General features: G+C 61.0%; 55 protein-coding genes and 2 pseudogenes. 23 read left to right on the forward strand and 34 right to left on the reverse strand.

Annotated elements, in window-relative coordinates; genetic code table 11:
• Window positions 1-284: 284 nt before the first annotated feature.
• From apnL to oiaX, 9 genes are all read right to left on the reverse strand, one after another.
• On the reverse strand, window positions 285-2,132 hold the full coding sequence (gene apnL, locus AC1DUP_RS21195) for a D-apionate lactonase (protein ID WP_477834227.1): 1,848 nt from the start codon (window positions 2,130-2,132) through the stop codon (window positions 285-287).
• Entirely contained in the window at window positions 2,129-3,163 is a 1,035-nt protein-coding gene (locus AC1DUP_RS21200) for a Gfo/Idh/MocA family protein (protein WP_113310504.1), read from the reverse strand. Before AC1DUP_RS21200 ends, apnL begins: the two co-directional genes overlap by 4 nt.
• A 1-nt stretch (window position 3,164) precedes the next feature.
• Entirely contained in the window at window positions 3,165-4,229 is a 1,065-nt protein-coding gene (locus AC1DUP_RS21205; RefSeq protein WP_113297334.1) for an ABC transporter permease, read from the reverse strand.
• Window positions 4,226-5,776, reverse strand: a complete 1,551-nt coding sequence (locus AC1DUP_RS21210; protein ID WP_113297335.1) for a sugar ABC transporter ATP-binding protein — start codon at window positions 5,774-5,776, stop codon at window positions 4,226-4,228. Before AC1DUP_RS21210 ends, AC1DUP_RS21205 begins: the two co-directional genes overlap by 4 nt.
• Complete coding sequence (locus AC1DUP_RS21215) at window positions 5,773-6,417, reverse strand: DUF2291 domain-containing protein (protein WP_113297336.1); 645 nt, start codon at window positions 6,415-6,417, stop codon at window positions 5,773-5,775. Before AC1DUP_RS21215 ends, AC1DUP_RS21210 begins: the two co-directional genes overlap by 4 nt.
• A gap of 77 nt (window positions 6,418-6,494) precedes the next feature.
• A complete protein-coding gene (locus tag AC1DUP_RS21220) occupies window positions 6,495-7,436 on the reverse strand; it encodes a D-ribose ABC transporter substrate-binding protein (RefSeq protein ID WP_113310503.1) in 942 nt (313 codons plus the stop codon).
• 138 nt (window positions 7,437-7,574) lie between these two features.
• On the reverse strand, window positions 7,575-8,402 hold the full coding sequence (locus AC1DUP_RS21225) for a phosphogluconate dehydrogenase C-terminal domain-containing protein (protein WP_477834231.1): 828 nt from the start codon (window positions 8,400-8,402) through the stop codon (window positions 7,575-7,577).
• 101 nt (window positions 8,403-8,503) lie between these two features.
• Window positions 8,504-9,838 (reverse strand): four-carbon acid sugar kinase family protein, encoded by a 1,335-nt coding sequence (locus tag AC1DUP_RS21230; protein WP_113310514.1) that lies wholly within the window; start codon window positions 9,836-9,838, stop codon window positions 8,504-8,506.
• Between the two features lie 5 nt (window positions 9,839-9,843).
• Window positions 9,844-11,100, reverse strand: a complete 1,257-nt coding sequence (gene oiaX / locus AC1DUP_RS21235) for a 3-oxo-isoapionate-4-phosphate decarboxylase OiaX (protein WP_113297339.1) — start codon at window positions 11,098-11,100, stop codon at window positions 9,844-9,846.
• Window positions 11,101-11,282: 182 nt separating this feature from the next.
• On the opposite strand from oiaX, the gene AC1DUP_RS21240 reads away from it, so the two are divergent.
• Window positions 11,283-11,987 (forward strand): transcriptional regulator NanR, encoded by a 705-nt coding sequence (locus tag AC1DUP_RS21240; RefSeq protein WP_113297340.1) that lies wholly within the window; start codon window positions 11,283-11,285, stop codon window positions 11,985-11,987.
• 54 nt (window positions 11,988-12,041) lie between these two features.
• On the opposite strand, the pseudogene AC1DUP_RS21245 reads toward AC1DUP_RS21240, so the two are convergent.
• From AC1DUP_RS21245 to AC1DUP_RS21255, 3 genes and pseudogenes are all read right to left on the reverse strand, one after another.
• Window positions 12,042-12,763 (reverse strand): annotated as a pseudogene (locus tag AC1DUP_RS21245) (SDR family NAD(P)-dependent oxidoreductase).
• A gap of 327 nt (window positions 12,764-13,090) precedes the next feature.
• On the reverse strand, window positions 13,091-13,723 hold the full coding sequence (locus tag AC1DUP_RS21250; protein ID WP_113310501.1) for a pyridoxamine 5'-phosphate oxidase family protein: 633 nt from the start codon (window positions 13,721-13,723) through the stop codon (window positions 13,091-13,093).
• A gap of 53 nt (window positions 13,724-13,776) precedes the next feature.
• Entirely contained in the window at window positions 13,777-14,322 is a 546-nt protein-coding gene (locus tag AC1DUP_RS21255; RefSeq protein WP_113310500.1) for a peroxidase-related enzyme, read from the reverse strand.
• A gap of 148 nt (window positions 14,323-14,470) precedes the next feature.
• On the opposite strand from AC1DUP_RS21255, the gene AC1DUP_RS21260 reads away from it, so the two are divergent.
• The 7 genes from AC1DUP_RS21260 to AC1DUP_RS21290 all read left to right on the forward strand — a co-directional run bounded on the left by AC1DUP_RS21260 (window position 14,471) and on the right by AC1DUP_RS21290 (window position 20,260).
• Window positions 14,471-15,391: a LysR substrate-binding domain-containing protein gene (locus AC1DUP_RS21260; protein ID WP_477834235.1), complete on the forward strand. Its 921-nt coding sequence runs from the start codon at window positions 14,471-14,473 to the stop codon at window positions 15,389-15,391.
• A 118-nt stretch (window positions 15,392-15,509) separates the two neighbouring features.
• The gene (locus AC1DUP_RS21265) at window positions 15,510-15,986 is read left to right on the forward strand and encodes a MarR family transcriptional regulator (protein ID WP_113310499.1); all 477 of its coding nucleotides are present in this window, start codon (window positions 15,510-15,512) and stop codon (window positions 15,984-15,986) included.
• Window positions 15,983-18,052: an FUSC family protein gene (locus AC1DUP_RS21270; protein ID WP_113310498.1), complete on the forward strand. Its 2,070-nt coding sequence runs from the start codon at window positions 15,983-15,985 to the stop codon at window positions 18,050-18,052. The genes AC1DUP_RS21265 and AC1DUP_RS21270 overlap by 4 nt, the downstream gene beginning before the upstream one ends.
• A 5-nt stretch (window positions 18,053-18,057) precedes the next feature.
• Window positions 18,058-18,267, forward strand: coding sequence for a DUF1656 domain-containing protein (locus AC1DUP_RS21275; RefSeq protein WP_113297344.1), 210 nt, complete (start codon window positions 18,058-18,060; stop codon window positions 18,265-18,267).
• A complete protein-coding gene (locus AC1DUP_RS21280; RefSeq protein WP_113310497.1) occupies window positions 18,264-19,127 on the forward strand; it encodes an HlyD family secretion protein in 864 nt (287 codons plus the stop codon). The genes AC1DUP_RS21275 and AC1DUP_RS21280 overlap by 4 nt, the downstream gene beginning before the upstream one ends.
• 162 nt (window positions 19,128-19,289) lie before the next feature.
• Complete coding sequence (locus AC1DUP_RS21285) at window positions 19,290-19,505, forward strand: hypothetical protein (protein ID WP_162748561.1); 216 nt, start codon at window positions 19,290-19,292, stop codon at window positions 19,503-19,505.
• 167 nt (window positions 19,506-19,672) lie between these two features.
• Window positions 19,673-20,260, forward strand: a complete 588-nt coding sequence (locus tag AC1DUP_RS21290) for a DUF6088 family protein (RefSeq protein ID WP_113310512.1) — start codon at window positions 19,673-19,675, stop codon at window positions 20,258-20,260.
• A 240-nt stretch (window positions 20,261-20,500) separates the two neighbouring features.
• Here AC1DUP_RS21290 and AC1DUP_RS21295 read toward each other — a convergent pair whose 3' ends face one another.
• From AC1DUP_RS21295 to AC1DUP_RS21325, 7 genes are all read right to left on the reverse strand, one after another.
• Window positions 20,501-22,273: an SLC13 family permease gene (locus AC1DUP_RS21295; protein ID WP_113297348.1), complete on the reverse strand. Its 1,773-nt coding sequence runs from the start codon at window positions 22,271-22,273 to the stop codon at window positions 20,501-20,503.
• Between the two features lie 164 nt (window positions 22,274-22,437).
• Complete coding sequence (locus AC1DUP_RS21300) at window positions 22,438-22,767, reverse strand: L-rhamnose mutarotase (RefSeq protein ID WP_113310495.1); 330 nt, start codon at window positions 22,765-22,767, stop codon at window positions 22,438-22,440.
• Window positions 22,768-22,771: 4 nt separating this feature from the next.
• Window positions 22,772-23,890 carry a mandelate racemase/muconate lactonizing enzyme family protein gene (locus AC1DUP_RS21305; protein ID WP_113310494.1) on the reverse strand — a complete coding sequence of 373 codons (1,119 nt, stop codon included), beginning with the start codon at window positions 23,888-23,890 and terminating at the stop codon, window positions 22,772-22,774.
• An 8-nt stretch (window positions 23,891-23,898) separates the two neighbouring features.
• Window positions 23,899-25,422, reverse strand: a complete 1,524-nt coding sequence (locus AC1DUP_RS21310; RefSeq protein WP_113310493.1) for a sugar ABC transporter ATP-binding protein — start codon at window positions 25,420-25,422, stop codon at window positions 23,899-23,901.
• A 1-nt stretch (window position 25,423) separates the two neighbouring features.
• Window positions 25,424-26,380: an ABC transporter permease gene (locus AC1DUP_RS21315; protein WP_113297352.1), complete on the reverse strand. Its 957-nt coding sequence runs from the start codon at window positions 26,378-26,380 to the stop codon at window positions 25,424-25,426.
• The gene (locus AC1DUP_RS21320) at window positions 26,377-27,396 is read right to left on the reverse strand and encodes an ABC transporter permease (protein WP_113310492.1); all 1,020 of its coding nucleotides are present in this window, start codon (window positions 27,394-27,396) and stop codon (window positions 26,377-26,379) included. The genes AC1DUP_RS21315 and AC1DUP_RS21320 overlap by 4 nt, the downstream gene beginning before the upstream one ends.
• Window positions 27,397-27,467: 71 nt before the next feature.
• Window positions 27,468-28,493, reverse strand: a complete 1,026-nt coding sequence (locus AC1DUP_RS21325) for a sugar ABC transporter substrate-binding protein (protein ID WP_113310491.1) — start codon at window positions 28,491-28,493, stop codon at window positions 27,468-27,470.
• 151 nt (window positions 28,494-28,644) lie between these two features.
• Here AC1DUP_RS21325 and AC1DUP_RS21330 point away from each other — a divergent pair, with 151 nt between their 5' ends.
• Both AC1DUP_RS21330 and AC1DUP_RS21335 read left to right on the forward strand, forming a co-directional pair.
• Window positions 28,645-29,634, forward strand: coding sequence for an alpha/beta hydrolase (locus AC1DUP_RS21330; protein ID WP_477834243.1), 990 nt, complete (start codon window positions 28,645-28,647; stop codon window positions 29,632-29,634).
• Entirely contained in the window at window positions 29,606-30,622 is a 1,017-nt protein-coding gene (locus AC1DUP_RS21335; protein ID WP_113310489.1) for a GntR family transcriptional regulator, read from the forward strand. The genes AC1DUP_RS21330 and AC1DUP_RS21335 overlap by 29 nt, the downstream gene beginning before the upstream one ends.
• A gap of 22 nt (window positions 30,623-30,644) precedes the next feature.
• Here the strand turns inward: AC1DUP_RS21335 and AC1DUP_RS21340 are convergent, their stop codons facing one another.
• The 7 genes from AC1DUP_RS21340 to AC1DUP_RS21370 form a co-directional block, all read right to left on the reverse strand.
• Window positions 30,645-31,940: an amidohydrolase family protein gene (locus tag AC1DUP_RS21340; RefSeq protein WP_113310488.1), complete on the reverse strand. Its 1,296-nt coding sequence runs from the start codon at window positions 31,938-31,940 to the stop codon at window positions 30,645-30,647.
• Between the two features lie 37 nt (window positions 31,941-31,977).
• On the reverse strand, window positions 31,978-32,922 hold the full coding sequence (locus AC1DUP_RS21345) for an ABC transporter permease (RefSeq protein WP_477834246.1): 945 nt from the start codon (window positions 32,920-32,922) through the stop codon (window positions 31,978-31,980).
• A complete protein-coding gene (locus tag AC1DUP_RS21350; RefSeq protein WP_113310486.1) occupies window positions 32,919-33,968 on the reverse strand; it encodes an ABC transporter permease in 1,050 nt (349 codons plus the stop codon). Before AC1DUP_RS21350 ends, AC1DUP_RS21345 begins: the two co-directional genes overlap by 4 nt.
• Window positions 33,958-35,484, reverse strand: a complete 1,527-nt coding sequence (locus tag AC1DUP_RS21355; protein ID WP_477834495.1) for an ABC transporter ATP-binding protein — start codon at window positions 35,482-35,484, stop codon at window positions 33,958-33,960. Before AC1DUP_RS21355 ends, AC1DUP_RS21350 begins: the two co-directional genes overlap by 11 nt.
• Window positions 35,484-36,932 (reverse strand): amidase, encoded by a 1,449-nt coding sequence (locus tag AC1DUP_RS21360; protein ID WP_477834248.1) that lies wholly within the window; start codon window positions 36,930-36,932, stop codon window positions 35,484-35,486. Before AC1DUP_RS21360 ends, AC1DUP_RS21355 begins: the two co-directional genes overlap by 1 nt.
• 12 nt (window positions 36,933-36,944) lie before the next feature.
• Window positions 36,945-37,931 (reverse strand): BMP family protein, encoded by a 987-nt coding sequence (locus tag AC1DUP_RS21365; RefSeq protein WP_025668957.1) that lies wholly within the window; start codon window positions 37,929-37,931, stop codon window positions 36,945-36,947.
• Window positions 37,932-38,073: 142 nt separating this feature from the next.
• Window positions 38,074-38,850 carry an SDR family oxidoreductase gene (locus AC1DUP_RS21370; RefSeq protein ID WP_477834251.1) on the reverse strand — a complete coding sequence of 259 codons (777 nt, stop codon included), beginning with the start codon at window positions 38,848-38,850 and terminating at the stop codon, window positions 38,074-38,076.
• 385 nt (window positions 38,851-39,235) lie between these two features.
• Here AC1DUP_RS21370 and AC1DUP_RS21375 point away from each other — a divergent pair, with 385 nt between their 5' ends.
• The 6 genes from AC1DUP_RS21375 to AC1DUP_RS21400 all read left to right on the forward strand — a co-directional run bounded on the left by AC1DUP_RS21375 (window position 39,236) and on the right by AC1DUP_RS21400 (window position 45,585).
• On the forward strand, window positions 39,236-40,219 hold the full coding sequence (locus AC1DUP_RS21375; RefSeq protein WP_113310483.1) for an arabinose ABC transporter substrate-binding protein: 984 nt from the start codon (window positions 39,236-39,238) through the stop codon (window positions 40,217-40,219).
• A 69-nt stretch (window positions 40,220-40,288) separates the two neighbouring features.
• The gene (araG, locus tag AC1DUP_RS21380; protein WP_477834253.1) at window positions 40,289-41,794 is read left to right on the forward strand and encodes an L-arabinose ABC transporter ATP-binding protein AraG; all 1,506 of its coding nucleotides are present in this window, start codon (window positions 40,289-40,291) and stop codon (window positions 41,792-41,794) included.
• Window positions 41,795-41,810: 16 nt separating this feature from the next.
• The gene (gene araH, locus AC1DUP_RS21385; RefSeq protein ID WP_477834255.1) at window positions 41,811-42,767 is read left to right on the forward strand and encodes an L-arabinose ABC transporter permease AraH; all 957 of its coding nucleotides are present in this window, start codon (window positions 41,811-41,813) and stop codon (window positions 42,765-42,767) included.
• A gap of 105 nt (window positions 42,768-42,872) precedes the next feature.
• Window positions 42,873-43,646, forward strand: a complete 774-nt coding sequence (locus tag AC1DUP_RS21390; protein ID WP_113310480.1) for a FadR/GntR family transcriptional regulator — start codon at window positions 42,873-42,875, stop codon at window positions 43,644-43,646.
• 134 nt (window positions 43,647-43,780) lie between these two features.
• Window positions 43,781-44,485: a GntR family transcriptional regulator gene (locus AC1DUP_RS21395; RefSeq protein ID WP_113297433.1), complete on the forward strand. Its 705-nt coding sequence runs from the start codon at window positions 43,781-43,783 to the stop codon at window positions 44,483-44,485.
• 158 nt (window positions 44,486-44,643) lie between these two features.
• A complete protein-coding gene (locus tag AC1DUP_RS21400) occupies window positions 44,644-45,585 on the forward strand; it encodes a dihydrodipicolinate synthase family protein (protein ID WP_113297367.1) in 942 nt (313 codons plus the stop codon).
• 229 nt (window positions 45,586-45,814) lie between these two features.
• Here the strand turns inward: AC1DUP_RS21400 and AC1DUP_RS21405 are convergent, their stop codons facing one another.
• Together AC1DUP_RS21405 and AC1DUP_RS21410 are read right to left on the reverse strand one after the other, a co-directional pair.
• The gene (locus AC1DUP_RS21405) at window positions 45,815-46,120 is read right to left on the reverse strand and encodes a helix-turn-helix domain-containing protein (protein ID WP_477834258.1); all 306 of its coding nucleotides are present in this window, start codon (window positions 46,118-46,120) and stop codon (window positions 45,815-45,817) included.
• Between the two features lie 97 nt (window positions 46,121-46,217).
• Complete coding sequence (locus tag AC1DUP_RS21410) at window positions 46,218-46,418, reverse strand: hypothetical protein (RefSeq protein ID WP_113297369.1); 201 nt, start codon at window positions 46,416-46,418, stop codon at window positions 46,218-46,220.
• An 86-nt stretch (window positions 46,419-46,504) separates the two neighbouring features.
• On the opposite strand from AC1DUP_RS21410, the gene AC1DUP_RS21415 reads away from it, so the two are divergent.
• Window positions 46,505-47,056 (forward strand): hypothetical protein, encoded by a 552-nt coding sequence (locus AC1DUP_RS21415; protein WP_113310479.1) that lies wholly within the window; start codon window positions 46,505-46,507, stop codon window positions 47,054-47,056.
• Complete coding sequence (locus tag AC1DUP_RS21420) at window positions 47,053-47,280, forward strand: hypothetical protein (protein WP_477834261.1); 228 nt, start codon at window positions 47,053-47,055, stop codon at window positions 47,278-47,280. Before AC1DUP_RS21415 ends, AC1DUP_RS21420 begins: the two co-directional genes overlap by 4 nt.
• Here the strand turns inward: AC1DUP_RS21420 and AC1DUP_RS21425 are convergent.
• The gene (locus AC1DUP_RS21425) at window positions 47,246-48,304 is read right to left on the reverse strand and encodes a LysR family transcriptional regulator (RefSeq protein WP_113334926.1); all 1,059 of its coding nucleotides are present in this window, start codon (window positions 48,302-48,304) and stop codon (window positions 47,246-47,248) included. The genes AC1DUP_RS21420 and AC1DUP_RS21425 overlap by 35 nt on opposite strands.
• A 369-nt stretch (window positions 48,305-48,673) precedes the next feature.
• Between AC1DUP_RS21425 and AC1DUP_RS21430 the strand changes: the two genes are divergently transcribed.
• The 3 genes from AC1DUP_RS21430 to AC1DUP_RS21440 all read left to right on the forward strand — a co-directional run bounded on the left by AC1DUP_RS21430 (window position 48,674) and on the right by AC1DUP_RS21440 (window position 51,310).
• Window positions 48,674-48,940: a hypothetical protein gene (locus tag AC1DUP_RS21430; protein ID WP_113297372.1), complete on the forward strand. Its 267-nt coding sequence runs from the start codon at window positions 48,674-48,676 to the stop codon at window positions 48,938-48,940.
• A gap of 734 nt (window positions 48,941-49,674) precedes the next feature.
• The gene (locus AC1DUP_RS21435) at window positions 49,675-50,259 is read left to right on the forward strand and encodes a TetR/AcrR family transcriptional regulator (RefSeq protein ID WP_113310477.1); all 585 of its coding nucleotides are present in this window, start codon (window positions 49,675-49,677) and stop codon (window positions 50,257-50,259) included.
• Between the two features lie 25 nt (window positions 50,260-50,284).
• Window positions 50,285-51,310: an NAD-dependent epimerase/dehydratase family protein gene (locus AC1DUP_RS21440; RefSeq protein WP_113310476.1), complete on the forward strand. Its 1,026-nt coding sequence runs from the start codon at window positions 50,285-50,287 to the stop codon at window positions 51,308-51,310.
• On the opposite strand, the gene AC1DUP_RS21445 is transcribed toward AC1DUP_RS21440, so the two are convergent.
• On the reverse strand, window positions 51,301-51,696 hold the full coding sequence (locus AC1DUP_RS21445; RefSeq protein WP_113508877.1) for a MerR family transcriptional regulator: 396 nt from the start codon (window positions 51,694-51,696) through the stop codon (window positions 51,301-51,303). The two genes, AC1DUP_RS21440 and AC1DUP_RS21445, sit on opposite strands and share 10 nt — an antisense overlap.
• A 70-nt stretch (window positions 51,697-51,766) precedes the next feature.
• On the opposite strand from AC1DUP_RS21445, the gene AC1DUP_RS21450 reads away from it, so the two are divergent.
• A complete protein-coding gene (locus AC1DUP_RS21450; protein ID WP_477834265.1) occupies window positions 51,767-52,750 on the forward strand; it encodes an aldo/keto reductase in 984 nt (327 codons plus the stop codon).
• Between the two features lie 117 nt (window positions 52,751-52,867).
• On the opposite strand, the gene AC1DUP_RS21455 is transcribed toward AC1DUP_RS21450, so the two are convergent.
• The 4 genes from AC1DUP_RS21455 to AC1DUP_RS21470 form a co-directional block, all read right to left on the reverse strand.
• Window positions 52,868-53,287: a type II toxin-antitoxin system VapC family toxin gene (locus AC1DUP_RS21455; RefSeq protein WP_113310474.1), complete on the reverse strand. Its 420-nt coding sequence runs from the start codon at window positions 53,285-53,287 to the stop codon at window positions 52,868-52,870.
• Window positions 53,287-53,529 carry a type II toxin-antitoxin system prevent-host-death family antitoxin gene (locus tag AC1DUP_RS21460; protein WP_113310473.1) on the reverse strand — a complete coding sequence of 81 codons (243 nt, stop codon included), beginning with the start codon at window positions 53,527-53,529 and terminating at the stop codon, window positions 53,287-53,289. The genes AC1DUP_RS21455 and AC1DUP_RS21460 overlap by 1 nt, the downstream gene beginning before the upstream one ends.
• Before the next feature lie 348 nt (window positions 53,530-53,877).
• Window positions 53,878-54,285, reverse strand: a complete 408-nt coding sequence (locus tag AC1DUP_RS21465) for a PIN domain-containing protein (protein ID WP_477834268.1) — start codon at window positions 54,283-54,285, stop codon at window positions 53,878-53,880.
• On the reverse strand, window positions 54,285-54,539 hold the full coding sequence (locus AC1DUP_RS21470; protein WP_113310471.1) for a type II toxin-antitoxin system Phd/YefM family antitoxin: 255 nt from the start codon (window positions 54,537-54,539) through the stop codon (window positions 54,285-54,287). The genes AC1DUP_RS21465 and AC1DUP_RS21470 overlap by 1 nt, the downstream gene beginning before the upstream one ends.
• Before the next feature lie 65 nt (window positions 54,540-54,604).
• Here AC1DUP_RS21470 and AC1DUP_RS21475 point away from each other — a divergent pair.
• Window positions 54,605-54,919, forward strand: a pseudogene (locus tag AC1DUP_RS21475) (LysR substrate-binding domain-containing protein); the annotation flags it as partial.
• Between the last annotated feature and the right edge of the window lie 23 nt (window positions 54,920-54,942).

Genomic DNA, 54,942 nt, shown 5'->3' on the forward strand with positions numbered 1-54,942 from the left:
ACTGCTCGACCTCGGCAAAGATGATTTCCAGCACGAGGGCAAGTTCGCGCCGCTTGCTGGCCGGCAGATGATCAAGGGTGTCGGTCAGTGTCAAAGCCACATCAAAGCCTTCGGTGGGAATCGTATCCATCGTAACGGCTCGCCCGATATTTCGCATATAAACGTTTTACGAGATAGCAAACATAAGAGCAACCTGGGATGTGCGTGGCTTGGATTTTTAAACGGCGCGTCTTCCACGGCACAGATGCTGATGCCCAACGGTCTGCCCGATATGCCCGAACGCCCTAAACCGCGAGTTTGATCGACGCCGTACCAAAAGGCGCAAGTGCCATGCTCTTTCCTTGTGAGTCCGAGCGGAACGCACTGATATCGATGCTTTGCTCTTGGGCCGTCAGATTGACGATATGCATCGTCGAGCCCGCCAGGAAGGCCAGAACCTTCGATGGATGCGAAGACGTGCAGCCGGTCCAGGCTGACCCTGCAAGGCCGGAGAGAAGCTTCACCACGTTGAAAAGCGGGCGATTGCCGCCTTCTTCCGTTGGCTCCGACTTACCGGYGACAAGCCCGAAGGGACCGGTGAGCGCCGAAAGCGTCATGCATTCGATGTCGGCATCAAGTGCCCGTATGGCATAACCGAGCGCGAAGGCCTCCGCGAAGCGGCCATTATGGCGCGGATCGCGGTTGGCCATCGGAATGCGTCCGTTGGAGGGATTGTCCATCGTGCGGCTGCCATAGGGGTTTTGCCGCATGGGAATGGTCGAGGGACCGATCCGGTAGGACTTGTCGCCATAGATGGCGCGCACCGAGCCCGTGATGAAGGGCAGCGCTTCCAGGGTCTGCATGACGCTCAGATCATCGGCGGCATGGACGATCGGATTGGTGCAATGGCTTATGAACGCGAGGCGATCGGCCGGCACGCGCTTGCGGTTGAGTTCGGTGAAGTAACTCAACATGCCGCCGCCGATGCGGATACCGGCAAAGGCCGCGTGGGCTGCGGCATACACCTCTTCGAGCGGTGGGCATTCCGGCCATTTGCTACCGGGAGGCGTCGACTGCCGATCGACGGAGGGCGAAATCAGGATGGCGTCCGGACGAAAGCCTGCATCCTGCATCTGCCCGGCAATTTCTGCCGTTTCAGTTACCGGCGTCTGCCTGCAGGGAAGGGCGATTTCCAGCGTCGAGCGGCCGCGATGAACGGCGGCGACGGCGGCGAAATCCCTGAATGCTTGCGCGCCGTGACCCGCATTCGGGTCGAAGTGGAAGAGCAGTTCCTGTGGCGCGATCTCGTTAAGCAGATCACGGGCCGCAAGTGTTGCCTTGGCTTCCTCAGGGGTGACGATCAGGCCAATGGCCGGCATGGTGCCGCTCCGCCCAGCCGGTTCGAGCCGAATGGCGCCGGCAGTTGAGCCGGGGGCCGTCGTCTGATCACTCCTGGTATCGCGGATCGAAAGGATGATCCTCTGCTTCACCGGTTCGTTGGCGGCGATCTGATAGGGCCAGGGCAGGGCGAGGGGGCGCACATAGGTCTTGTAGGATGCGTCCGACCAGTTGCGCTGGTCTTCCATCTCGAACGTATCGCCTTCCATGCGGCATTCGGCCGAAACCCCGGGCAGCACCTGATGGGTGATTGCCCGCATATCCTTGAAGGGTTGCCAGGGATCGATCTGATCGGGAAAACGCGTCTCGTCGATGCTGCCATCGACATGCTCGACCTTTGCCGGACTTCCGGCAATGCCGACGATCGGATGCAGGATACAGAAGCCGCAGCGATTGGTTTCGAAACCATCAGGCGAGAGCGCTTCGGCCGCGAAAACCAGTTCACTTTCAGTCGCCGCGATCCGTACCGAAATTGCGAGCGTGCTGTCATCGGGTCCGTGGCAGCGCGCGACATAGCGGACGGAAAAGCTTCCTTTGTCCTGCTCGACCGACAGGCCCTCGATATGAGGGCTGTAGGTACCCCAGTCGCGGTCGCGCACCAGATAGGAGACGGCGCGCAGCACCTCGATGCCGTCATAGCGGATTGTCCGCAGATTGCCGTTGGCAAGATCGGCTGAGAGGCGCCCGGCGGTCAGGCGGACCGGATGTTCTTCGGCCTCATGCGTGCCGTAGAGGGCGAAGGCGTCCGTGGTCATTTCAGCATCGCCTCTACATCGATCGTTTTGCCGGACGCGGCACTGTCATAGGCCGCTTCGACAAGGGCAAAGGTCTTGAGATTGTCGGCACCCGAGGTTGCGGGCTCGCCGCCATTTTTCAACCGGTCGACCCAGTGCTTCTGGATCGCATAGACGCTTTCCTGAATATTGTGCCAGGGCCGCGATGCCCAGGCGAGCAACTCCGGCGAGGCATCGGAAACGACAGTACCTGCCGCATTGGTCACTTCGAGCCGGTAGCCGACAGAAAGACGGATCGTGCCATCGGTGCCGTCGAGCTCGATCAGCGTTTCCGGGAAAGGCTCTGTGCTAAGCTTGGTCGCGTAGCTGACGTCGACGACGGATGTCGCGCCGCTCTCGTGGTCGAGCAGGATCGTCGCGACATCCTCGCCCTTGATCTTTGGATTGACGCGTTTGGTGCGGGCTGTCAGCGTTTTCACGTCGCCGAGGATGAAGCGGGCGATATCGAGCGTATGGATGCCAAGGTCCTCGATGATGAAGCGTTCGCCTTCGGCGAGATAGGGCTGGCCCGAAAACACGTCGTAGCCGGAGCGGAAGGAGAAGCGGCCCCAGAACGGCACGCCGATCGCCTTGTTGTCCAAGAGCCGGCGAACGGCTTGGATCGGCGTCTGCCAGCGGAAATTCTCATGCACCATCAGCGGAATGCCGGCACTCCGACAGGCCTCGACCATCGCCTTGGCATCGGCAAGCGTCTTCGCAAAAGGCTTCTGGCAGATGGCCGGGATCTTGTGGCTGGCGGCGATCTCCACCAGCGCCCGGTGGCTCTGGACCGTGGTGGCGATATCGACGAAATCGAAGCCGCCATCGGCAAACATGGCTGCGGCATCCGTGTAGCGCCTGTTAATGCCGAACTGGTCGCCGACAATCTTCAGCCGCTCCGGGTCCCGGTCGCAGATGGCCACGATCGAAGCACCGTCAACGTCCTTCCACGCATGCATCTGATTGATCGCAAAGAAGCCGCAACCGATCAAAGCGCCTTTCAAGTCAGCCATTTCAACCTGCCTTTGCCATCTGCATAAGGGTGACGCGCTGCTGCAGCCGACGCTGCGCCTGGTCGACGACGACGGCGATGATAATCACCAGCCCCTTGATCACCATCTGCCAGAAGGAGGAAACCCCCATCATGACGAGACCATCGGAGAGAATGCCGATGACGAAGGCGCCGATGATCGTGCCGCCGATGGTGCCGCGACCGCCCGACATCGAGGTGCCGCCGAGAACGGCTGCGGCAATCGCGTTGAGTTCGAAGCTTTCGCCGGTTGCCGGATGTGCGGCCATCAGTTCCGAGGAGATGACAATGCCGACGATTGCCGCGCACAGGCCGGAGAACATGTAGACGAAGATCTTGACCAGATCCACGCGGATGCCCGACATGCGGGCGGCGCGTTCGTTGCCGCCCACGGCAAAGATATGGCGGCCGATCGGTGTCGAGCGCGCTACATAGGCAGCGACGAGCGCCAGAAAAATCAGGATCCAGATCGACACAGGGAGGCCGAGAATGCGGCCGGCGCCGAAGAAATCGAAACCGGTCGTCGCATATTCCGGCCGGCCGACGAGGTTCGGAAAGGTCTGGCCGTCCGACGACAGTAGCGCAAGGCCGCGCGCGACATAGAGCGTGCCGAGTGTGGCGATGAACGGCGCGACATTGAGCTTGGTGATCAGCAACCCGTTGATCAGCCCGATGATGAGGCCGATTGCGAGCGTGATCAACACGATCTCCGCGAGGTTGAAATAAACTGTATAGCCGATCGGCAGTTCGATGCCGTAGAGGATGAGGCCGCCGGCGACCATGCCGCAGAGGCCGACGATCGAGCCGACCGACAGGTCGATGCCGCCGGTGATGATGACGAAGGTCATGCCCATCGCCAGGAAGGCATTCAGCGCCACATGCTTCGACATCAGGATCATGTTCGCAGTCGAAGTGAAGTTCGGCGCGAATATCGAGAAGAAGATGATGACGGCAAAGAGCGCGATGAAGGTTCGAAGCTTCATCAACGTCAGCAGGAAGGAGCCGTTCGCGCTCTTCGGCGCGGAAGTAGATGTGGTAGCCGCCGTCATGACGCGAGTTTCCCTTGGTGTTCGTGGCCCTTGGCGGAGGCAGCGATGATCGCCTCTTCCGTCGCCTGATTGCGGTCGAAAACGGCGATGAGATGGCCGTTGCTGAGCACCGCGATGCGATCGGAAAGCGCCATGACCTCCTCGAGGTCGGAGGTTGAAAACAGGATGGCGAGGCCATTGGCGGCAAGCCGGCGCATTGTGCGGAAAACATCCGCCTTGGCGCCGACATCGATGCCGCGGCTCGGCTCGTCCATCAAAAGAACCTTCGGATTGGTCATCAATGCCTTGCCGATGACCACCTTCTGTTGGTTGCCGCCGGACATGGAGGTGACCTCGAAATCCGGGTTCGGCGCCTTGATGGAGAGATCGCGGATCGCCTCGACGATGGCGTTTTTTTCGGCCTTGGCGTCGATATGGAAGAGGCGTGTGAAGCGACCGAGGCTGGCAAGCGTCAGGTTGGAGGCGATGGAGAGAACCTGCACCAGCCCCTCGCGCTGCCGGTCTTCGGGAATGAGGGCGAGACCGCGGCGGATGCGCCGTGTCGTATCGCGCGCCCGCACTTCCTGCCCGTCGATGAAGATCTTGCCGGTTGAGTGCGCGTGGCGGCCGATGACGCATTCGAAGAATTCGCTGCGCCCCGCACCCATCAGGCCGTAGATGCCGAGGATCTCGCCTGCCTTGACGGACAGAGAGACATTATCGACGGCAAGCCCGCCGGTCGGGCGCGGCAGGCTGATGTTTTCGGCGCGGAACATTTCCTTACCAAGCGCATGATCCTCGGATTTGGCAAAATCCTTGGCGTCGGAGCCGATCATCGAACGCACGATCCAGCGCGTGTCGATATCCCTGACCATGGCATGCCCGGTGATCTGCCCATCGCGCAGCACGGTGATGTAGTCGCCGATCCGCATCAGCTCTTCCAGCCGGTGGGAGATATAGACGATCGCCACGCCCTGCGCCTTCAACTCGCCGATCACCTTGAAGAGGATCTCGACTTCGGCGGCCGACAGTGCCGACGTCGGCTCGTCCATGATCAGGATGCGGGCGTTCAGCGACATCGCCTTGGCGATTTCGACAAGCTGTTGCTGGCCGATCGGCAGATCCTCGACCATGGTCTGAGCATCGATGCCGGCATCGAGCCGGTCAAGGAATTCGTTGGCCTTGCGGACCTGTTCCTTATGGTCGATGCCGAGCACGCCGCGGGTCAATTCACGCGTCGCAAAGATGTTTTCGGCGACCGACATATTGGCGAAGAGATTGAGCTCCTGGAAGATCATGCCGATGCCGTGCGCCTGCGCATCGGCCGGGCTGTCGAAGGAAACGGTTTCGCCGTCCAGAATGATGCGCCCGAGCGTCGGCCGCTCGACACCGGCGATGATCTTCATCAGCGTCGATTTCCCCGCACCGTTTTCACCGACCAGCACGTTGACGGCGCCGCGACGCAGCTCGAGATTGGCGCGCTTGACGGCGACGATGCCGGAATAGACCTTCGACACGTCGTCGAGGCGCAGGATGATATCGTCAGTTGGAGCCTCGGCCATCGTCATGGTGCTACCGTCAGCGCTGAAGGGGTGACGAGCGGCAGATCGTTGCCCGACGGCAGCGGGAAGGCGCCCGTGACAGTAACCGTCTTGCCGACCAGTCCGTCGCGCGGTACCGCCGAGAGAAATGCGGCGTTCGCCTTCTCATTGAAGGACTTGCCGAACTGTGCCCATTCGATCTGGTTCTTGAACTCGTTGAAATTGACGAAATCCAGCGTGTCGCGCAGCGCCGTCCCGCGGATGGCCGGTCCGATCTGCACCTTGGCATCCGCCTTGCCGTCGCCATCGGCATCGACATCGAGCGCTGCTGCCCGTGATGCCGTATCGGCGGCAACGACCTTGCCTGTGAATTTCACCGCATAGGTCCAAGGGGAGCTCGCCTGCTTGCGCGGATTGCCGTATTTCTCACCGGCTTGATCTGGGTTCGAAGCGGCCAGCGCCGCCACATCTTTCAGCTCGCCGGCGCGCTTTTCATAATAGGGAACGACCTGTGGCTGCCAAATCGCCTCGACCTTGGCATTCGGATCGAAAGCGCTCTTTGCCGCCGCTGCGGCTTTTTCTTCCGCAGTTGGTGTCTTGATGATCTTGCAGCCGGGCAAAGCCGCCGCCACGAAAGCGGCGATCAGGGCGCCCCTGATCCTCAACATGCGATAAACCTCGAAATCAATGGAAATAGGCTGCAGGGAGCGCAGTCTCCCGCGCTCCCTGCAGTAATCGGTCCGCCTTACTTTACGATGGCGAAGGTCTCGAGCTTGCCGGCATTGTCGGCATTGATGAGGACGCAGTCCATCAGCTGCTTTTCTTCCTTCGGCGCCGTCTTGTTCTTGATGAAGGCGTCGGCCTGTTCGACAGCCAGCTGCGCCTGCGCATAGGCCGGCTGCAGCACGGTCGCCTTGATGCCGCCCGACTTGATGGAGTCGCGAACGTCGTTGGAGCCGTCGAAGCCGACGACGATGACATCCTTGCGGCCGGCAGCCTGGAGGGCGGCAATCGCACCCATGGCCATCGTGTCGTTGCCGGAGATCACGCCCTTGATATCAGGGTTGGCCTGCAGGATGGTTTCCATCTTCGAATAGGCTTCCGTCTGGCTCCAGTTGGCCGACTGCTTGGCGACCGACTTCAGGTCCGGATAGTCGTCGATGACGTCATGATAGCCCTGTGAGCGGATGCCGGCATTGGTGTCCGATTCCTTGCCGACGAGCTCGACATAATTGCCCTTCTCGCCCATGAGTTTGACGAATTCCTGCGCGCCGAGCTGGGCGCCCTGATAGTTGTTGGAAACGATCTGGGCGACGGCAACGCCGGTCGCATTGATTTCGCGGTCGATCAGGAAGGAGGGGATGCCGGCATCCTTGGCCTTCTTGACGGCGGCAACCGAAGCGTCAGCGCCGGCATTGTCGAGGATGATTGCCTTGGCACCGCGGCCGATGGCGGTGTCGATCATTTCCGACTGCTTGTTGGCATCGTCGTCATGGGTCATGACGAGCGCTTCATAGCCGAGTTCCTTGGCCTTGGCCTCGGCACCGACAGCTTCGGCCTTGAAGAAGGGGTTGTCGTGGGCCGGCGTGATGATGGCAATCAGGTCAGCCGAAAAGGCCGGCATCGCAACGCCGAGCGATAGGGCGCCGGCGAAGGCGGCAAGGGTCAGTCTACGTGTAAGCTTCATGGTTTCTCCTCCCAGGTTTGACGCATGGCCGAACCAACCCCGGCTCGGCTGAAATTCATGCGAAATCGAAAACCGGCCCGTCTTCAAAGTCCCCCCGGGCCGGCAAGGCGGCAAGGCCCGAGCCCTGCCGCGGTAGTGTCAGGTGATGCGCCGGATGCTGTCGGCGATCTCCTGAGGTTCAAAGACCTTCTTCCAGTCGTCGCGCATGAGCGCCGGAATGCCGAACTCGATCGCCTTATTGCAGGCATCCGAGAACACGCCGTCAACTTCCTTGAAGATGACGGCACCGAGCACATTCATGTGGCCGAGCAGGAAGTCGCGGGCAGCTTCCGCCGGAACGCCGCGCGAGACGCATTCGTCCATGGCCTGACGCATGATGACGAGCAGCGAGGCGCAAACGGTTTCCGAAAGGCCGGGCTCCAACATCGCCATCTGCTCGACGGTGACGCGGTGCGAGCGCATGACCGGCGCCCAGATCACTTTGGCGATCTCCTCGCCGAGGCCGTAAGCGCTGTCTGGACCCTGCATCAGTGCCGAGACGATGTGCTGCTTGGCAAAAAGGCCGCCGAAATGGTCCTTCTTGGCCTGCATGTCCGTCTCGTCGTTGAAGATCGGCGGATGGCAGGGATGGGTGACGAAATAGGTAAGATCGTCGCGCTGCGGCAGGTGGCCGGCAAAGGGGGCGGCCGCATCGAGCGCGACGACCATTGTGCCTGGCTTCAGCTTGTCGACGATGCCGGCGGCTACCTTGCCGATCGCGCTATCCGGCACAGCCAGGATCACGACGTCGGCACCGTCGAGCGCGGCATCGGCCGGCGTGCAATCGATGCCGAGATCGCTCTTCAGACGTGCCTTGCCGACATCGCTGACCTCGACATGGCGAACGTCAAAACGGGAACCTTTGAGATTCTTGGCCAGCCGGTATCCCATTTTTCCACCGGCGCCGAAGAGGGCAATTGCAGTCATGTTTCCTCACCTTTGTATGCGAGAATTGGTATCGTAACTGGTATGATGAGTCAATCACCATTCCATCGTTGTCCAGCAGGCGGACACCGCCTGATTGGCCGTCAGAACGGTCTTCCGTCCCGGATCTGAGCGAAATAACCGTCCGCGCCGACCTGCCCGCCCTTCAGCGCAATCTGCAGCCCATCCGTCGGCGCATGGCCGCCATGGGCGGTGCAGAGCGGCGAACCGGGGGTCTGCGGCAACGGCAGCAGGGTCGTCAGTGCATCGACACGCAATTCTTTCAGGGCATGGCTCGAGGTGTCGCCACCGGCAATGACGGCGCGCGAAAGCCTTTCGGTTTCGACGAGGCGGCGCAGGATCGTGCCGAGCGCGCGGCCGACGCGATGACGGGCGCCGGGCAGCTGATCGATATCGGCGCCACGATCGGCCGAAGGCCCAAGCGCGGTATGCAGGATGACGCTGCGGCCTGTTTTCAGGGCGACAAGCCCCGCGGCCACTGCCGCATCCAGCGCGGCCCCGGCATCGGCGCCGACGAGTGCCAGCGGATCAAGCGGGATATCCTCGAAGCCATCGGCGACGGCCGTGCGGATCTGCCGCTCGGTCGTCGGCGATACGCTGCCGGAGACCACGGCAAGCCGGTCGACCTTGCCGGGAGACTGGAACGCGACGCCGGGGCCGATAATTCCGGCCGTGCGCCAGGCATTGATGAGCGCATATTCGACACCGGAGGAGCCGGCGACGAAGCCGCCCTTGGCATTCGTGATCCGCTGCAACTGCCGGCCGGCGAAAACCTGGCTCTCGGCAGAATCGACATCGAGAAGCAGGATACCGGATAGGTTGGCAACCAGCTCGTCGATCCTGGTATTGGCATCCGGTGCTGAAAGCAGCGTCAGATCGGCCAAAGACACGGGAAGATCGGTCTGCCTGCCGAGATGCAGGGCAAGATCCGCCTCATGCATCGGGGTGACGGGATGGCGGCTCATGACCGGATGGCGGTCGATTCGGAAAACACGCCCTTGATAGGCAGCAAAGAGATTGCCGAAAGCCGTGTAGCGCTTCAGCTGTGGCGCGCCGACGATGACGGGAACGAGCGACTGGCCGAAGGCTGCCTTGCCGATCTCGATCGCCGTGCCGATGTTGCCGACATCAGGCGCGGAATCGAATGTCGAGCAGACCTTGTAATGGCAGATCTTTGCCTGCAAGCCCTTCAGCCATTGGAAGGTCGGGGCAAGATGCTCCTTCATCCAGGCCGGGCTTTCGCTGCGGCTCGTTCCGGCAATGCCGACCGCACGGCAATCCCGGAAGCGATCGAGCATCGCCTGATCGGGGATGCCGAGGAACAGCACGGTCGGAATACCGTTGCTGGCGAGCGCCTCCATTACATCTGTGGAGCCGGTGAAATCGTCGCCGTAATAGCTGACGAGCAGGTCACGCATCTTATTCACCCCGCCTTGCCGTCGCCGAATTTGACAATCGAGGCGGCAAGCTCCGGATGATCTTTGGCATAATCATTAAGCGGAATGTCGGCGACGGCCGCCTGCCATGCCTGTTGAACGGCACGCACACCGGCTGCGGGTCCCTGCGGATGGCTGACGATGCCTCCGCCGCAAAGGTAGAGCAGATCGGTGGTGCGGCCGGTGCGCTGATAGGTTTCGGGCGCCTGGCCGCCCCACTGGCCGGAACCGGCCACCGGCAGCGGGCAGTCGGAAGGATCAAAGAGCGGCGTGCTGATCGCCTTGAAAGAGGCAACGAAGCTTTCGTCCGGCTCCCAGTATTTGACGCGGATGCCGTTGATCTGGAACTGGTCGACGCCGAGCAACCGCCAGAGCTGCTGATACACCTTGAAATCGATGCCGATGCCGGGATGGCGCGTCAGCACGTCCCAGCCGTTGCGATGCGCATGCAACACGAGACCGGAGCGCTTGCGCAGGAAGCTCATGCCGCCGAAGCCGATCGAATTGATGTTGACGACGGCACAATTGCCGCCCGCTTCGAGAACAAGGTCGTGGTTGCGCATGATCTCGTCGGGATCGGCATGCGAGATGCCGAAGGCATACATCACCTTCTTGCCGGTCTTCTGCTCGCGATCGAGAATGCGGGGCATGATCGCCGCCACACGCTCTTTCAGCGGCGAATAGACCGGGCTCATCAGTTTCTCGTCGTCCTTGATGAAGTCGACGCCGGATTCGATCAGCTCGCCGACGAGCTCGGCGGTTTCATGCGGCCGCAGACCGAGCGCCGGCTTGACGATCGTGCCGATGATCGGCCGGCCCTCGACGCCGGTCAGGCGCCGGCTGCCCGCAATGCCGAATTGCGGGCCGGGATGGGCATCCCTGAAGGCCTCCGGCAGTTTCATGTCGATGACACGCAGGCCGGTCATGCCCTTGATGGAGAAGGTCCCGCCGATTGCGATCGTCATCAGCGCCGAAAGATCCGTGCCGATGGCATCGAGCGGGAAGGCGATATCGACATCGGCGCGCTGTAGCCTGGAACCTTCAGGCGCTTCGGGCCACGACGGATGATTTGCCTCTTCAAGCGGGCGGATTGCGAGGACGCGTGCGGCCACGCGCGACTTCAGCTCTTCCGTTTCGCCAGGAACCGGGACGAAGGTGCCGGTCGATTGATCGGAGGCGATCTTGTTCGCGATCGCTTCGACGCTGCCAGGTGTCTCGATGCGGTAGGTGAGGGTTATCATCATGAAATTGCCGGTTGCTCCTCTCGCCACGGCAAGAAGTCATGGCGTCAACTCGTGATCTGGTATAATGAGTATTCCATTTTCTGCAACGGAAATTTTCAGCAAGTGTGAATTTCGCGTAGTGCGCTTTGTCGTCGGTCGGTGAAAATGCTAAGGGGAGAGATGATTTGAGCCAGCGAGACCCCATGACCTCAGCCATCGAGCCAATTGTCCGTCGAAAACTGTCTGACGAGGTTTTTGACAGGCTGGAACGGCTGATCACCTCAGGAGAGTTGCAACCGGGCGACGAAATGCCGTCCGAACGCGTTCTGATGGAGCGCTTCGGCGTCGGCCGCCCGGCGATCCGCGAGGCCATGCAGTCTCTTGCCAACAAGGGCCTCGTCAGCATTTCGCATGGAGAGCGGGCAAAAGTCCTGCAACTGACTGCCCAGTCGATCTTCCGACAGGTCGACCTGACGGCGAAGATCATGCTGTCGCAATCGGCCGATTCGCTCGAGCACCTGAAAAGCGCCCGTATCTTCTTCGAGCGTGGAATGGCGCGCGAGGCGGCCCAACGCGCCAAGCAATCCGATGTCAAGGCGCTTCGCGACATTATCGACCATCAGCGGGCCTCTCTCGGCCATGCCGAGGAGTTCATCTCCGCCGATATGCGCTTTCATACGCGTATCGCCCAGATTTCCGGCAACCCGATCTATGTGGCCGTCAGCGAAGCCATGCTGGCATGGCTGAAGGAGTATCACACGGAAATGCTGATCTGGACCGGCAAGGAAAAGTTTACGCTCGCCGAACACGAAGAGATCCTGGAGCAGCTTGCTGCCAATGATGCTGATGGTGCAGAGGCCGCAGTGCTCAAGCATCTGGAACGCTCGCGTGCGCTCTATATGAAGTAAAGGCAGCTGCTTGCGGCGAACGGTGCGCATGCCGTTCACTCGCAAAACGGAATGTCAGTGGTGACAGCAGTCCTGAGCCACTTCAGCGGCGGGCGGAACGTAGGCGGCGAATTCCTGTTGGAGAGCCTTTATGACGCCGGTGCGCCAGCCATCGGCAATGCGTTCGGAGTAAGCGTCGGGGAAGATATCGTCCTCGCCTCTTTCGAAGCCGTCGAATATTCCCGCTGCCACCAGGCCGGGTGGTGACTTCGGCACCTCGAAGCCGCAAGTCATGTCGGTATTGACAGGTCCGGTGAAGCAGCTGTGTACGGCGACATCGCGAGCGGAGAGGAGCGCCCTGAAGGCCTGCATGAGGTTATGGGTCGCCGCCTTCGAAATCGAATAGGCCGGCGTGGAAGCGACCGGCACAAGTGCCGACAGGGAGAGGTTGTTGATGATGGCGCCTTTCGATCGCGTCAACGCCGGCACAAAAGCCTCAGTCACCCTCAGCGGCCCGAAAAAATTGACCGCCAGATGGCGATTGATGATGTCCGTATCATCGAGATCGTCGGGCATGAAGATTCCGGCATTGTTGATGAGGATATCGAGGTTTTGACAGTGGCGGCCACCTGCCGGACATCATGCTCGTCGGTGATATCGAGTTTGAGGAAGGTGACGCGCTCATCCCCATGCTGCTGCTCGCTGCGCGATCCCGCATAAACGCGCTTTGCACCGCGCCGCAGCGCTTCGTCCAGGAGAGCCCGGCCGATGCCACGATTGGCGCCGGTAATCAGCACCGTTTTGTTTTCGATGTTCAAGACATGCTCCTATGATTGACCATGCCGTCAGGGGGGCCCTGATGATCGCCAAGGGCCTGACCCCGGCCGCCAATGAGCGGGAGTAACAAGTCTGGCGGGATTTCTGGAGTTCTGAAGGAGGAAGTGCTGGTTGCCCCGAAGCCCTGTTGCTGCAGGCGCTGCCGGTCGAAAGCGCCGTCGAGCAGTCTCGTAGCAATCCCGACCACCTCCAGGCCATCGGCCGGGCAGCCCGGGGCGCGATGGGCGTTGATCTCGCCAGTATGACGCTCACCGATCGAGGCATGGTTTCGGCTCGGTAGCTAACCGCTACTCGATATCTCCAGCGCGCACGACCTGTGCCCGCAAGGCGGCATTCTCTACCTCCAACTCCGCGAGGCGCTGGCGAAGCGGCTGGACGGCGACGGCGATCTCCGCCTCGGTATAGCGCGGCGTGATATGCTGCGGGCAATTCCAGTCGAAGGCTTCGAGACGCAGGCGGAAAAGTCGTTCCGGCTTGGCACGATAGGATGGTGTGGCGAGCATTTCCGTCAGGTCAGGATCGGCATCGAGTGGCAGTTTTTCGGCGTGGGCATAGATCTTCAGCCGTGCTCGGCGGGGATAGTCCATGAGAAAGAGGCAGACCCGGTCATTGGCAGCCAGGTTGCCCGTGCTGATGTACTGCCGGTTGCCGCGGTAGTCCGCAAATGCAAGCGTGCGATCGTCGAGTACCTTCAGGAAACCCTGCGGGCCGCCCCTGTGCTGAACATAAGGCCAGCCCGTTTCCGAAACGGTAGCCATGTAGAAACTGTCACGGGAGGCGATGAAGGCGCTCTCGTTCTCCGTGAAGCGGTCGAAGCTCCTGTCGGTCGGCAGGCTGGTCCAGAAGTCCTGCACGCCCATTTCGGCCTGGGCAGCGCGCACGCTGGGCGTCGAGGCTATGTCGAGAAATCCATAGGACATGATCCATCTCCTCAAGGTTGGCAGGAGCGGGGCACTGGCCCCGCTGCTCTCCGTCAGGCCGCATCGGCTGCGGGGACGGACGGAAAGTCGATGTCAGTCTTGGCAACCTCGTTCAGATAGTTGGTAAAGGTATTTTCAGCGACCAGAGCGACGATTTCGACGATCTGCGCATCCGAAAAGCCAGCAGAGCGCACGGCAGCGATATCGTCGTTGTCGACATGGCCACGCGCCTCGGCGATCTTTGCCGCAAAGCGGACGGCGGCATTCGCCTTGGCATCAGCGGACGCACCCTTGCGGTTCAGCGCGATTTCTTCCGGGCTCATTTTCGCGAGGTTGAGGCCGAGATAGGTGTGGGCAGAGAGGCAATAGTCACAGCCGTTGACCTCGGCGACCGCAAGCGCGATCCGCTCGCGCGTCTTGACATCGAGCGTCTTCGAGAGCCCGCCCTGAAGGCCGGTGAACGCCGTCAGGGCGGCCGGGCTGTTGGCGACCAGGCGGAAGACATTCGGAACGAAGCCCAGCGCCTTCTGGATGCCATCGAGTATCGGTCTGGTTGCTTCCGGGGCGTCGTCTTTCGTGGGGATGGAAATACGGGACATGGAGATCTCCTTGGCGGACGGGCAAGCCGTGATTGGCATGGTGAGATGAATGTGTCTATTTCCACCAACGAAGAGAATATGCTCTTTCCACCAACGAAGAGAATATGCTCTAAGTGAAACTGATTTTACCAGACTCTGGAAGAATGTCGTGGACCGGTTCGAAGCCATGTCGATGTTGCTGGAGGTGGTGGACCGGGGAAACCTGTCGGCGGCCAGCCGGTCGCTGAAAATTCCCCTGCCGACGCTGAGCCGCAAGATCACCGATCTGGAGACGCTGCTCGGAACCAAGCTGCTTACCCGCACCACCCGCAAGATCGCCTTGACCGATGCAGGCGCTACCTATGTCGATGCTGCCAGGCGCATCCTCGAGCAGGTGGAGGAGGCCGAACGTCAGGCATCGGGCGAATTCGCCATGCCGAAGGGCGAGCTGGTGATCACAGCTCCGGTGCAGTTCGGCCGCCTTCACGTGCTGCCTGTCGTGACGGACTTTCTGGCCGCCTTTCCGGCGATCAACGTGCGCCTGATGCTGACGGACCGCAATATCGATCTCGTCGACGAACATGTCGATATGGCCGTGCGCATCGGCAATCTGCCTGATAGCGCCATGGTTGCCACCCGTATCGGTGCGGTGCGCAGGGTGGTCTGTGGCAGTCCTGCTCTCTTTGCTGGCCGCGGGGTGCCAATGGAGCCGGCCGATCTCCTGGGCCTTCCCTGCATCAGCGTCGAGATCCTGACGCCGACCGCCGACTGGCAGTTCCAGGAGGCAGGTCTGGCAAAAGCCATCGAGGTGACGATAACCCCGCGGCTTTCCGTCACAACGACCGAAGCCGCAGCCGAGGCCGCCATCCGCGGCGCTGGCGTCACCAGGCTGCTTTATTACCAGGTCGCAGCAGAGGTTGCGGCCGGCACGCTCAGGCTCGTGCTAGAGGACTTCGAACCGGAGCCCGCTCCGATACAGCTGGTCCATCTCGCCCGTGGCCAGATGCCGCTCAAGATGCGCCACTTTCTGGATTTCGCCGCACCCCGGCTGCGGGCGAGCGTCGCTGCCCTGCAATCCTCCTCCAGGTAAGGCAAATCCGGCCCATGTCTATCCTGGCGCCAGTTGTTTCGGACATCCGCCAGGAGTAATTTTCCCCTGGTTCGGAAAATCGTTTGAATCCTAACTATTTTGATGCTATCAGATTTGTATGCAATCCATCACGGCCCTGCAGCGCGTTTTTACCGCAAACCTCTTGTCGACCGGTCGCCAATGGCGACGGGCGGTCGATCTTGCGCTGAGTTCCCATGGTATCTCGGAAGCCTGCGCAGCGCCGTTGCTCTGGATTGGCCGCTTGGGCGGCGGTGTTCGGCAGGTCGCGTTGGCCAATCAGGTCGGTATCGAAGGCCCGTCACTGGTCAGGCTGCTCGATCAGCTGGAGGCGCTTGAGCTTGTGGTGCGCAAGGATGATCCGATCGACAGGCGAGCAAAGGGTCTTTGGCTGACGGAGGAGGGCCATATCCTGGCAACCCGCATGGAGGCCATTCTCGATGAGCTGCGTGGCAGGATCCTCGAGGAGGTCAGTGAAGCCGACCTCGAAGCGGCGGTCCGCGTTCTGCAGGCCTTCGAAGAGATCAGCCCGTCACAGGTTGCGGCGACATTACAGCAATTCGAGGAAACATCGTGACTCTTCCCTCCTGGCGGGACTGGCTCTTCTCGGCCAAGGCCTTCCTCGCCTCCATGCTTGCGCTTTTCATTGCTCTGTCTCTCGACCTGCCGCGGCCTTACTGGGCAATGGCGGCGGTCTATGTCGTTGCCAATCCGCTTGCGGGGGCAACCAGTTCGAAGGGCCTCTACCGCGCACTCGGAACGCTTCTCGGCGCGAGTGCGGCCGTCTTTTTCGTGCCGCTCTTCGTCAACGCACCGGAGCTTTTAAGCATCGCCATTGCGCTCTGGACCGGCACGCTGCTCTTCATTTCGATGCTGGACCGCTCCTCGCGCAGCTATGTCTTCATGCTAGCCGGTTATTCCCTGCCGTTGATCGCGCTGCCGTCAGTCGGTTCGCCGGACACCATCTTCGATACGGCCCTCGCCCGCTCGGAAGAGATCATCATCGGCATAGTCTGCGCCAGCCTGGTCAGCGCCGTCGTCTTCCCGACCAGTGTGCGCAGCGTGCTCGGTCAGCGCATCGCCACCTGGCTCGACGATGCCGGCAGCTGGGCAAACGATATTCTGCGCGGCGAGGGCGCCACCCCGGCAACCCCCTTGAAGCGGCAGAAGCTTGCCGCCGACGTGACCGGCCTCGACCTCATCATCAGCCAGCTCGGTTACGATGCGGGCAGCCGCGATATCGTGCGCCATTCGCGCGAATTGCGCGGCCGTCTCCTGATGCTGCTGCCGCTCTTCTCCTCGCTCGCCGACCGGCTTCACGCTCTGAAGAGCGAGCGCGAGAGCCTGCCCAAGGAGCTGGTCTGCCTGCTGAACGAGGTCGCCGACTGGCTGAGCCTCGGCGCAAGGTCTCAAGCCGGCGACACGGCAGAAAAACTAACGCAGCGGATCGAGCGCCTTCGCGAGGCCGATCCGGATTTGCGCTGGGGCGATCTGTTGCTCTCGAGTGCGCTGGCGCGGCTGAAGGAAATCGTCGATCTCTGGCAGGATTGCCTGACACTGCGCGACGAAATCGTCAGCGGCCGACATTCCGGCCCCTGGCGGCCGGCCTTCCGCCATCGCCAGGTCGTCGGCGGCAACCGCCATTATGACTATGCGCTGCTCGCTTTCCAGGCGAGTGCCGTCGTCGTGGGCATTCTCGTCGCCTGCCTATTCTGGATCTTCAGCGGCTGGCAGAATGGCGCCGGCTTCGTCACTATGGCAGCCGTAGCCTGTTCCTTCTTTGCTGCGCTTGACCGGCCGGCTCCTTTCATCACCTCGATGTTCATCTGGTGCGGCGTCAGCCTCGTCATTTCCTTCGTCTACATTTTTGCCATCCTGCCGATGGTCAACAGCTACGAGCTCCTGGTTCTGGTCTTCGCTCCGCCCTTTCTGCTGCTCGGGCTGATGATCCCCAAGCCACAGTTCAACATGCTGGCCATGTTGATGACCGTCAACAGCGCCTCCTTCATCGCGCTGCAGGATCGCTATACGTCCGATTTCACTACTTTCACCAATGAAGCGATCGCAGCCCTTGCCGGTATCGGCTTCGCCCTGGTCTGGACGCTGATTGCCCGCCCCTTCGGTGCCGAACTCGCCGCCTGGCGCCTCGTGCGTGCCGGCTGGAGCGATCTTGCCGAGACGGCAGCCGGCGAACGCCGCGCTGATCACCAGCGGCTTTCCGGCCGCATTCTCGATCGCCTCGGCCAGCTCGTTCCGCGTCTGGCCGTCGTCGAGGATCGCGAATTGAAGAAGGTGGATGGCTTTGCCGAAGTGCGCATCGGCTTCAACGTGCTGATGCTACAAGGCGAGCGCAAGAAACTGCGTGGCGCGAGCGCCGCATCGCTCGGCGCAGTTCTCTCCGGCATTGCCGATTTCTATCATGGCCGCATCGCGGCCGGCCGTGCGCTTAATCCGCAGGATGGCCTGCGTCGATCGATCGACGACAGCCTCAAAATCATCGCGTTCGAAGACAACAGGCGCGGCGCCGACAGTATCGATGCCCTCGTCGGCCTCAGACGCGCTCTTTTCCCTGATGCAGCCCCGCCAGCAAGCTGGCACGCGGCCGAGGCTGCGCCGCAACTCCTCCCGCTTGCCGCTGAGTAACAATCATGCCCGCAGAATTTGATGTTTACGGCGTCTATGTCCCACGCCTCCTCGTTCTCATGGTGCTGAGCCTGCTCTTCATCATCGTCATCAGACGCATCCTTGCCTGGCTCGGCGCCTATTCCCTCGTCTGGCACCGCGGTCTTTTCGACCTTGCCCTCTATGTGCTCGTCCTCGGAGCCGTTTCCTCCTTCACACGTTGGTACTTCGTATGAAATCCCTGAAATTCATTGGCCGCCTCATCGCCACTCTCGCCATCGTCATCGCCGCAGTCTTCGTCGGCCGCGGGCTTTGGGGCCACTACATGGACGAACCCTGGACGCGCGATGCGCGCCTGCGCGCCGATGTCGTCGGCTTAGCGCCCGATGTTTCCGGCCTCGTCAGCGAGGTGCTCGTCACCGATAACCAGGCAGTGAAGAAGGGCGATATCCTCTTCCGCGTCGACCGCCAGCGTTTCTCGATCGCGCTTGTCCAATCGGAAGCAGCGCTCGAAGGCAGCAAGGCAGCACTCGACCAGGCGCATCGCGAACGCGAGCGCCAACAACGCCTCGGCGAAGCCGCGTCCCTGCAGCAGAAGGAACAGGCGCAGACGGCCGAGGAACAGGCCGATGCCGCCTTCCGCCAGGCGACCGCCAACCGCGATCTTGCCGCGCTCAATCTCGAACGCTCTGAGATCAAGGCGACGGTCAACGGTACGGTCTCCAATCTCAGCCTGCGCCCGGGCGACTATGTCAGCGCCGGCACCGCGAGGATCGCCTTGATCGATACCGATTCCCTACGTGTCGAGGGCTATTTCGAGGAAACCAAGCTGCAGCGCATCCATCCCGGCGACAAGGTTTCGATCCACCTGATGGGCCAGTCGCAAAGCCTCGACGGTCATGTCGAAAGCATTGCAACCGGCATCGAGGACCGCGAACGCACCGCAGGCACCGGCCTGCTCGCCAACATCAACCCCACCTTCAGCTGGGTGCGCCTCGCCCAACGCGTCCCCGTGCGCATAAGCATCGACACCGTGCCCGATGGTGTCAGGCTGATCGCCGGCCTGACGGCGACCGTCGAAGTGGGAAAGGGCTGAAAGGGATCCGGGTGTCACCACACAATGGGTGTTCCGCCTATCGGGGCTCCAAAGCGCCTGGAACTGTTAAAAGTGCAGCGAAGCGTCCATGAAGAATAGATCCCTCATGGTCGTATCGGCCGTGCTCCTGAAGATATAGATCTTTTCGAAGCGCTCACGGCAATGGCGTTCAAGCGTTCTGGCCGAGACGTAACGCTTGAGGCGCAGAAGGTCGACAATAACGGTTCGCAGAATGCGACCGGAACCCGCATCAATAGGGATGGCGGCATCTCCATCACCGCGCAAACCGGATGTGTGATCGGCAGTTCGGCCAATGCCAGCGGAGCTCTCGATGTCACCGCCGAGGAGGGTCCGTCAACATCGTCACGACCGGTGTGACGCGCCAGACCACCGACGGCTATACGATGGTCCGTTCGACGACGCTGCAGGAAACCCATTTTGAAATCAAAGTGATGGGCCTATGTGGCGCGAGGTGACCTGCATGAAATTTGAAGAAAATTGCACTCATCGCCGAATTCCGCTATATGGAGTGCAGGAGCTGCACCATGACGAAGTTACAGGAACTGAAAAGACATCTGCGGCCTGGCAAGGTCTATAGGCGAGAGGATCTGGCCCAATGGTCCTCGTCTGTCGATCGTCATCTGCAGCAGCTCGTCGCGGAAGGATATCTGACCAAAATATCGACCGGTGTTTATCACCGGCCGAAACAGACGGCGTTTGGTAAAGCCCCCGCCGAAGACAGCGCCCTTGTCGAGGCATTCCTCAAAGACGACCGTTATCTCATCACCTCCCCCAATGCCTACAATAGCTTGGGTGTCGGAGCGACGCAGCTCTACAACAAGACCGTTGTCTATAACCACAAGCGACACGGAAACTTCACGCTGGGCGGTCGGGAGTTCAGGTTTCGTAAGAAGCCAGCCTTCCCAAAAACCCTGACCAAGGAATTCCTGCTGGTCGACTTGGTCAACAATCTCGACGATCTGGCGGAAGACCACCAGCAGGTGCTGGACCACGTGAAGGAGCGTGCCCTGCAAAGTAACCGGAACACCCTTGCCCGTGCGGCGAAGGACTACGGTATGGTGCGGACGCGGAAGTTTTTCAGCGCACTCGCAGCGGACGCACATGCCGGCTGACTTCCTGCATAACCACCGAGATTTCCCGTCGCTGCTGCGCATCGTCGCCGACGAGAGGAGGGTACAACCGGTCCTAGTTGAAAAAGACTATTGGATCATGCATTGCCTCTATGGCCTGCAGCGCAAGGCCTGGCGCCGAAGCGGATTGTCGCTGAGATTGACTAGGCCCATGTAGACCTCCTACCCCGGATTTAGGAAAGACGGCGTCTACATATCTAGCGGGCTATTCAGCCGCCACCATCAGCTTACCGGCCAGACATACAACAGCACCGGCACGCTGACGGTAATGATCAGAAATGACAGCGGTAGACCGAGGCGCGGGTAGTCGGAGAATTTATATCCTCCCGGACCGAAGACCAGTGTGTTGCACTGGTGGCCGACCGGGGTCAGGAAATCGCAGCCCGCACCGATCGCCACCGCCATCAGGAAGGCCTCCGGCCGGAAGCCGAGATCGGTGGCAAAACCGACGGCGATCGGCCCCATGACAAGCACGGTGGCGGCATTGTTGAGAAAGGGCGTCACCGCCATCGCGGCGACAAGGATCAAGCCGAGCGCCCCCCAGGCCGGCAGGCCCTTGGCGATATCGCCAAGCCCATGGGCGATCAGGTCGCTGCCGCCTGATGTGCGCAGCGTATCCGAGACCGGGATCAGGGCTGCCAGCATGATAAGGATCGGCCCGTCGACCGACTTGTAGATGTCGACAAGCGGGATTGCCCGGAAGACGACCATGCCAAGCGCCGCCGCAAAGAAGGCGACGGGCACCGGCGCAAGGCCGACCGCCGTCGTTGCCATGGCAAGCGCCAGGATAACGAGCGGAATGAAAGCTCGCCGGCGCGTGCCAAGCAATATCTCGCGCTGGGCAAGCGGCAGGAGAGCAAGATCCTGCATAACGACGGGCAGGTTTTCACGGCTTCCCTGCAGCACCAGCACGTCGCCGGCGGCCAGGGTGATATTGACGAGGCGTTCCTTCAGCCGTTCGCCGTGCCGGCTGACGGCCAGCAGATTGACGCCGCGCGTATAGGCGAGCGCGAGCTGCTTGACGGAACGGCCCCTTAGCGGAGATTCCTGGCCGATCACCACCTCGATCGAGACGACCTCCGCCTGCACCTGCCCGTTCTCGACAATTGGCTTGCCGGAGAGCTGCAGCTTTCCGGCCGACACGATGCGGTCAAGCGCGGCGGGCGGACCTTCTAGCAGGACGATATCGTTTTCCCGAAGTGTCAGATCGGGGAAGGGGGACATGCGCGTTGCGCCGCGCAGGACGGCAGTGGCAATCGCTTCGCCGTCGCCAGGTTTGACGAGCGCGCTGATCGGCTTTTCCAGGACCGCCGATTCAGCTGTAACCAGCGCTTCCGAGGTATAGTTCTTGATCTCGACCGCTTCCTCGATCGAGCCACCCTGTTTTGTACGACTTGGCACCAGCCAGTGAAAGAAGATCAGAAAGGTGATGCCGACGATCGTCAGGACACCGCCGACCGGCGTGAAATCGAACATGGTGAAGGAGCTGCCCGTCATCTCCTCTCTCAGCCGTGAGACGACAATATTGGGCGAAGTGCCGATCTGCGTCATCAGGCCGCCAAGCAAGGCGGCGAATGACATGGGCATCAGATATTTGGAGGGCGAGGCGCCAGACTTCCTGGCAAACTGAAAAGCGACCGGCATCATGATTGCCAGCGCGCCGATATTCTTGATGAAGGCAGAAAGCAGCGCCACGACGATCATCAACAGGGCAAGCTGGCTGTGCAGCGTATTGAGGTTAGGGAAGAATCGCTTGATCGCCGTATCGACGATGCCCGAACGCGCGACACCGGCCGAGACGACCAATGCACTGCCGACGATTATGACGATATCATCCGAAAAACCGGAAAATGCCTTGTCCTTTGGAACGATGCCGACTGCAACGGAGAGAACGAGCGCGCAGCACGCGACGACATCATATCTGAACCGATCCCAGATAAAGACCCCCATCATCAGGGCGATGACGGAGAAGGCGAGGATCTGTTGCGTTGTCATCCGGCTCCGTGGGGCTGCAAATTATCGATGAGCTCGAAATGAGACAGGCGGGTATGCCTGGAAAACGTCTTCCGGGACTGATGGGTTCCACGGGCTTGCCGCTAAATCGGAACCGGTGGTCTACGACACAGGTTAGGTGCGCGGCGATCTGGCGCTATCCTGCCTTAATCCAGGTGAAACAGCTCCGGCATCATCGCCCACCACTCACCCTCCTTGCGGCTCGCCAGCGGCTTTTGGCAGGGCATACAGACTGCCCACCATTCCTGGTTTGCCGGATCGGCAGCCATCTTCGCCATATCGGCTTCGAAGTCCTCGCCCATATATTCCCAATAACCGAAGAGCAGGTTTTCCGGCTCCTTGAGGAAGATCGAATAGTTGGTGATGTTGCAGGCCGAGATCAGTGACAGGATCTCCGGCCAGACGGCGGCATGTAGCGCCTTGTAGTCTGCGACCTTGTCCGGCTCCAGGCCGATCACCATGCCCATGCGCTGCATGACGCTACCGCCCTTGGGTAATTTCTGTCGTGAATTCGGCGATGCTGCGTTTCTTGACGGCATCCCAGTCCCATTCGATGCCGATGCCGGGTTCGGATGGGGCGATGGCGCGGCCGTTGCGGATTTCCAAGCCTTTTGTCGTGAGGTCGTCGAGCTGCGGGATGTATTCGACATATTTTCCGTTCTGGATGGCGCAGACCAGGCTGACATGCAATTCCATCAGGAAATGCGGGCAGACGGGAATATCGAAGGCTTCGGCCGCATGCGCAACCTTCAGCCAGGGTGTGATGCCGCCGATGCGGGCAACATCGACCTGCACGATCGAGCAGGCGCCCTTCTGCATATATTCGCGGAAATGCCGGATAGAGTAGATGGATTCGCCGACGGCGATCGGCGTCGGTGAGGAGCGCGAAAGCCGGATATGTCCGTCGAGATTGTCGGCCGGCAGCGGCTCCTCGATCCAGGCGAGATCGAGCTCCTTCAGCCGTGCTGCCCTGCGGATGACTTCATCGACGGTAAAGCCTTGGTTGCAGTCGGTCATGATCTCGAAGGCGTCGCCAAGGGCAGCGCGCACGGCAGACAGACGGGCATAATCCTCGGCGCCGTGCGGCTTGCCGATCTTCACCTTCGAGCCGGAAAAGCCCTTGGCCTTCGCCTGCAGGGCGTCTTCGATGAGCGCCTCCTTATCGATATGCAGCCAGCCGCCTTCGGTCGTATAGAGCGGGCAGCTTTCCTTGGCACCGCCGGCAAGCTTCCAGAGCGGCAGGCCCTGCTTCTTGGCTCTCAGATCCCAGAGTGCGGTATCGACGGCCGCGAGCGCCAGCGCCGTGATCGCGCCGATCGTCGTTGCATGCGTGGCAAATTCCATCTTGTGCCAGATCGCCTCGATGCAATCGGCATCCTCGCCGATCAAGAGCGGCGCCAGATGGTCCGACAGAAGCCGCATGACGGAGGAGCCGCCGGTACCGATCGTATAGGAATAGCCGGTGCCGGAGGCACCGTCGGAATCGGTGATGGTGACGATTGGCGTTTCCTGGCTGACGAAGCTCTGGATCGCATCAGTGCGCTTCACCTTCGGTGGCAGGTCCACCATGCGCAATTCGATCTTTTCAATGCGGGCCATGGTTCCTCCTAGCGTGCCGTGCAGGTTTGAGCGGGTTCGGCCGCGTGGATTGCCGACATGATGGCGCGGCTTGCCGTCTCATATTTGCGGTCGTTTTCATATTCGTGGACGATCCTGAAATCGTGCATGACAAGGATGCGGTCGGCGAGCGCCACCATTTCCGGCATGTCGCTCGAGATCAGCAGGATCGCCATGCCCTTGTCGGCAAGCCCGTTGATCAGCTCGTGGATATAGGCCTTCGCCTTGATATCGATGCCGACGGTCGGCTCGTCGATGAAGAGGATATCGACATCGGCGGCGAGCCACTTGGCGAGCGACACCTTCTGCTGGTTGCCGCCTGAGAGATTGCCGACGAGCTGTTCCAGATTGGGCGTGCGGATTTCCAGCTGCCGGGCAAGCGGTGCGGCGGTCTTGCGCTCCTGGCCGGCGCCGATCAGGCCGAAGGTCGAAGCGATCCTGCCCCAGACCGTCATCGCGATATTCGAACGGATGGGATGGGCGAGGATGACGCCCTCGTGTTTCCGGTCCTCGCTGACATAGCCCATACGGAAGCGCTTGATCGCCTCTTCGACCGAGCGGATGCGCACCGGCTTGCCGTCGATCAGGACTGTGCCTGACTTAAGTTTGTCCTTGCCGATAATAGCGCGGATCAGCTCGGTGCGGCCGGCACCGACGAGGCCGTAGAGGCCGAGGATTTCACCGCGGCGAAGCGAAAACGAGATATCGCCGTGGCCGGCAGCCGTTGCGACATTGCGCAATTCAAGCTTTGGCGCGTCTTCCTGCGGCTTTCCGGAGCGGGCAATCACCGGCCGCTCCGCGCGGCCGATCATCGCCTCGATCAGCGTCTGCCGTGTCATGCCGGCCATCGGCGCGCCACGCAGCGTCGTTTCGCCGTCGCGCAGAACCGTGACCCGGTCGCAAAGGCTCAAGACCTCTTCAAGCTTGTGGCTGACGAAGAGGATCGCCGCTCCCTGATCGCGCAGTTGCCGCACGAGCCTGAAGAGGATTTCGGTCTCGGCATCGGTGATCGATGCGGTCGGCTCGTCGAGCAGCAGAAGCTTGGCCTGGTGGCTCAGCGCCTTGGCAATCTCCACCATCTGCATCTGGGCGACACTAAGGCGCCGCACTTCGGTTGCCGGATCGACATCGAGCCCGACCTTGCGAAGGTGTTGGCGCGCCTCATCGTTAGCGCGGCGAAAATCGACGAGGCCGTTTCGAACCGGTAGACCCTCCAGGAGAATGTTCTCGGCAACCGAGAAACGCGGAATGAGGTTGCGCTCCTGATGTACCGCTGAAATGCCAAGCGCGATCGCATCGCGCGGCGAGGCAAGCGACAGCGGCGAATCGTCTAGCGTGACCGTCCCGCTGTCGGGCCGGTGAACGCCGGTGATGATCTTGATTAGCGTCGATTTGCCGGCGCCGTTTTCGCCCATCAGCGCATGGATCTCGCCGCCATTGAGGACCAGAGAGGCACTGTTGAGCGCCCTGACACCGGGGAACGACTTGCCGATCCGGTCGAGAACGAGTGCCATCTCAATCCTCCCCGACCCGGACCGCGCGGTAGCGATTGACCCAGACGGCGGCAAGGATCAGCGCGCCAAGCAGGAAGGTGACCCAGTAAGGATCGACCGCCAGCAGCACCATGGCATTCTGGATCAACCCCACCAGCAACACAGCGATGAGGGTGCCGACAATAGAGATCGAGCCGCCGGCCAAGCTTGCACCGCCGATGATCGGCGCCGCAAAGGAAATCACCACCCAGTCAGCCCCGATCGTCGGCTGCGCCGAGCCGAGCTGGGCGACGGCGAGCACACCGGCGGCTGCGGCCAGCAGGCCGGAAAGCACATGCGCCATGATCGTGGCGCGGGCAACGGAAATGCCCGAGAGTTCCGCCGCATGGGCATTGCCGCCGACCGCCAGCATGTAGCGTCCCTCGACCGTGCGGGCAAAGAAGATGATGAGCAGCACGGTCACCACCAGCGGCACAATGAGCAGCAGCGGGAAGGGGCCGAGGCGTCCGTTGCCGAAGGCGACGAAGGCCGGCGAGAGATTGTAGAAGGGGATGGCCTTGGTAATGCCGAGATTGATGCCGGCAAAGGCCGAGCCGGTCGCGAGTGTGACGATGAAACCATTGATGCCGGTTCGCACCGTCAGCCAGCCATTGATAAAACCGGCAAGGCCGCCGAAGGCGATGCCGACAATGATAGCAACGATGGCCGGCAGACCCCAGACATCCATCAGCCCACCGGTCACGACCGCGACAAGCCCGCCGAGGGCCCCGACGGAAAGGTTCATCTGGCCGACGCCCAGCATGACCATCTGGCTGAAGGCGACGAGCAGCGATACGCAGATGCTGCGCAGCATGACGAACCAGTTGAATTCCGTCATGAAGGCGGGGGAGGCGAAGGCGAGCGCGATGCCGCCGGCGATGACGCCGACCAGGATGCCGGACCATTGTGTCCTTGCGGCAAGGGAAATCAGCGTCTTCATGCGCGCCTCGTCTGTTCGCGGATTGCGAGCTTCGTCCGGTAGCGCTCGAAAAGGATCGCCGAGAGCAGGAAGATGCCGAGGAAGAGCTGCAGCCAGAAATTCCCGACCTGCAGCACCAGCAGGCCGCTCCGGATGGTTGCGACCAGCATTGCCCCGAGGATCGTACCAACCACCGACACCATTCCGCCGGCAAGCGCGGTGCCGCCGATGACCGGGGCAAGGAAAGAGGGCAGCAGCCAGTCGTCGCCGGCAACGCCTGGCATGGCCGCTGACAGTCGTGACGTCAGCATCAAGGCTGCCGCCGCGGAAAGCATTCCCGAGAGCACATGTACGAAGATGGTAATCCGTCCAACGGGGATGCCCGACATTTCCGCCGTGCGCGCATTGGCGCCGACGGCCAGGATCTGCCGGCCGAGCACAGTATGCTTGAAGAGGATGTAGAGCAGGGCGCCGATCAAAAGTGCGACGACCGCCAGCGACGGCACCGGACCGATGCTGCTGCGGCCGAAAGCGCCGAAACTCGCCGGCAAACCGTTCAGTGGCACGCCCTTGGTGAAGATCAGCATGCCGCCGGAAAACAGGCTGGCGCTGGCGAGCGTGACGATGAAGCTGTTGACGCCGGTCTTGACGATCGCGAGCCCGTTCAGCGCGCCGAGAAGGCCGCCGAAGGCAAGCGTCAGGATGATCGCAATCGGAATGGGAAGGCCTGCCGTCTGCATCAGGTAGCCCGCAGCCATGACGGAGCAGACGCCGATCGCGCCAACGGAAAGGTTCATGCCGCCGGTCACCAGCACCACCATCTGCGCGAAACCGACGACGACATCGATCGCGACCGAGCGTCCCATGGAATTCAAGTTGAAGCGCGACAGAAAGCCCGGCGCCAGGCTGGTGAAGACGGCCCACAGGATCAGGAGGATGATCAACAGGCCAAGCTGCGCCGGCCCCCTGGTCAGCAATCCGAGCAGACTGTGTCTGCCTGCATCGGGGACGGGGCTATCATTGTCGATGGGTGCCATGCGCTGGGATGACCGGTCTCGTGGAACAGGAGTAATTAGGCGCGGGGCGGATTCGACCCGCGCCGCTCTCGTTACTTGCAGGAGAGGTAGGTGTCCTTGAAACTTCCCTGCAGCTTCTTCGTCAGCGCCTTCAGATCGTCCTTGTAGCTGGCGACGTTCTTTTCTGAGATCAGCAGCGTGCCGGAATCGACAAAATGCGCCGTCTGCGGTGTGGCGATCCACGGGGCGTCCGCCTTCACGCTGCAGCCTGCGGCCATCTGGTCGAGTACATAGGCGCCGATATAAGCCTGGCCATAGGGGTTCTGCGCCATGGTGCCGGCGACGAAACCGTCGCGGATGCCATCAAGAATGATCTTGTCATCGTCGATGCCGACAAGCTTGATCTTCTTGTCGCCAAGGTTCTTGAGCGCGGTCGCGGCCACCACCGAGGAGATATAGCCGGTGGCGATCAACCCGTTGATCTTGTCCTTCTGCGCGGCAAGCAGGGCATTGATCTTCTGGTCGCCCTGTTCTTGGCTGTCGGTATCACCGACCGTCTGCAACAGGGTGACGGCACCATTCGTCTCGCCGACAGCCTTCTCGACCGCCTTGACGCGCAGCGTCGTGTTCGGGTCGACCAGCAGGCCCGCCAGATGAACGATCGTGCCCTTGCCACCCATGGCCTCGATCAGCGCCTTGGTACCGAGATAGGCCGACTGCGAAACATCGGTCGCCAGGCAAAGACCGACATCGGTCGGATCCTGCGCGCAGCCGCCAAGTGCCACCGAGGGAATGCCGTTGCTCTTCATTTCCGACAAAATGGCGTTGACGCCGACTGCGTCACCCGGAAATACGCCGAAGCCATTGGTGCCCTGTGCCGCAAGGCTTTCCAGAAGCTCGGTCTGCGCCTCCAGCTTCCATTCGCTCGGCACTTTGTATTCGACTGCAGCGATGCCGAAATCCTTGGCGGCATCGGCGACAGCCTGTTCCCAGGGCGCGAAATAGGGGTGTGGACCGCCCGGAACCAGGGCGATCTTGTTGTCCGAGGCGAAAGCGCTGAGCGGCGCGACTGCCACGGAGCATGCAAGGCCTGCAGCAATGAAACTGCGAATTGTCATGACATCCTCCCGTTTTGGGCAAGTCCGGTCCTCTTCCAGCATTGCCATGTCCAATCGCTAACACGATCGAATATCGCATGCAATATTCGATTATTGACTTTCTTGTCATCTTCCCTTTCCATCACGCCGGGCAATCGGCGAGGAGGAGTTAATGGAGCGGCAAGAGAACCGGTCGCGTGTCGACCGATCGAGGCTTCTGCCGGAATATAGGACCCTGCTGGAGGAGCAGGATGCGCTGGGCGGGCCGGCGATGGAAACGCTCACGCCGCAACAGGCGCGCGCCGATTCCGAAACCCGGCTTGCCCTTCATTGGGGCGCGAAGGATGTGGTCTCCGGCATTGAGGATCTGGAGATTACAAGCGGCGACATCAGGCTGAAGGCGCGGCTCTACCGTGTGGCCGGCACCGCGTGGACCATCCTGTTCTTCCATGGCGGCGGCTGGATGGTCGGCAGCATCGAGACCCATGACGGGCCGGTTCGCACGCTCGCCAATGCCGCCCATGCCAATGTGCTGTCTGTCGAATACCGCAAGGCGCCGGAAGCGCCGTTTCCCGCGGCCTGCGAGGACTCCGAGGCGGCACTTCTCTGGCTTCAGGGAAATGGCGGAGCGCTTGCTCTCGATGCAGGCAAAGTGATCCTCGCTGGCGACAGCGCCGGCGCCAGCCTTTGCGCATCGCTGGCGATCCGGGCGCGCGATCTCGCCATCCCGCTTGCCGGGCAGGTTTTGATTTATCCGGCTACCGATCTCTCCGGCGTGACTGGAAGCCGCCAGAAATTCGCAAGCGGTTTTTCCCTCCAACAGTCGACGATGATCTGGTTTGCGGAACATTATCTTTCGGGCGGCATGCTACCCTCCGACCCTCGCGTCTCGCCGCTACTCGCCAGTGATCTTTCGCGCCTGGCACCAACCCTGCTGATCACCGCTGACCACGATCCGCTGCGCGACGAGGGCCGCGCTTATGCACAGCGCTTGATTGCCGCCGGAAATGACGTCTGTTACGAGGAATGGCAGGGAACCATCCATGGTTTCTTCATCATGGATCGCGCAGGCAAGACCGCCCGCAAGCTGATCGGGCGCATAGGGGAATGGGCAAAGAGCCTTTGGGACAGACATGACGATGGCGAGCGGAGTGGAGGCTGAAACCGCCGCCACGGCTGTGCGGTCCGAACCTATCTATCTGACGATCTACCAGGTTCTTCGCGATCATCTGGAGCGGGGCGCGCTCGCGCCCGGCCTCATTCTCGGTCAGGCGAATATCGCGCGTGCCTTCAATGTCAGCCGCATCCCGGCCGGTATCGCGCTGGCGCGGCTTCTGTCGGAAGGCCTGATCCAGACCTTCCAAGGGCGCGGTTATATCGTGCCGGGCGGCGAGCCGCAGCGCGGCGACCTTTTTGCCGCGGGTCTCGATCTGCCACGTTCGGTCACTGTGCCCGTCATCAACCGCCGGGAGCAGATCTATCCGGAAGTCGAACATGCCGTTGCCGTCTGTCTTGCCTATGGCCGTTTCCTGTTGAACGAGACAGCACTTGCCCAGCACTACGACGTCAGCCGCACCATCGCCCATGAGGTGCTGACGCAGCTGGAGCGCAGCGGCATCATCGAGCAGGACAGCAATAACCGCTGGTATGCCGGCCCGCTCAGCGCCAAGGTGTTCCGCTACCACTACGACATGCGCCGCCTGCTGGAGCCGGAAGCCCTGCGCCAGGCTTATGCCGCTCTGGATAAGGCAGCCCTTGAGGAGCGGCGGCAGAGGCTGAAGTCTCTCGGCCCCTATCCGCAGGTGCCGGAAAAGCTTGAGCGGGCCGAAGCCGACCTGCATCTCGACTCCCTCGCGCCCTGTCCCAACACCGTGCTTCTTTCGGCCGTGCGCCGCAGCCAGCGCGTGCTCATCGCTACGCACTCGACCTTCGCCAATTTCCGCACCGAAGAGGAAATTTCGACAATGATCGCTGAGCATACGCGTGTCTATGACGCGCTGCTGGCCGGCGATATCGAGGGGGCCTGCGCGGCACTTGCAGATCACCTGCGCCGGGCGCTGGATCCCAATCTGAAGATCCTCCAGCACTTGCCCGTCATGCCCTCAGGGCTGACGCCACCCTATCTGATCCAGGTCAAGGGCGAGCGCTGAACGCACGCACCCAAGAATAGGTCTAGGCGCCGGGGACGATCGGCGCATAGGCGGCCCCGTCAACCGTTGCCGGGCGCCCGGCAAGATGCAGTTCAGCAATCCGCGGAGCCGAACGCGCGATGACCTTGCCGCGGCGGATGACGGTCAGCCGGTTCGCCTTCAGCCTGAGCGCTTCCACCGGATCGCGCGCCTGCAGGATGACGAGATCGGCATTCCTGCCCTTTTCCAGGCCGTAGCCTTCAAGCCCCATGGTTTTGGCGGAGTTGACGGTCAGCGCGTCGAAGATCTTCTTCTTGTCGTCGATACCCGCCATTTGCGCGACATGGATCGCCATATGGCCGACCTCCAGCATGTCGCCGGAGCCCATGGAGTACCAGGGGTCCATCACGCAGTCATGGCCGAAGGAGACGTTGAGGCCGGCTTCCATTAGTTCGCGCACCCGCGTCATGCCGCGCCGCTTCGGATAGGTGTCGTGCCGGCCCTGCAGCATGATGTTGATCAATGGATTGGGGATGACGTTGATTTGAGCCTCCGCCATCAGCGGAATGAGCTTGGAGACGTAATAATTGTCCATCGAATGCATGGAGGTCAGGTGCGAGCCGGCGACCCGGCCCTGCAGGCCGAAACGCACCGTTTCGGCGGCGAGTGTCTCGATATGGCGGGACATCGGATCGTCGGTTTCATCGCAATGCATGTCGACGGGCAGGCCACGATCGGCAGCGATACGGCAAAGAGCCGCGACCGACGCCGCACCATCGGCCATGGTGCGCTCGAAATGCGGAATGCCGCCGACGATGTCGAGGCCCATGTCCAGCGCACGGTTCAACGCCTCGACGCCCTCAGGCGCACGATAGTAGCCATCCTGCGGAAAGGCGACGAGCTGCAGGTCGATATAGGGGGCTACCCGCTCGCGCACCTCGATCAGTGCTTCAGCAGTCACCAGTCTGGGATCGCTGGTATCGACATGGCTGCGGATGGCGAGAAGCCCCTGCGAAACGGCGAGGTCGCAATAGCGCAACGCCCGCTCCACCAAGGCTTCGCGCGTCAGGGCCGGCCGCAGTTCACCCCAGAGCGCAATCCCTTCAAGCAGCGTGCCGGAGCGGTTCATGCGCGGCAGGCCAAGCGAGAGCGTTGCATCCATATGAAAATGCGGATCGACGAAGGGCGGGCTGACAAGGCGGCCGCTCGCATCGATCTCCTCGCCGGCCTCGGCCTCGATCCTGAAAGCGACGTCGGCGATCCTGCCTTTTTCTATGGCGATATCGATGCCGCTGCGGCCGTCGGGAAGATTTGCGTTTTTGATGATCAGGTCAAACATGGCGGCACCGGTCTGTTGAGGTTTCTGGACATGGCGATCAGCGCTCGCCGCGGCGATAGGGCTGCATGAGCGCCTGCGGTACGCGGGCACGCCGCGCCATCACGGCAAGGGCTGCAATCGACAGGAGATAGGGCGTCATCAGGAAAAGCTGATAGGGCACGACCCCTCCAAGCACCGTCTGCAGTCTCAGCTGAAAGGCATCGAAGAAGGCAAAGAGCAGGGCGCCGAAGAGGGCCCGGCCCGGTCGCCAGGAGGCGAAGACGACGAGTGCGATGGAAATCCAGCCGCGTCCCTGGACCATGGTCGGGAAGAAGCTGTTGAAGGCTGCGAGCGTCAGGAAGGCGCCGCCGACCGCCATCAAGGCGCTGCCGGCAATGATTGCGCCATAGCGGATCCGGATCGGGTCGATGCCCTGCGCTTCTGCTGCATGCGGGTTTTCGCCCGTCATGCGGATCGTCAGCCCAAGTGGGGTTCGAAAGATCAGATAGCCCATCGCAAGCGCCAGGAAGATCGCCAGATAAGTCGGCGCCGTCTGTGCAAAGAGGGCCGAGCCAAGGAAGGGCAGGCCGGAGAGAAGCGGGATGTCGAGCGGCTGGAAGGGCACGATCGTCGGTGGCGTGCCGGCAAGCGGCACGACCAGGCGGAAGATGAAATAGCTGAGGCTGGAGGCAAAGAGCGTGATGCCGAGGCCGGTGACATGTTGTGACAAGCCGAGCGTCACCGTCAGAAGCGCATGCAGCAGACCGAAGACCGCACCGGCGAAGGCCGCGACCACAAGGCCGGTCCAGAGATCGGCGCCGTGGAAGACCGCAAGCCAGCCGATCATTGCCCCAAAGGTCATGATGCCTTCGATGCCGAGATTGAGCACGCCCGCCCTTTCGCAGAGCAGCGCGCCGAGCGTGCCGAAGATCAGCGGGGTCGCGATGCGCAGCACGGCGGCCCAGAGGCCCGCGGATGAGACAATGTCGATGAGAGCCATCATCTGCGGATCCTGTATTGGGTGAAGAACAGGGCAATAAGCATGGTGAGCAGCGAGACGGCCACCGTCACGTCGGCGATATAGGTCGGTATGCCGAGTGCCCGGCTCATTCCGTCGGCGCCGACGAACATCGTAGCGGTGAAGAGGGCGGCGAAGATCACGCCGATCGGGTGCAGGTTGGCGAGCATGGCGACGATGATGCCGGAATAGCCGAAGCCGGGCGACAGATCGGTCGTCACATAGCCCTTCACACCCATCACCTCGATTGCACCGGCAAGTCCGGCGAGCCCGCCGGAAAGGCAGGCAACCTTCACCAGCGTCATGCCGAGCGGCACGCCGGCAAAGACGGCGCCGGCTGGATTGAGGCCGGCTGCGCGCGAGCGCAGGCCGAAGACCGTTCGCGACTGCAGGAGATGCACGGCAAGCGCGATGACGATGGCGATGACGAAGCCGACATGCAGCCGCGAGCGCGCTACCAGCTTCGGCAACAGCGCATGATCGCTGACCGGCGTGGATTGCGGCCAGCCGAAGGCGAGCGGATCCTTCAACACGCCGTCGATCAGCATGGAAACGAAGAGCAGGGCGACGAAATTCAAAAGCAGGCTGGTCACCACCTCATCGACGGAAAATCGCAGCCGCAGCCAGAGCGGCACGAGGATCAGCACCATGCCGGCGATGGCTCCCGCTATCAGCAAGGTGGGGATGAGAAGAATTGCGGGCAGTCCCGCCAGCAATTTGGAGCCGAGTGCCGCAACCGCAATGGCGCCAAGATAGAACTGGCCTTCGGCACCGATATTCCAGAGCCGGGCGCGGAAGGCGACGGCTGCCGCAAGGCCGGTCAGCATCAGGGGTGTGGCCCGCGTCAGCGTCTCCGTTGCCGAGAGCCGCGTGCCGAAGGCGCCGGTGAGGATACGCCAATAGGCCTCGAAGACGGGCGCGCCGGCAAGCGCGATCAGGATACCGGCAATAGCAAGCGCTGCGATGACGGCAGCAACAGGTGCCCCCACGACCAGATAGAGCGGGCGGTGATCGCGGCGTTCAAGACGCATTCTGGGCCTCGGACGTCCATTCGCCTGACATCATCAGGCCAAGTTTTCTGGGATCGGCAGTCTCGGCATCGATCGGCGGCGACAGACGCCCTTTGACGATGGCCTGGATACGATCGGCAAGGCCGATCACCTCGTCCAGATCCTCCGAAATCAGAAGCACGGCGGTACCCTCCTTGCGTGCCTGCAATATCCTCGCGTGGACGGCGGCGACGGCGCCCTCGTCGAGCCCGCGCGTCGGCTGCGCCGCAATCAGAATCTTCGGCCTGTCATGCAGGTTGCGGCCGAGGATGAGCTTCTGCATGTTGCCGCCCGACAGCAGTCGCGTGCGTGTCGCCGGTCCGCCGCCGCGGATATCGAATTCCGCGATGATCTCCTGGGCGAAGGCCATGCCGGCCTTGCGGTCGACCAGCCCGTGACGGGAAAAGCGCGGAGCGGCAATGCGCTCCAGCACGGCATTTTCCCAGACGGCGAGTTCGCCGATCGCGCCTTCCTTGTTACGATCTTCGGGGATACGGCCGATGCCGGCATCAATCAGGCTTTCGACGCCGATCTCGGTGACCGGCTGTCCGAACAGAAGGATATCGCCGCTGCTCCAGCCGGCAAGTCCGCTGACGAGATGGCTAAGCGTCGCCTGGCCGTTGCCGGAGACGCCGATGATGCCGAGCGTTTCGCCGGCATGGAGCCGCAAGCTGATATCCGTCAGCCGCTCCTGGCCGCCGTCGTAAACAGTGACGCCGGCGGCTTCGAAGACGACGGCACCTGGCGTTGACGCCTCGCGCACCGGGCGTGTCACCCGCCTACCGACCATGAGTTCGGCAAGTTCGGACTTGCTGGTCTCGCCAGTCAGCCGTTCGGCGACGACCTTTCCGCCGCGCAGCACGACGACGCGGTCAGCTGCGCTGATCACCTCGTCCAGCTTGTGCGAGATAAAGATCAGCGACAGTCCCTGCCGGGCCATTTCCCGAAGCGTCCGGAAGAGGCGTTCCGCCTCGATATTGGTGAGCACCGCCGTCGGCTCGTCGAGGATCAGGATACGGGCGTCGTTATAGAGCGCCTTGAGGATTTCGACCCGCTGCTGTTCGCCGACCGAGAGATCGCCGAGCCTGGCATCGGGATTGACGTCGAGGCCGAAGCGGGTGGCGATGGAGAGAAGCTTGGCGCGGCCAGCGGTTTTCTCAGACTTCCAGGACCAGAGCTTTTCCGTTCCCGTCATGACGTTTTCGATCACCGTCAGGTTCGGCGCCAGAGAGAAATGCTGGTGCACCATGCCGATGCCGGCGCGGATCGCCGCTCGCGGGCGGCCGGCCGGCAATTCCTTGCCCTCGATATGGATCGTTCCGGTATCCGGCACATAATGGCCGAAGAGGATGCTCATCAATGTCGTCTTGCCGGCGCCGTTTTCGCCGAGCAGCGCCAGCACCTCGCCCTTGGCGAGGCTTAGCGAAATATCCTCATTGGCCTGGATGGCGCCAAAGCGCTTACTGATGCCGGCAAGCTGAAGCACCGGAGCTGATATCATGGGACAAGTCCCGCAATGGCATGGGGATGGATCCAACGTTGCTCCGCTTCCAGCCGCGAGGCAAGCGCAAGCAACATCGGTTCACCGCCCATCGGCGCCAGTAGCTGAAGGGGAAGCGGCATTCCGCCTGCATCGTGTCCGTAGGGCAGGGTCAGCGCCGGAAAGCCGGATATATTGGCAAGGCAGGCGAGCGGCGCAAAGCGCGCCATGCGGTTCAGATGCAGCGCCGTGTCCTGATGATCGGTCGGAAAGAAGCCGATCGGCGGCGGTGCTGTCGCCAGCATCGGTGTGAGCAGGCAGTCGATGCCGTCAAACAGCCGCCAGAGGTCATGGCTGACATGCGGCATAGAGCTGAGGCTCTGCCAGAGCGCGGTTGGCGCAAGTGCTTTCCCACGCGCAGCAAAGGCGGCCGTCAGCGGCTCTGCCTTCGAAAGGTCGAGATGCAGGCTTTCAACGAGCCATGCCAGATTGATCGAAATGATATCTGAAAAAATGGCGGCACTGGCAGTAACGCTCGCCGCAAGCCGCTGCCAGTCGACGGTGATGATCTCATGCCCGTCTTCCTCGAGGCTGCGGGCTGCGGCTTCGATGGCTTCCTGCCGTGACGCGTCGGTCGGGAAATCGCTGCCGGTCTCTGTCAAAAGGCCGATGCGCAGGCAGGTCTTTTCGCTTTTGTCGAGAGCCGGTTCCGCATAGGGACCGGCGGATTTTCCGCGCAGGACGTCAAAGATCGCGCCTGCATCGCGAATGGAACGACAGACTGCAAGCTCGCTGGCGATGCCGCCGAGATGATTGCCGAAACCCGGACCGCCGGGAATGGCGCCGCGACTGGCTTTCAGGCCGACGAGCCCGCAACAGGCAGCCGGAACGCGGATCGAGCCGCCGGCATCCGTTGCATGGGCAATCGCGACGATACCGGCTGCGACGGCGGCAGCCGCACCGCCGGAAGATCCGCCCGCCGTGCGGGAGGGATCGAGCGGATTGCGGCAGACCGGCCCGCGGGCCGGCTCGCTCGCAAGGGAGAGGCCCACTTCCGGACTGGTGGTGAGGCCGAACAGGCTGAAACCGGCCTGCCGGAAGCGCGCCGCCAGATCGGAATCGGCTGACGCATCGAGCAGTCCGTCGAAAAGCCGCGAGCCGGCACGAACGGCAAGCCCCTTGAACGGACCGCCGAGATCCTTGGCGAGCGTCGGCACGCCGGCAAAGCGCCTGATGAAAAAAGCCTCGGGATTGTCGTTGAATTCGTGGTCGAGCGCTGTGGCATTCGCCATGCCCAGCGCTTCGTCGAGATGACAGAGGGCACCAAGCGCCGCGTTGGCTCTGGCAGCTGAAATCGCCTGCTCCATCGCCTCGGCACAGCTAAGTGCACCGGTCCCGATCCGGGCGGCGAGCGCTATCGCGTCGCCGCCCGGTATCGAACCCTTGCCTGCATCAGTCCCGTCCATGTGACTGCCGGCTTATTTAGGCTCCTCGGGCATGATAGGCACTTCGAAGGCTCCGGACTTGATGGCGGCGCGCTTGGCTTCCATCGCCGCTTCGGCTTCTGCCGGTGCGACGCCCTTGACGTAGACGATATCGCTGCCGCCTTCCTTCATCAGGCCGAAGCGCGTGTAGTTGTTGCCGGTCGGCTTGCCGGCTTTCACATCGGCGATCGCGGCATTGAGGATCGGACGGAAGCCCCAGATGGCGTTGGCAAAAACGGTGTCCGGATAACGCGGCGTATAATCGATCAGCGAGCCGACGGACTTGATGCCGCGCTCCTTGGCGGCATCCGCCGTGCCGATACGTTCGCCGAACAGGATGTCGGCGCCGGCATCGATCTGGGCGAGGCCCGCTTCGCGCGCCTTCGGCGGGTCGAAGAAGGTGCCGATGAAGGCGACCAGATGTTTGGCATCCGGGCGGACTTCCTTCACGCCGGCCGCAAAGGCATTCATCAGCATATTGACCTCAGGGATCGGCAGCGCGCCGACCGAACCGACGATGCCTGACTTCGTCATCTTGCCGGCCAGCATGCCGGCGAGATAGGCGCCGTCATGGTTCCAGGTGCCGAAGACGCCGAAATTGTCGCCCGATGCTTCGCCGCTCGAACCCAGCATGAAAGCGGTTTTCGGATAGTCGGCGGCAACCTGTCGGGCTTCACGCTCGACGGCATAGGCTTCGCCGACGATCAGAGCGGAGCCCTGCTCGGCATATTCGCGCATGGCGCGCGGATAGTCGGTGCCCGAAACGCCTTCGGAGAAGACATAGTCGATCACGCCTTCGGAAGCAGCATCCTGCAGCGCTTTGTGCAGACAGGAATTCCAGGCATTTTCCACCGGCGAGGCATGGATGCCGGCAACTTTAAGTTTTTCCTGCGCCCAGAGCTTCGGTGCAAAGGCGGTCGCGCCGAGTGCCATGCCGGAGGCGAGCACCGTACGACGGGAGATAGTGATCTGATTTTTCATGAGTTCCCCTCTTTTTTACCAGATGGATAAAACTCTATGGATCGCCCAAAATTGTGTCAAGTAATGCTGCTGCGCAAAAACTAGACAATGGCTGTGAGCGCCCGCACTCTGAGGCCCTGGAGAGAGGAGAAAAGACCCGCTGTTATTGATGCTGCATGACGCTCAAGCCACCGTCGATCGTCAGGCAGGTGGCATTCATGAAGGTGCACTCGTCAGAGATCATGAACACCGCGGCCATGGCGATTTCCTGCGGCGTGGCGATCCGCCCGCCCGGATGCAGCTTCATCGTTTCGGCCTTGGCCTTTTCCGGATCGGGGAAGCTGTTCCAGTAATCGATGACCTTCTGGGTCGAGACGTAGCCGGGCGCAATCGCATTCACCCGCACGTTTTGCGGCGCATATTCGATGCCGAGAGACTTGGTCATGCCGAGCAGCGCATGTTTGGCGAGCGGGTAGGGGAAGGTGTGGGGAATGATGGTGAAGGCGTGCGTCGAGGCGATGTTGAGGATCACCCCGCCGCCTCCTGAAATCATCTGAGGCAGAACCGAACGGCAGCAGTGCCAGGCGCCCTTGAGATTGATGTCGAAGCAGCGCTGCCACTCTTCGTCTGTCGTCTGCAAGGGTTCGGCAAAAACGTTGACGCCGGCATTGTTGACGAGAGCATTGATGCTGCCGATCTTCTCTTCCGCCTTTGCAACGGCCGCCTTTATAACCGAAGCATCGGTGATGTCGGCCGCCTGATAGCCAAGTTGCGTGCCCTTCGATGCGAGTGCAGTGGCTGTCTCTTCGAGTAGCTTCTCATCGCGGTCGACGAGGAAGAGGCGGGCATCCTCGGCCGCAAAAGCTTCGGCGATCGCCTGTCCGATCCCTTGCGCTGCCCCGGTGATGAAGACCCGTTTTCCGGAAAGGCGGTTTGGCATCATCTGGCTCCTCTTTATGCTCGTTCTCTTGTGATCGGGATATGGCCTAGAAACACGGGCCAAAAGTGCACCGTCCTGCAAATCGGTGATGGCCATGAAGCAATACCTTCCCACGGATCGAAGCTGATCCGGACTGTGGCGGCACCCTATTATCGGTCGATTGAATGTCAATATATATAGGATTTATTTTGCCAATCCCGGCGGCGTCTGGGTTCTGGTTGGGCTGATTCCGTCGCGTTAATCCGCGCCGGCTTGAATTCACTAGACTTTTCACCCACTGAATCACGTAAATAATCATACACAAATCTTGACTGGTATGATGTTTCTTTTTATTCAATGACTGCTGCCGAGTGAGCGGCAGATCGAGATTTTAGGGAGAGAGATTATGCGCTTCTTCAAAGCAGCCATCCTCGCTGGCGCCTTTGCCGTTCTAGCTGCCGGCTCCGTCTTGGCGGAGGATGTCAAGATCGGTTTCATCGTCAAGCAGCCGGAAGAGCCGTGGTTCCAGGACGAATGGAAGTTCGCCGACCAGGCCGCCAAGGAAAGGGGTTTCACCGTCGTCAAGATCGGCGCCGAAGACGGCGAGAAGGTCCAGTCGGCGATCGATAATCTCGGGGCGCAGGGCGCTCAGGGCTTCATCATCTGCACGCCGGACGTCAAGCTCGGTCCCGGCATCGTCGCCAAGGCCGCTGCCAACCAGCTGAAGCTGATGACGGTCGACGACCGTCTGGTCGACGCCGAAGGCAAGCCGCTGGAAGACGTGCCGCACATGGGTATTTCCGCCACGAAGATCGGCGAGGGCGTCGGCCAGGCAATTATCGACGAAATCAAGAAGCGCGGCTGGGATCTGAAGACTGTCGGCGCGATCCGCGTCTCCTACGACCAGCTGCCGACTGCTGTGGACCGCGTCGAAGGCGCGATCTCGGTGCTGAAAGCTGCCGGTTTCCCGGCCGAAAACATCTATGACGCACCGCAGGCAAAAACCGATACGGAAGCAGCGCTCAACGCCGCCACGACCGTTCTCAACAAGCACGCCGACGTGAAAAACTGGATTGCCTTTGGCCTCAACGACGAAGCCGTGCTCGGTGCCGTGCGCGCCTCGGAATCGGTCGGGATTCCCGCCGACAACATGATCGGCGTGGGCATCGGCGGTGCGGAATCGGCAATCAACGAGTTCAAGAAGCCTTCTGCGACCGGCTTTTTCGGCACGGTCATCATCTCGCCGAAGCGTCACGGTTATGAAACCGCGCTCAACATGTATGACTGGATCGCCAACGGCAAGGAGCCGGCAAAGGTGACGCTGACGTCGGGTTCGCTGGCGCTGCGCGGCGACTATGAAAAGGTTCGCAAGGACCTCGGCATCGAATAATCATCCTCCCATGATGACTTCATCCCGGCGGCATTTGAGGCCGCCGGGTTCATTCTCGACGGAGCGATGATGGCTTTCCTCGAATTCAAGACCATTTCCAAGGGCTATCCGGGCGTCCAGGCGCTGTCGAACGTCTCCTTCGGCGTCGAAAAGGGCGCCGTGCACGGGCTGATGGGAGAGAACGGCGCCGGCAAATCCACCCTGATCCGCGTGCTCTCTGGCGATCAGTCAGCCGATGAAGGCAGCATTCTCATCGACGGCGTCGAGCAGAAATACAGCTCTGTCCGCGATGCATTCCATGCCGGCGTCATCGTCATCCATCAGGAGCTGCAGCTCGTTCCGAAACTGACCGTTGCCGAAAACCTCTGGCTCGGGCGCTTTCCCGGCAAGGCAGGCGTTATCAACGGCAAGACGCTGATCGAGACCGTTCGTGCCAAGCTTGACGAGATTGGTATCGACGTCGATCCCTCGGTAAAAGTGTCTACGCTTTCGATCGGCGCCCGTCAGATGGTGGAGATCGCCAAGGCCGTTATGCTCGACGCCCGGGTCATCGCGCTCGACGAGCCGACCTCGTCCTTGTCCTCGCGCGAAAGCGAAATCCTCTTCTCGCTGATCGGCAGGTTGAAGGCAAAAGGCACGGTCATTCTTTACGTCTCCCATCGCCTCGACGAGATCTTCCGTCTCTGCGACAGCCTGACGGTGTTGCGCGACGGCAAACTTGCCGCTCATCATCCCAAGGTCGCCGAGACGACGCGCGAACAGATCATCGCCGAAATGGTCGGGCGCGAGATCAGCAATATCTGGGGCTGGCGCGAGCGGCCACTCGGCGACATGCGCCTTGAGGTCAAGACCCTCTCCGGGTCTAGGCTGCGCAATCCAATCAGCTTCTCCGTCCGCAGGGGCGAAATCCTCGGCTTCTTCGGCCTGATCGGTGCCGGGCGAAGCGAGATGGCGCGGCTGCTCTACGGCGCCGACCACCGCCATCGAGGCACTGTTGCGATCGACGGCGTTGCCGTTTCTCCCAATAATCCGAAGGCGGCGATCAATGCCGGCATGGTGCTCTGCCCCGAGGACCGCAAGCTCGACGGCATCATCCAGGGCCGGTCGATCGAGGAGAATATCGCAATCTCCTCGCGCCGGCATTTCTCGCCCTTCGGCGTGCTGAACCCGAAGAAGGAAGCCACCGTCGCCGATCAGTTCATCGCCAAGCTCAGGGTGCGCACGCCCTCGCGCAAGCAGGACATCATCAATCTCTCCGGCGGCAACCAGCAGAAGGTCATTCTCGGCCGCTGGCTGTCGGAGCAGGGCGTCAAGGTGCTGGTCATCGACGAGCCGACGCGCGGTATCGATGTCGGCGCCAAGTCGGAGATCTATGAAATCCTCTATGAGCTGGCGGCGGGCGGCATGGCGATCGTCGTCATCTCCAGTGAGCTTCCCGAGGTCATGGGCATTTCCGATCGCATCATGATCATGTGCCAGGGCCGCGTCGCTGCCGATGTGGCGCGCGCCGATTTCGACGAACGCAGCATTCTGACCGCGGCGCTGCCCGACAGGAACGCCGCCGGCACAATCTAATTCAGGAACAGCATTCATGAACGCGTTGAAAAAAATCCTTCTTGGCGAACAGGGTCTGGTGGTGATCTTCGCGATCGCCTTCGTGATCGTCTCGCTGACCGTGCCGAGCTTCCTGACTGAACGCAACATGCTGGGTCTCTTACAGTCCGTGGTGACAATCGGCATCGTCGCCTGCACGATGATGTTCTGCCTCGCATCGCGCGACTTCGACCTTTCCGTCGGCTCGACCGTTGCCTTCTCGGGCATGATCGCCGTCATGGTGTCGAATTCGACCGGCTCCATTCCCCTCGGGCTGCTCGCGGCTCTCGTCTGCGGCGGCCTCGTCGGCGCCGTCAACGGCGTGGTCATCGCCCGCTTCCGCATCAACGCGCTGATCACCACGCTCGCGACGATGCAGATCGTCCGCGGCTTGGCGCTGATCGCCTCGGATGGCCGCGCCGTCGGCATCAATGATCCGGCCTTCTATCAGCTGGCGCTGTCGCGTTTTCTGACGGTGCCGACGCCGATCTGGATCATGGCTCTGCTCTTCATCGTCTTCGGCTTCGTGCTGAACCGCACCGTCTTCGGCAAGAATACGCTGGCAATAGGCGGCAATCCGGAGGCATCGCGTCTTGCCGGCGTCAACGTCGTCACCATGCGCATCTGGATCTTCGCGCTGCAGGGCCTCGTCTGCGCCATCGCCGGCATTCTGCTTGCCTCGCGCATCACGTCGGGCCAGCCGAATGCGGCGACCGGCCTGGAGCTGTCCGTCATCTCGGCCTGCGTGCTCGGCGGCGTGTCGCTTGCCGGCGGGCGTGCTGCGATGACCGGCGTGATCGTCGGCGTGCTCATCATGGGCATTGCCGAAAACGTCATGAACCTGCTCAACATCCAGGCCTTCTATCAATATGTGGTGCGCGGTCTTATTCTTCTGATCGCCGTCCTGCTCGACAATATGCGCTCGTCGGCCGCCGGGCGCGGCAGTCGCGCGTGACGATCAGTTTTCTTGGGAGAAGCTCGCTGAGCCCGCGGTTGTCCATTGATGAGAAAGCATGGCGCTGCTCATGGTGACAGCAAGGCCAGTGGAACGGGAGACGTTATGAGCACTCGATCGGGACTCCTGCGAATAGGAAGCGCGGTGGCGAAGCCCGAACAGGGGCGGCGCACTGTGCGCGAGGAGCTGTTGAAGAAGCTCATCGGACAGATCGTGTCCGGCGACATTGCCGAAGGCTCGCTGCTTCCGAACGAGGCCGAGCTTTCCGAAGTCTATGGTGTCAGCCGCACCAGTCTTCGGGAGGCTATGCAATATCTGTCGGCGCTCGGGATGATCCGCTCCCGCACGCGCGCCGGCACCAGTGTGCTGCCGCGTGAGAACTGGAATTATCTCGATCCGATGGTTCTCGATGCGACGCTCGAATTCAGTGACGACCGCGGTTTCTACGATTCGCTCCTCGATGCCCGCCAGCTCCTGGAGCCAGCCGCTGCCGCGCAAGCGGCCGCCAATGCTACGGCAAAGCAGCTTGCGCAGATCGCCGAAGCCTTCGAGGACATGGTGGCGGCGAACGCCCGCGACAACGAAGCCTGGAGCCAGGCGGATCTCGAATTCCACACCGCCATCATCAATGCCAGCGGCAACTGGGTGTTCCGCCAGTTCGCCACCGCCATCCGCGCCGCCCTGCTCGCAAGCTTTCGCCTGACCAACCGGGCAAGCCAGAGCCACGACTATGCGATCGGCCGGCATCAGGATGTACTCGACGCCATCCGCATGCGCCGCCCCGACGCGGCGCGCTTTGCGATGGAGCAGCTGATCGGCACGGCCCGGATGGAATTGAGTGACGCTCTGCGTGTCGGCAAGCCGGGAAAGCAGGAGTGAGGCGTGATTGTCTGGCCGCAAGCATCAACACTCAAAATTCCACCTGCCGACAGAAAGTATATTCAGTTTGAAGTCCTTTTGCGGATTCGCTAGTAACGAGATGTAGACTCGGCTGCTTGAAGGACAATGGACGCGTGGACGAGAGCGAAAAACTGCAGACGCATCGGCGCGGCTCTGGCGTATCGACGGTCTACGAGACGCTTAGAAACGAGATCATCGAGCTGAAGCTGCCGCCGGGCAGCCCGATCGATGAGCAACAATTGTCCGATCGGTTTGCGTTGTCGCGGACGCCGATCCGCGAAGCGCTCGTACGGCTCGCCGCCGAAGGGCTGATTACGACGCTTACCAACCGGGCGACGATCGTCTCGAACATCGATTTCCTCGGCCTGCCCGAATTTTTCGATGCGTTGACGCTGATGTATCGCGTCACGACGCGGCTTGCGGCTGCCAATCATGCTGAAGGCGATATCGCCGCCATCCGCGTTCGGCAGAAAGCCTTCGAGGTTGCCGTCACCAACCGCGATGTGCTCGGCATGATTTCGACCAACCGAGATTTTCATATCGCGATCGCCCAGGCCGGCCAGAACCGCTATTACGTCGAACTTTTCACCCGCCTTCTGGATGAAGGCCGCCGCATTCTGAGGCTGTACTATTCTTCCTTCAACGATGTGCTGCCACGGCAATATGTCGGCGAGCATGAAGAGATGATCCAGGCGATCATCAATCGTGACGTGGCACTCGCTGATAGCCTGGCATCTGCCCACGCTGATCAGATCGTCGGCCAAATCCGCTCCTACATTACCGCCGACTCCCGCCAGAACGCCAGGTTGGCGCTCTAGCAGCCTCATACAGGCTCGCACTATCGCAGCGGTGCATTGCGTGGCTTCGAAGGAAAGCTGTCGTCTGTATTTTTCTTGTCGACAAGAAGTCGGCAGGATGGTAAATGCCTCATCAACCCTGCCGTTCGGGGATTTTTCCAAATAAAGAGAGATTGGCGATGACTGGTTCCGTATTCCAAGGCTGCATCCCGGCGCTCATGACGCCGTGCAAGGACGATCGTACCCCTGACTTCGACGCGCTTGCCCGTAAAGGCAAGGAGCTGATCGACCTCGGCATGTCCGCCGTCGTCTATTGCGGTTCGATGGGCGACTGGCCGCTTTTGACGGACGAGCAGCGCCAGGAGGGCGTCAAGCGCCTCGTCGAAGCGGGCGTTCCCGTCATCGTCGGCACCGGCGCCGTCAACACAAAGTCGGCCGTTGCCCATGCCGCCCATGCTGCTGCCGTCGGCGCCAAGGGCCTGATGGTCATCCCACGCGTCCTGTCGCGCGGCTCGTCGGCTTCGGCCCAGCGCGATCATTTCTCGGCGATCCTCGAAGCTGCAAGGGATCTCCCGGCTGTCATCTACAACAGCCCCTATTATGGCTTTGCGACCCGCGCTGACCTGTTCTTCGATCTGCGTTCGCGCTTTGCCAACCTCGTCGGCTTCAAGGAATTCGGCGGTAAGAACGATATGACCTACGCTGCTGAAAACATCACGTCGGGCGATGATGCGCTGACGCTGATGGTTGGAGTCGATACCGGTGTCTATCATGGCTTCGTCAATTGCGGTGCAGGCGGTGCCATCACCGGCATCGGCAATGCGCTGCCGAAGGAAGTCCTGCATCTCGTCTCGCTCTGCGAAAAGGCCGCCAAGGGTGATGCGGCTGCCCGCGGCGCCGCACGCGAACTCGAAGAAGCGCTGACGGTTCTGTCGACCTATGACGAAGGTCCGGACCTCGTTTTGCACTACAAGTATCTGATGGTGCTGAACGGCGAGAAGGAATACTCGCTGCATTTCAACGAGACCGACAAGCTCAGCGGTTCGCAGCGCCGCCACCTCGAAAACCAGTACCGCCTGTTCAGGACCTGGTATGCCGCGCGTTATCCGAACGCTGCCTAAGGTTCTCCATGACCTTTAGGCCTCGCAGCTTGCTGCGAGGCCGCTCAGAACAGGCCTAAATACTGGCGCGATCTTTCAAGTTCGCTTTGCCCCGCTTCAAGCCTTTGTTTTCCGCGTGTCGTTATCGCAAATCCGCTGCACATTTTGCGCGACTGACTTTCGCCTCGTCAGGTCAGTCAGCGCTGAGCCGAAGCTAGGCGGATCGCCGTCTCTTCGGCTGTTTGACGCGTCAGTTCGCTCCATCGGCGACGGCCAGGGAGTGGATCAGCATCGTCAGGTTGCGCCGGATCGTCTCATCGGAAATGCGCCCGATTTTCTTGGCAAGATAGCCTGCCTCGTCCTCGGCACCAGCCTCCGCCGCAGTTTCGACGCCATTGACGAACCAACTGGCATCCACCTTCATGAAGCTGCACAACCGAAGCATGACGGCGACGGAGAGGCGGTTTGTGCCATTCTCGTATTTCTGAATCTGCTGAAACGCGACGCCGATATGCGCGGCCAGTTCGCTTTGGGTGACGCCGCGCGCGGCGCGCACGGAGCGTAGTCTTTGGCCGATTGCCAAATTCAGTTCCTGATCTTTCATGCCTATCCTTAAGAATACTTCCGTAAATGCAAACTCTTGGGAGTTGTCTTTACATGATCGGCTTTTGAGATCCACCTCTATCGGTCAATAGCGTCAGTTGTTCTTTGAGCTGTCGCTGTTCTGTCTCCGACAGACGAGCGATTTCATTTTCAACGAAGCTGGTAATGGCCCGCGGGTCGTCGCCAAACCGGCGCGCCCCTTCGGCGCAGAGAGCGATGATGGTTGCCATCGGATTGGCAGGGCCCGTCATTTTTGAAATCCCCCCTGAAATCTTCGTCCTTCGCTTCGCAGACGTTCTGGAGTTGAAGTGGGTTGCACAGACAACGAGGCCGACCGATGGTGAACAAATATCCCAATCTTCGATGCCAAGTGGCAACGACCCCGGACCATGTCCGGGATGCGATGATCCTCAGAAGCATCTGCTTTGTCCATGAGCACGGTATCTCGCCCTCCTTCATCTTCGATGGCAATGATCACCAGGCCACGCATTTCGTCTTTTATGATGGCGAAGAGCCGGTTGGTTCTCTTCGCATCCGCTGGTTTGCCGACTTTGCCAAGTATGAACGAACCTGCTTCCGCGAAAAGTACCGACACCCTTTTACGGTTAAGCGTTGCATTCAGATGACTTTCGATCACGTGGCGCGCAAGGGCTACACGAAGGTTCTGACCCAGGCCGAGCAACGCCTCGCGCGCTTGTGGACCATTTTGTTCGACCTGGAGATCGTCGACAGCCCTCCCGTGGAGATCGCCGGCCATCCGGAGCCTTATCTGACCGTGGTCGGCAGGATCCCCGCCTCGTCTGACCCGATTACCATGGAAAGCAGCAGTGCATTGCTGTTGCGCATCGAAGGTCAGTGGGACGCGCCGAGTTCGTTTGAGACGGCATGATCATGACAGGTTTGAGGAATAAGGGTGACAGATCCGTAACGGGGGCGCTGCAGGAGGAAATCCTGACCCGCACGAAACTGCACACCGAAATGGTGCGTCGTCTCGTCAACGATCCGGCGGTCCAGCCGATCGAGCTCGCCGGCTTCCTCGAGGATGTCGCGAATGCCTATCTTTCTATCTCGGAAGAACTCAGCCAAATTGTGAAGGCGGCGGAGGGGCGATAGTTTCAAGCATCTTGCGCAGGCTTTCTTCCTGCTCGTGCCGCCCCGACGGGAAGGTCAATCCCGTACCGAATGACGGGTTGGTCCTGAAAATATCGACGATCCAGTCATAGACGGCGGCAACCGGTCTCGATTGCCGGCGATTGGCAACAGAAATCAGATAGATCGGCAGGGCGACATGAACCCCAAGCTCAAGCGGCACCAGCTCGGGATCGGCCAGGACATAGTTGCCGAGCAGCCCGACGCCGGCGCCGTTACGAACGAGGGCGTAGTAGGCGAGCGAGTTCTCGCAGTTGTGGGTCTGGTGGCCGGCTTCGACAAGGCCGCGCCAGCCGTCCCAGATTTCGCGTTCGGAGGCATAGTAGTTGCACTGCACATAGACATGCTGGGAAACGAATTGCCGCTGCGGAACGCCGGATTTCTTCAGATAGTCACGGCTGGCAACCGGAATGAGATGAAGAGTGCCGATCTCGACGCAATCGACATCTGCTCTTGAGATCGGAGACAGCGAGATCATCAGGTCGGCCTGGTTCTTCTCGAAATTGACGAGCGACACCTGTTCCCGGATGTCGAGATTGAGGCGCGGATAGCTGTCGTTCAGCCGGGGCACCGCAGGAGCGACGATGGCGACGGCAAGTCCGGAGGTCACGCTGACGGCGACCCGCCCGGTGACGGCGTCCATCTCATCCTTCAGGTCGTTGGAAAGGGCAAACAGCTGGAAATCGAGCTCTGCGACCTGGATGGCGAGCTTGCGGCCGGTTTCCGTGAGTGTGACGCCGGAAAAGGTCGAGATAACGAGTTGCGAGCCGATCTGGTCCTGGAGTCGCTTCACATCGCGGCTGACGGTCGGCGCACTGGTGCCGAGCAGTTCCGCGGCCTGAGCAAAGGAGGGGCTTTTGGCGACCGCCAGAAAGGTTCTGAGCTCGCGCCAGATCGGCTGCGAAAGCAGGCCCCTGATCTCAAGTGGGGATTTATCCAGATCGGCGCGTTCGCTGCCGAACGGAAGAGGAGGGAAGGGTTTGTTCACGACCGGCTCGCGTATTAGTGGAGGCGCAACAATATACTTTATCGGGGATTACGGGCAATTGCTGAAGAATGGCAGCTTATCGGCGCTGAGAAGTCGCAGTTTAACAATCGCAAACGCCGATTTTGATCACAGAATAGTCTGCAATACTACCGCAGAGGTGTTCCGTCCCGCCTCAAGAGATCAAATAAGTTAAGGAAATGGCAGAAATTTTTAGGTCTAAATCCCGATAATTGAGTTATTTACGCAACTCTTGGGGTGTGTTAGCGTTTTGGCTCGGGCGAGATCCGATTCAATATTCCGTTTCGGGAGCGATGCAGGCGGGCCTGCTCGATCTCGAACCTTTGCCAAGCTTGGAGGCAAATTAAGGCGATGGCCGACGCGATTCCTGATGTGATTGACAGCAATGAGCCAGTGGGATTCCTGCGGCTCTTCCGCCTCATTTCAGCAGCAAGAGACAGTGCTTCATCATTGCAGCTCATGGATCTCGCGCGCCTGATGGATATGGCGCTGATGCAGACGGCGCTCGACTGGGACGGGCTTGATGCCGAAAACCTGAATGAGCGCGCCTTCCTGGATCTCATCCGCGAGAAGCAGCAAATCGCCCACCAGACGCATATCCATGCCGTTTCAAATTGAGATGGGCATGGCGAACCGAAATGGAAGGTCTGATGGTGCACCCGATGATCCATCCCTAGGTTATTCCGAGGATTCGTCGGTCGAAAAGCGGCGTAGTCAATCGGTTTTTTGGCGAGGGGACCGGGATAGACCTTCGCTGCTGAGCCATCGATTTTTCGGACCATTTGATGGCGTTTACGGATAAGGATGGGTGAGGAAAGGGCCATTTGCATGCGTGTTTTATGAATGAATGCGAGTCCGCGGAGCGCAATTGATGGCCCTACAGGGGCTCTGGTTATCCCAAGCGCCGAATGCGCGCCAGCGCCCTTCTGAGGCGCAAATGCTGGAAAATAAGGCTTCGCGTAGCAAGGCATCTACCAATCATCGCCTCGACGGATAAAATTGAGACGACATCCGCGGTCAGCGCGTCCGGAGCCTGCTCGCCACGAGGGATCGGCAAAGGTGATCAGCTACAAACTGTCCATCGAATTCGGGCGAAACGCGCCCAAAACGGCCGGAATGTGGGAAATCCGCTGAATTGGGGCGGCCGACATCCACCTTTTACCGCCCTCAAATCGATCACCATCGATACTTGATCCCTACCATCTAGGGAAACGAAGGCACAATGTTCGAGACCACTCGCAGAGAGGCAACTGCTGCAGCTCTGAATGTTTCGAGTGCCTTCTAGCTTCGGCTTGACATCGCCTACGTCAATTATTTATAACCATCTGGTTGGAAATAATTGGAGGGGGTCGATGGGCAGGAAACGGATTATTGATCAACAGGGGGTTCTCGATGCGGCTGAACGGGTTGTTGGCCGAGATGGGGCGGCCAACTTGACGGTTGATGCCGTCGCCAAGGAGGCGGGTATCAACAAGGCGAGTGTGCTGTACGACCACAAGTCCAAGCAGGCTCTGGTCGAAGCCGTCGTGGACCGTGCGTTTGAACGTGACAATGCCCATCACGCCGGGATCGAGGAGCAGATCGCCGGTCTTCAGGACAAGGCAATCCGTGGACGTATTCTTGCCGCCGCTGCCCCGCCGCCAGAGGAGTTCAAGTCGGTTGCACTGAACCTCAGTGCCGCGCTTGCGCTGGATGCGGGGCTGCGCGCCAAGATGCAGGGCAATCAGGCGCGCACCATTTCCCGCATCGAGGCCACATCGCCATCACCGCGCGGCGCGCTTCTCGCCTATCTGGCATTGGAGGGGCTGAAATTCCTTGAACATCTCGATTTCCATCATTTCCCGCGTGAAGAGCGCGACAGGCTTCTTCGCGAGATCAACTGGCTTGTAACAACGCAACCGGGTGAGAGCGATCTTCCCGTTATCGCCACGATCTGACCCTTCCAGGACACAGGTGAATGACATGATTGACAGCATTGCCGCACAGTCAGCGGCCACGGATAAACTCATTCCGTTTCAACGGATCTTCCTGACGGGAGCAAGCGGCTATGTTGGCCGCAACCTGATCCGCCATTTTGTTGCGCGCGGAGTTGAAATCGCCGCGCTGGTGCGAAGCGATAGCTCCGCAGAACTGGTGCGGTCGCTAGGGGCGATACCGGTTCGCGGCGAACTGTTGGATCGCGCTTTGTCCGCCGGCATGGCGGGCTGCGATGCGCTGATCCACGCCGCCGCCAATACCGACCACGGGCCTGCCAGCGAAAAACAGCGGCGTGTGAATGAAGACGGCACGTATGCGGTTCTCGATACGGCCCGTGCCGCCGGCATTCGCAAGGTCATCCATCTCAGCACTGAATCCGTGCTTGCCACCGGCAAGCCGCTCGTCAATGTGGATGAAACGATGCCCTTGCCCCAAAAGCCGGCCGGCGGTTATTCCCGCACGAAAGCAGCGGCCGAACGCATTGCGCTTGCCGCGAATGCGTCGGACTTTTCCGTTGTTGTGCTGCGTCCGCGCTTCGTCTGGGGCGGGGACGATACGACCGCACTTCCAGCGCTCACGCAGGCGGTAAAATCCGGCAAGTTCGCCTGGATCAGCGGCGGCACCTATCTGACCTCAACCACCCACATCGCCAATCTTTGTGCCGCCGTTGCGCTGGCGCTTGGCCGTGGTCGCGGAGGCGAGGTCTATTTCATTTCGGATGGCGCGCCCGTGCCGTTCCGCAGCATCGTTTCGGCGCTCCTCGAGACACAAGGGCTTGTTATTCCGGAAAAGACCGTGCCGCGCGCAGTCGTCCGCACCGTGGCGACCATCGGCGATATTCTGGCCAAGATATCCGGCGGCAAGATTGTTCCGCCGCTGACACGGCAGGCCTATGCGACCTCGGCTGTCGAGGTCTCGTTCAATATCGGCAAGGCGCGGCGGGAGCTCGGATATGAGCCGGTGATCTCGCGGGAAGAGGGGCTGGCCGAACTGCGCACCGCTCAGCACTGATAGTCTTCAAGGCGCGGCGCGTCATCGGGTTTGCCCGCCTTAATCCAGTCCACCTTGCCACGCAGGAAAGACAGGGCCGCATCCAGCGCGGCCTTGCGCTCTTCCAGCTTGGCGATCTGCGATTGCAACACCTCGATCGTGCCCTCGGGCGAATGTTCGCCGGCGCGATATTCCTCGTTCAGCGCCAGGATTTCACCAAGCGAATAACCCAGCGTCTGCTGTAGACGGATCATGCGCGCTGCCGTCACATCCTCAGTACGGAACATCTGGTAGGGGTTGGAGCCGCCCTTGGCGCTGCGCTCGGGTTTCAGCAGCCCTTTGGAAATGTAGAAACGGATCGTATCGACCGGCAGATCGGTGGCTCTGGCAAATTCCGAAATCAGCATCATACATCCCTTGACCCTGGACTATACTCCATACTTATAAGAGGTGCTTGTTAGAAGGTGGAGACCCAAAATGACAAGCGAAATTACCCCCATGCCGCAGGTTCAGCTTGGCCGGAACGGCCCGATGATCGGTGCCCAGGGGCTGGGCTGCATGGGCATGAGCGAGTTCTACGGCGAGACGGACGAAGCCGAAATCCGCGCCACGCTCGAACGGGCGTTGGACCTTGGCGTGACGATGTTCGACACGGCAGACATGTACGGCGTCGGCGCGAACGAAGAATTCCTCGCGCCCTTCATTGCCGCGCATAGGGACAGTGTCATCATCGCCACGAAGTTCGGCTACATGCGCACCCCTGAAAACCCCAATGATTGGAGCATCGACAACCGCCCCGAGTTCATCAGGGCCGCCGTCGATCGTTCCCTAAAACGCCTCGGGGTCGAGGTCATCGACCTCTATTACATGCATCGCCGGGATGGCGTTACGCCGTTGGAGGAATCCATCGGCGCGATGGCTGATCTGGTGACCGCGGGCAAGGTGAAGTGGCTCGGCCTCTCCGCCGTCAGCGCCGAGGAACTACGCGCCGCCTGCGCCGTCCACCCGATCGCCGTCCTGCAATCGGAATGGTCTGTCTTCACCCGCGAAATTGAGAAAGAGGTCGTGCCGGCTGTAGCCGAGCTCGGCGTGACCATCGTGCCCTATTCACCGCTCGGCTGCGGCATGCTGACGGGCCGGGCATTCCTCGGCGGGCTGACCAGCGACGATGCCCGTAAGCATTTCCCTCGCTTCTCCGCGGAAAACCGCGACGCCAACCTGCGTCTCGTCGCCAAGATCGAGGAGATTGCATCCGCAAAAGGCGTGACATCGGGGCAGCTTGCCCTGGCTTGGCTCTATGCTCAGTCCAAAAGCCTAAACGCAAAGACGGTTCCAATCCCTGGAACCCGCAGGCGCACCCGGCTGGAAGAAAATGTTGCTGCGGTCTCAATCGTCCTGACATCGGAGGAGATGCGCATGCTGGAGCCGCTTGCCGCGGCCGTGCAAGGTATCGCGGTCTGAGTGGATCGATGCGCGGCCCATGGCCGCGTATCCCACTTGAGTTGTATGCCCGCATGCGCCGAAAGCCATCACTAACGATACTTGTTCCGCATTAGCCCCGAGGCCGACAACGGCTGATTACCGCTCATTCTCAAGTGGCCCAACGACCACAACACCTTCGTTGCGGGCCGCCGCGGCCATTTTCCGATCGCCTGTCGCCAACGGGAGATCGACCGTCTTTGCCAGATCCAGATAACTGGCATCATAAGCGCTCAGCATGTGACGCGTCGCAAGGTCGAGCACAGCAGGGTCGTTTCCCGATCCGGCGTCCTCCAATGACAGCCTGCGCAACTGACCCATTAGCAACGAGGCGTCTCCGGGTCGAAGCCGACCGCGTCGCTCGGCCATCAGGAAAAGGTTTCGGATCTCGAACCAGAACAGCGCCGGCACAAGCGCCGGGCCTGCACGAAGTTCGGACATCAACCTGTCGGCAGCATCATTCTGCTCGTCTGGCAGAAACCAGGCTGCGGCGATCGAAGCATCGAGGACGAAGGACATCAGTACCGCCGGCCCTCGTCGCGCCATTCGCGGATCTCGGCTTGCGTCGTGGGCTGAAGGGTCGAGCGCATCGCCTTGATCTCGGCAATGACGGCATCGATATCGTTCTCACGCCGGATGCGCGACAATCTTGCAATGGGCGTATTGCCGCGTGAAATGATCACGTCTTCGCCCGCCTCGACCTTGGCCAGCAATTCGGAAAGATGCGTCTTGGCCTCGCCGACTTTAACTTTAACGGTCATGAAAAAACTCCTGGCGATACGCTGTCGTGGAGCAGCGGAAACAGCCGCGTTCGATATCGATGCCAAAGTAACGCACGATTGCCAGCTTGGTCAACACCAGACCAAGTGCGTCAATACCTCCATCAAGTGGGACCTTTCCCGTCGATTCCAGCCTGAAGCAGACATCTGTCCTTCGAGTTGCGCGCCCGCGCACTCTGCGTTGAAAGCCCTGAAAGCAATCACTATCGATACTTGAACCGCATCATCCGCCAAGGCCGACAACGGCTGATCAGGGCTGCAGGCGGTGGTCCCGTTGAAGCTCGCGGCAGTTCGCTGTGTACATCGATCTGGATCGTATAAACGCTATCCCTACGCCGGCATATCCCAGGGATTGATCACAGTTGCGTAGGTGTCTTCGAAGCCCTTGACGTTGCGCGTGACGAGGATCAGGTCGTGGATGATCGCGGTCGCGGCGAGCAGCCCATCAATATCGCCTCGGGGACGGATCGCTGCGATACGGCCCCATTCCACGGCGATCTGGTCAGTTACCGGCAGGATACGATCACCGTGGTCCCGGCGTAGCTTGCGCAGCCACTCGGTAAGGTGAGAGGCGGCCCTCGGGTCAGACTTTTGTTTCAGCGCGATGCCACGCATGATTTCGCCCAGGGTCAGGGCGCTTAGGTGGACGCTGAGCGGATCGACCGATCGCAACCAGGATACCGCCTGCGGGGTGCCGCGTCGCGCTTCTGAGACAATGTTAGTGTCCAGCAGGTACATCAGAAGGCGACGTCGCGGCTGGGGATCTTGGCGCGCGCCTCGACCGCATCAACGAGCTCGTCGTCCCAAGACGGACCGCCGAGTAGATCGTCGACGAGTGTGGGGCGGCCTGCGCGCAAGTTGTCATAGTCGCGCGTGGATAATACAACAGCGGTTCTTTCTCCACGTACAGTGATTTCCTGCGGACCTTCAAATCGCGCCTTTTGCACCACTTTTGAAAACTGATTTTTCGCGTCCTGTAGCTGCCATTCCATGGTTCTGCTCCGAGTTAGCTAGCCTGTCTAGCTATATAGACGCTTTCGATGGCCAAATAAAGCGGAGACGGGACCTCTCCTACAGCGAGCGCTATTTTGCGGAAAAATTCGAGGAGCATGATCTGACCGACAATGTCGCCTACACCTGTGACGACACCTTCTCGCTGGTGTCGCTGGTGTCGCTGGTCTCGGCCGGTCTTGGCATCGGCTTCGTGCCGGAATGGACGCAGGATCTGCCGAACCGCGGGTTCGAGCTGAGGAAGGCGAGGGGCGTCGACTTCAAGATCGGGCTCGGTGTCGCCTGGAACAGGGAGGACCCGACGGCCGGCCGCGACGACATCATCGATATCGCTCGATCGCTGGCGCGGCCGGGCAGGTAAGCTAAGGGCGGGGCCTTGTGCCA

Source organism: Rhizobium sp. 01L419 (assembly GCF_056400025.1).

Bases quoted from the DNA above. Each gene is read 5' to 3' on its own strand.
- AC1DUP_RS21225 (WP_477834231.1), bottom strand. From the start codon at position 8,402: ATGACTGCAATTGCCCTCTTCGGCGCCGGTGGAAAAATGGGATACCGG.
- AC1DUP_RS21350 (WP_113310486.1), bottom strand. From the start codon at position 33,968: ATGCGTCTTGAACGCCGCGATCACCGCCCGCTCTATCTGGTCGTGGGG.
- AC1DUP_RS21255 (WP_113310500.1), bottom strand. From the start codon at position 14,322: ATGTCCCGTATTTCCATCCCCACGAAAGACGACGCCCCGGAAGCAACC.
- AC1DUP_RS21390 (WP_113310480.1), top strand. From the start codon at position 42,873: ATGAGCACTCGATCGGGACTCCTGCGAATAGGAAGCGCGGTGGCGAAG.
- AC1DUP_RS21440 (WP_113310476.1), top strand. From the start codon at position 50,285: ATGATTGACAGCATTGCCGCACAGTCAGCGGCCACGGATAAACTCATT.
- oiaX (WP_113297339.1), bottom strand. From the start codon at position 11,100: ATGATGATAACCCTCACCTACCGCATCGAGACACCTGGCAGCGTCGAA.
- AC1DUP_RS21435 (WP_113310477.1), top strand. From the start codon at position 49,675: ATGGGCAGGAAACGGATTATTGATCAACAGGGGGTTCTCGATGCGGCT.
- araG (WP_477834253.1), top strand. From the start codon at position 40,289: ATGGCTTTCCTCGAATTCAAGACCATTTCCAAGGGCTATCCGGGCGTC.
- AC1DUP_RS21295 (WP_113297348.1), bottom strand. From the start codon at position 22,273: ATGACAACGCAACAGATCCTCGCCTTCTCCGTCATCGCCCTGATGATG.
- AC1DUP_RS21420 (WP_477834261.1), top strand. From the start codon at position 47,053: ATGATCATGACAGGTTTGAGGAATAAGGGTGACAGATCCGTAACGGGG.
- AC1DUP_RS21410 (WP_113297369.1), bottom strand. From the start codon at position 46,418: ATGACGGGCCCTGCCAATCCGATGGCAACCATCATCGCTCTCTGCGCC.
- AC1DUP_RS21265 (WP_113310499.1), top strand. From the start codon at position 15,510: ATGCAATCCATCACGGCCCTGCAGCGCGTTTTTACCGCAAACCTCTTG.
- AC1DUP_RS21200 (WP_113310504.1), bottom strand. From the start codon at position 3,163: ATGGCTGACTTGAAAGGCGCTTTGATCGGTTGCGGCTTCTTTGCGATC.
- AC1DUP_RS21430 (WP_113297372.1), top strand. From the start codon at position 48,674: ATGGCCGACGCGATTCCTGATGTGATTGACAGCAATGAGCCAGTGGGA.
- AC1DUP_RS21320 (WP_113310492.1), bottom strand. From the start codon at position 27,396: ATGGCACCCATCGACAATGATAGCCCCGTCCCCGATGCAGGCAGACAC.
- AC1DUP_RS21455 (WP_113310474.1), bottom strand. From the start codon at position 53,287: ATGTCCTTCGTCCTCGATGCTTCGATCGCCGCAGCCTGGTTTCTGCCA.
- AC1DUP_RS21230 (WP_113310514.1), bottom strand. From the start codon at position 9,838: ATGCGTGACCTGCTCGTCAGCTATTACGGCGACGATTTCACCGGCTCC.
- AC1DUP_RS21470 (WP_113310471.1), bottom strand. From the start codon at position 54,539: ATGGAATGGCAGCTACAGGACGCGAAAAATCAGTTTTCAAAAGTGGTG.
- AC1DUP_RS21400 (WP_113297367.1), top strand. From the start codon at position 44,644: ATGACTGGTTCCGTATTCCAAGGCTGCATCCCGGCGCTCATGACGCCG.
- AC1DUP_RS21315 (WP_113297352.1), bottom strand. From the start codon at position 26,380: ATGAAGACGCTGATTTCCCTTGCCGCAAGGACACAATGGTCCGGCATC.
- AC1DUP_RS21465 (WP_477834268.1), bottom strand. From the start codon at position 54,285: ATGTACCTGCTGGACACTAACATTGTCTCAGAAGCGCGACGCGGCACC.
- AC1DUP_RS21285 (WP_162748561.1), top strand. From the start codon at position 19,290: ATGGCGTTCAAGCGTTCTGGCCGAGACGTAACGCTTGAGGCGCAGAAG.
- AC1DUP_RS21375 (WP_113310483.1), top strand. From the start codon at position 39,236: ATGCGCTTCTTCAAAGCAGCCATCCTCGCTGGCGCCTTTGCCGTTCTA.
- AC1DUP_RS21215 (WP_113297336.1), bottom strand. From the start codon at position 6,417: ATGTTGAGGATCAGGGGCGCCCTGATCGCCGCTTTCGTGGCGGCGGCT.
- AC1DUP_RS21415 (WP_113310479.1), top strand. From the start codon at position 46,505: ATGGTGAACAAATATCCCAATCTTCGATGCCAAGTGGCAACGACCCCG.
- AC1DUP_RS21330 (WP_477834243.1), top strand. From the start codon at position 28,645: ATGGAGCGGCAAGAGAACCGGTCGCGTGTCGACCGATCGAGGCTTCTG.
- AC1DUP_RS21340 (WP_113310488.1), bottom strand. From the start codon at position 31,940: ATGTTTGACCTGATCATCAAAAACGCAAATCTTCCCGACGGCCGCAGC.
- AC1DUP_RS21310 (WP_113310493.1), bottom strand. From the start codon at position 25,422: ATGGCACTCGTTCTCGACCGGATCGGCAAGTCGTTCCCCGGTGTCAGG.
- AC1DUP_RS21205 (WP_113297334.1), bottom strand. From the start codon at position 4,229: ATGACGGCGGCTACCACATCTACTTCCGCGCCGAAGAGCGCGAACGGC.
- AC1DUP_RS21240 (WP_113297340.1), top strand. From the start codon at position 11,283: ATGACCTCAGCCATCGAGCCAATTGTCCGTCGAAAACTGTCTGACGAG.
- AC1DUP_RS21345 (WP_477834246.1), bottom strand. From the start codon at position 32,922: ATGATGGCTCTCATCGACATTGTCTCATCCGCGGGCCTCTGGGCCGCC.
- AC1DUP_RS21250 (WP_113310501.1), bottom strand. From the start codon at position 13,723: ATGTCCTATGGATTTCTCGACATAGCCTCGACGCCCAGCGTGCGCGCT.
- AC1DUP_RS21460 (WP_113310473.1), bottom strand. From the start codon at position 53,529: ATGACCGTTAAAGTTAAAGTCGGCGAGGCCAAGACGCATCTTTCCGAA.
- AC1DUP_RS21210 (WP_113297335.1), bottom strand. From the start codon at position 5,776: ATGACGATGGCCGAGGCTCCAACTGACGATATCATCCTGCGCCTCGAC.
- AC1DUP_RS21360 (WP_477834248.1), bottom strand. From the start codon at position 36,932: ATGGACGGGACTGATGCAGGCAAGGGTTCGATACCGGGCGGCGACGCG.
- AC1DUP_RS21445 (WP_113508877.1), bottom strand. From the start codon at position 51,696: ATGCTGATTTCGGAATTTGCCAGAGCCACCGATCTGCCGGTCGATACG.
- AC1DUP_RS21275 (WP_113297344.1), top strand. From the start codon at position 18,058: ATGCCCGCAGAATTTGATGTTTACGGCGTCTATGTCCCACGCCTCCTC.
- AC1DUP_RS21220 (WP_113310503.1), bottom strand. From the start codon at position 7,436: ATGAAGCTTACACGTAGACTGACCCTTGCCGCCTTCGCCGGCGCCCTA.
- AC1DUP_RS21290 (WP_113310512.1), top strand. From the start codon at position 19,673: ATGACGAAGTTACAGGAACTGAAAAGACATCTGCGGCCTGGCAAGGTC.
- AC1DUP_RS21450 (WP_477834265.1), top strand. From the start codon at position 51,767: ATGACAAGCGAAATTACCCCCATGCCGCAGGTTCAGCTTGGCCGGAAC.
- AC1DUP_RS21325 (WP_113310491.1), bottom strand. From the start codon at position 28,493: ATGACAATTCGCAGTTTCATTGCTGCAGGCCTTGCATGCTCCGTGGCA.
- AC1DUP_RS21305 (WP_113310494.1), bottom strand. From the start codon at position 23,890: ATGGCCCGCATTGAAAAGATCGAATTGCGCATGGTGGACCTGCCACCG.
- araH (WP_477834255.1), top strand. From the start codon at position 41,811: ATGAACGCGTTGAAAAAAATCCTTCTTGGCGAACAGGGTCTGGTGGTG.
- AC1DUP_RS21280 (WP_113310497.1), top strand. From the start codon at position 18,264: ATGAAATCCCTGAAATTCATTGGCCGCCTCATCGCCACTCTCGCCATC.
- AC1DUP_RS21365 (WP_025668957.1), bottom strand. From the start codon at position 37,931: ATGAAAAATCAGATCACTATCTCCCGTCGTACGGTGCTCGCCTCCGGC.
- AC1DUP_RS21370 (WP_477834251.1), bottom strand. From the start codon at position 38,850: ATGCCAAACCGCCTTTCCGGAAAACGGGTCTTCATCACCGGGGCAGCG.
- AC1DUP_RS21335 (WP_113310489.1), top strand. From the start codon at position 29,606: ATGACGATGGCGAGCGGAGTGGAGGCTGAAACCGCCGCCACGGCTGTG.
- AC1DUP_RS21300 (WP_113310495.1), bottom strand. From the start codon at position 22,767: ATGCAGCGCATGGGCATGGTGATCGGCCTGGAGCCGGACAAGGTCGCA.